General features: G+C 67.5%; 48 protein-coding genes and 1 pseudogene (1 of these 49 cut by a window edge). 25 read left to right on the top strand and 24 right to left on the bottom strand.

What is annotated here, in order from left to right; genetic code table 11:
* Window positions 1-368, bottom strand: the start of a protein-coding gene (locus ACFU4Z_RS04070; RefSeq protein ID WP_379059579.1) for a glycoside hydrolase family 3 N-terminal domain-containing protein. It extends 814 nt beyond the left edge of the window; the window shows 368 of its 1,182 coding nt (coding positions 1-368); it begins with the start codon at window positions 366-368; its stop codon lies beyond the left edge, outside the window.
* A 319-nt stretch (window positions 369-687) separates the two neighbouring features.
* On the opposite strand from ACFU4Z_RS04070, the gene ACFU4Z_RS04065 reads away from it, so the two are divergent.
* The 5 genes and pseudogenes from ACFU4Z_RS04065 to ACFU4Z_RS04045 all read left to right on the top strand — a co-directional run bounded on the left by ACFU4Z_RS04065 (window position 688) and on the right by ACFU4Z_RS04045 (window position 8,397).
* Window positions 688-1,167: a universal stress protein gene (locus ACFU4Z_RS04065; RefSeq protein WP_379059578.1), complete on the top strand. Its 480-nt coding sequence runs from the start codon at window positions 688-690 to the stop codon at window positions 1,165-1,167.
* A gap of 208 nt (window positions 1,168-1,375) precedes the next feature.
* Window positions 1,376-2,470, top strand: coding sequence for an isochorismate synthase MenF (locus ACFU4Z_RS04060; RefSeq protein WP_379059576.1), 1,095 nt, complete (start codon window positions 1,376-1,378; stop codon window positions 2,468-2,470).
* Window positions 2,471-2,574: 104 nt separating this feature from the next.
* Complete coding sequence (locus ACFU4Z_RS04055) at window positions 2,575-2,745, top strand: DUF2613 domain-containing protein (RefSeq protein ID WP_379059574.1); 171 nt, start codon at window positions 2,575-2,577, stop codon at window positions 2,743-2,745.
* Between the two features lie 128 nt (window positions 2,746-2,873).
* Window positions 2,874-6,965, top strand: a pseudogene (locus tag ACFU4Z_RS04050) (alpha-(1->3)-arabinofuranosyltransferase family protein); the annotation flags it as partial.
* A 973-nt stretch (window positions 6,966-7,938) separates the two neighbouring features.
* A complete protein-coding gene (locus ACFU4Z_RS04045) occupies window positions 7,939-8,397 on the top strand; it encodes a DinB family protein (RefSeq protein WP_379060329.1) in 459 nt (152 codons plus the stop codon).
* Here ACFU4Z_RS04045 and ACFU4Z_RS04040 read toward each other — a convergent pair.
* Entirely contained in the window at window positions 8,382-9,572 is a 1,191-nt protein-coding gene (locus tag ACFU4Z_RS04040) for an acyltransferase family protein (protein WP_379059572.1), read from the bottom strand. The genes ACFU4Z_RS04045 and ACFU4Z_RS04040 overlap by 16 nt on opposite strands.
* A gap of 205 nt (window positions 9,573-9,777) precedes the next feature.
* Here ACFU4Z_RS04040 and ACFU4Z_RS04035 point away from each other — a divergent pair, with 205 nt between their 5' ends.
* The gene (locus tag ACFU4Z_RS04035) at window positions 9,778-10,938 is read left to right on the top strand and encodes a DUF3068 domain-containing protein (RefSeq protein ID WP_379059570.1); all 1,161 of its coding nucleotides are present in this window, start codon (window positions 9,778-9,780) and stop codon (window positions 10,936-10,938) included.
* Between the two features lie 79 nt (window positions 10,939-11,017).
* Here ACFU4Z_RS04035 and ACFU4Z_RS04030 read toward each other — a convergent pair whose 3' ends face one another.
* Window positions 11,018-11,383, bottom strand: a complete 366-nt coding sequence (locus ACFU4Z_RS04030) for a VOC family protein (protein WP_379059569.1) — start codon at window positions 11,381-11,383, stop codon at window positions 11,018-11,020.
* Window positions 11,384-11,421: 38 nt separating this feature from the next.
* A complete protein-coding gene (locus ACFU4Z_RS04025) occupies window positions 11,422-12,669 on the bottom strand; it encodes a polysaccharide biosynthesis protein (protein ID WP_379059566.1) in 1,248 nt (415 codons plus the stop codon).
* Between the two features lie 299 nt (window positions 12,670-12,968).
* Here ACFU4Z_RS04025 and ACFU4Z_RS04020 point away from each other — a divergent pair, with 299 nt between their 5' ends.
* Window positions 12,969-15,077 (top strand): hypothetical protein, encoded by a 2,109-nt coding sequence (locus ACFU4Z_RS04020; RefSeq protein WP_379059565.1) that lies wholly within the window; start codon window positions 12,969-12,971, stop codon window positions 15,075-15,077.
* Between the two features lie 343 nt (window positions 15,078-15,420).
* On the opposite strand, the gene ACFU4Z_RS04015 is transcribed toward ACFU4Z_RS04020, so the two are convergent.
* On the bottom strand, window positions 15,421-16,587 hold the full coding sequence (locus ACFU4Z_RS04015; protein ID WP_379059564.1) for a glycosyltransferase family 4 protein: 1,167 nt from the start codon (window positions 16,585-16,587) through the stop codon (window positions 15,421-15,423).
* A gap of 187 nt (window positions 16,588-16,774) precedes the next feature.
* On the opposite strand from ACFU4Z_RS04015, the gene ACFU4Z_RS04010 reads away from it, so the two are divergent.
* Window positions 16,775-17,578: a class I SAM-dependent methyltransferase gene (locus tag ACFU4Z_RS04010; protein ID WP_379059562.1), complete on the top strand. Its 804-nt coding sequence runs from the start codon at window positions 16,775-16,777 to the stop codon at window positions 17,576-17,578.
* On the opposite strand, the gene ACFU4Z_RS04005 is transcribed toward ACFU4Z_RS04010, so the two are convergent.
* On the bottom strand, window positions 17,575-17,883 hold the full coding sequence (locus ACFU4Z_RS04005; RefSeq protein ID WP_379059561.1) for a hypothetical protein: 309 nt from the start codon (window positions 17,881-17,883) through the stop codon (window positions 17,575-17,577). The genes ACFU4Z_RS04010 and ACFU4Z_RS04005 overlap by 4 nt on opposite strands.
* A gap of 208 nt (window positions 17,884-18,091) precedes the next feature.
* On the opposite strand from ACFU4Z_RS04005, the gene ACFU4Z_RS04000 reads away from it, so the two are divergent.
* A complete protein-coding gene (locus ACFU4Z_RS04000) occupies window positions 18,092-19,537 on the top strand; it encodes an aldehyde dehydrogenase (protein WP_379059558.1) in 1,446 nt (481 codons plus the stop codon).
* Here the strand turns inward: ACFU4Z_RS04000 and ACFU4Z_RS03995 are convergent, their stop codons facing one another.
* Window positions 19,538-19,738: a hypothetical protein gene (locus ACFU4Z_RS03995; protein WP_379059556.1), complete on the bottom strand. Its 201-nt coding sequence runs from the start codon at window positions 19,736-19,738 to the stop codon at window positions 19,538-19,540.
* A gap of 313 nt (window positions 19,739-20,051) precedes the next feature.
* The gene (locus ACFU4Z_RS03990; RefSeq protein WP_379059554.1) at window positions 20,052-21,002 is read right to left on the bottom strand and encodes a GlxA family transcriptional regulator; all 951 of its coding nucleotides are present in this window, start codon (window positions 21,000-21,002) and stop codon (window positions 20,052-20,054) included.
* 287 nt (window positions 21,003-21,289) lie between these two features.
* On the opposite strand from ACFU4Z_RS03990, the gene ACFU4Z_RS03985 reads away from it, so the two are divergent.
* Both ACFU4Z_RS03985 and ACFU4Z_RS03980 read left to right on the top strand, forming a co-directional pair.
* Entirely contained in the window at window positions 21,290-22,459 is a 1,170-nt protein-coding gene (locus ACFU4Z_RS03985; protein ID WP_379059553.1) for a glycoside hydrolase family 19 protein, read from the top strand.
* A gap of 333 nt (window positions 22,460-22,792) precedes the next feature.
* Complete coding sequence (locus ACFU4Z_RS03980; protein ID WP_379060327.1) at window positions 22,793-23,626, top strand: HD domain-containing protein; 834 nt, start codon at window positions 22,793-22,795, stop codon at window positions 23,624-23,626.
* A 71-nt stretch (window positions 23,627-23,697) separates the two neighbouring features.
* On the opposite strand, the gene ACFU4Z_RS03975 is transcribed toward ACFU4Z_RS03980, so the two are convergent.
* The 4 genes from ACFU4Z_RS03975 to ACFU4Z_RS03960 all read right to left on the bottom strand — a co-directional run bounded on the left by ACFU4Z_RS03975 (window position 23,698) and on the right by ACFU4Z_RS03960 (window position 29,316).
* Window positions 23,698-25,530, bottom strand: coding sequence for a phosphoenolpyruvate carboxykinase (GTP) (locus ACFU4Z_RS03975; RefSeq protein WP_379059551.1), 1,833 nt, complete (start codon window positions 25,528-25,530; stop codon window positions 23,698-23,700).
* A gap of 255 nt (window positions 25,531-25,785) precedes the next feature.
* Entirely contained in the window at window positions 25,786-27,342 is a 1,557-nt protein-coding gene (locus ACFU4Z_RS03970; RefSeq protein WP_379059550.1) for a hypothetical protein, read from the bottom strand.
* Entirely contained in the window at window positions 27,329-28,468 is a 1,140-nt protein-coding gene (locus tag ACFU4Z_RS03965) for a hypothetical protein (RefSeq protein WP_379059549.1), read from the bottom strand. The genes ACFU4Z_RS03970 and ACFU4Z_RS03965 overlap by 14 nt, the downstream gene beginning before the upstream one ends.
* Before the next feature lie 65 nt (window positions 28,469-28,533).
* Window positions 28,534-29,316 (bottom strand): SDR family oxidoreductase, encoded by a 783-nt coding sequence (locus tag ACFU4Z_RS03960; RefSeq protein ID WP_379059547.1) that lies wholly within the window; start codon window positions 29,314-29,316, stop codon window positions 28,534-28,536.
* A 180-nt stretch (window positions 29,317-29,496) separates the two neighbouring features.
* Here ACFU4Z_RS03960 and ACFU4Z_RS03955 point away from each other — a divergent pair, with 180 nt between their 5' ends.
* From ACFU4Z_RS03955 to ACFU4Z_RS03935, 5 genes are all read left to right on the top strand, one after another.
* Window positions 29,497-30,843, top strand: coding sequence for a lipase family protein (locus ACFU4Z_RS03955; protein WP_379059545.1), 1,347 nt, complete (start codon window positions 29,497-29,499; stop codon window positions 30,841-30,843).
* 155 nt (window positions 30,844-30,998) lie between these two features.
* Window positions 30,999-31,808: a tRNA (guanosine(46)-N7)-methyltransferase TrmB gene (gene trmB / locus ACFU4Z_RS03950; RefSeq protein WP_379059543.1), complete on the top strand. Its 810-nt coding sequence runs from the start codon at window positions 30,999-31,001 to the stop codon at window positions 31,806-31,808.
* Window positions 31,809-31,887: 79 nt separating this feature from the next.
* Window positions 31,888-32,616 carry an NYN domain-containing protein gene (locus ACFU4Z_RS03945; RefSeq protein ID WP_379059542.1) on the top strand — a complete coding sequence of 243 codons (729 nt, stop codon included), beginning with the start codon at window positions 31,888-31,890 and terminating at the stop codon, window positions 32,614-32,616.
* Window positions 32,617-35,568: an MMPL family transporter gene (locus tag ACFU4Z_RS03940; RefSeq protein ID WP_379059540.1), complete on the top strand. Its 2,952-nt coding sequence runs from the start codon at window positions 32,617-32,619 to the stop codon at window positions 35,566-35,568. It begins immediately after the preceding gene.
* 25 nt (window positions 35,569-35,593) lie between these two features.
* Window positions 35,594-35,908, top strand: a complete 315-nt coding sequence (locus ACFU4Z_RS03935; RefSeq protein WP_379059538.1) for a putative quinol monooxygenase — start codon at window positions 35,594-35,596, stop codon at window positions 35,906-35,908.
* Between the two features lie 49 nt (window positions 35,909-35,957).
* Here ACFU4Z_RS03935 and ACFU4Z_RS03930 read toward each other — a convergent pair whose 3' ends face one another.
* A complete protein-coding gene (locus ACFU4Z_RS03930; protein WP_379059537.1) occupies window positions 35,958-38,141 on the bottom strand; it encodes a DUF2339 domain-containing protein in 2,184 nt (727 codons plus the stop codon).
* Window positions 38,142-38,407: 266 nt separating this feature from the next.
* Between ACFU4Z_RS03930 and ACFU4Z_RS03925 the strand changes: the two genes are divergently transcribed.
* Window positions 38,408-38,725: a hypothetical protein gene (locus ACFU4Z_RS03925; RefSeq protein ID WP_379059536.1), complete on the top strand. Its 318-nt coding sequence runs from the start codon at window positions 38,408-38,410 to the stop codon at window positions 38,723-38,725.
* A 110-nt stretch (window positions 38,726-38,835) separates the two neighbouring features.
* Here ACFU4Z_RS03925 and ACFU4Z_RS03920 read toward each other — a convergent pair whose 3' ends face one another.
* The gene (locus tag ACFU4Z_RS03920; protein ID WP_379059535.1) at window positions 38,836-39,294 is read right to left on the bottom strand and encodes a hypothetical protein; all 459 of its coding nucleotides are present in this window, start codon (window positions 39,292-39,294) and stop codon (window positions 38,836-38,838) included.
* Between the two features lie 346 nt (window positions 39,295-39,640).
* Here ACFU4Z_RS03920 and ACFU4Z_RS03915 point away from each other — a divergent pair, with 346 nt between their 5' ends.
* Window positions 39,641-40,831 (top strand): helix-turn-helix domain-containing protein, encoded by a 1,191-nt coding sequence (locus ACFU4Z_RS03915; protein WP_379059534.1) that lies wholly within the window; start codon window positions 39,641-39,643, stop codon window positions 40,829-40,831.
* A gap of 16 nt (window positions 40,832-40,847) precedes the next feature.
* On the opposite strand, the gene ACFU4Z_RS03910 is transcribed toward ACFU4Z_RS03915, so the two are convergent.
* Together ACFU4Z_RS03910 and ACFU4Z_RS03905 are read right to left on the bottom strand one after the other, a co-directional pair.
* Complete coding sequence (locus tag ACFU4Z_RS03910) at window positions 40,848-40,997, bottom strand: hypothetical protein (RefSeq protein WP_379059533.1); 150 nt, start codon at window positions 40,995-40,997, stop codon at window positions 40,848-40,850.
* 11 nt (window positions 40,998-41,008) lie between these two features.
* On the bottom strand, window positions 41,009-41,395 hold the full coding sequence (locus ACFU4Z_RS03905) for a MerR family transcriptional regulator (protein WP_379059531.1): 387 nt from the start codon (window positions 41,393-41,395) through the stop codon (window positions 41,009-41,011).
* A 65-nt stretch (window positions 41,396-41,460) separates the two neighbouring features.
* Here ACFU4Z_RS03905 and ACFU4Z_RS03900 point away from each other — a divergent pair, with 65 nt between their 5' ends.
* On the top strand, window positions 41,461-42,600 hold the full coding sequence (locus tag ACFU4Z_RS03900) for an alkene reductase (protein ID WP_379059529.1): 1,140 nt from the start codon (window positions 41,461-41,463) through the stop codon (window positions 42,598-42,600).
* 5 nt (window positions 42,601-42,605) lie between these two features.
* Here ACFU4Z_RS03900 and ACFU4Z_RS03895 read toward each other — a convergent pair whose 3' ends face one another.
* The 4 genes from ACFU4Z_RS03895 to ACFU4Z_RS03880 form a co-directional block, all read right to left on the bottom strand.
* The gene (locus ACFU4Z_RS03895) at window positions 42,606-43,280 is read right to left on the bottom strand and encodes a DUF1707 domain-containing protein (protein WP_379060326.1); all 675 of its coding nucleotides are present in this window, start codon (window positions 43,278-43,280) and stop codon (window positions 42,606-42,608) included.
* Between the two features lie 266 nt (window positions 43,281-43,546).
* Window positions 43,547-44,179, bottom strand: a complete 633-nt coding sequence (locus ACFU4Z_RS03890) for a response regulator (RefSeq protein WP_379060324.1) — start codon at window positions 44,177-44,179, stop codon at window positions 43,547-43,549.
* Between the two features lie 65 nt (window positions 44,180-44,244).
* On the bottom strand, window positions 44,245-45,420 hold the full coding sequence (gene macS, locus ACFU4Z_RS03885; RefSeq protein ID WP_379060322.1) for a MacS family sensor histidine kinase: 1,176 nt from the start codon (window positions 45,418-45,420) through the stop codon (window positions 44,245-44,247).
* Window positions 45,401-46,621 (bottom strand): AI-2E family transporter, encoded by a 1,221-nt coding sequence (locus ACFU4Z_RS03880; protein ID WP_379060320.1) that lies wholly within the window; start codon window positions 46,619-46,621, stop codon window positions 45,401-45,403. The genes macS and ACFU4Z_RS03880 overlap by 20 nt, the downstream gene beginning before the upstream one ends.
* 277 nt (window positions 46,622-46,898) lie before the next feature.
* Here ACFU4Z_RS03880 and ACFU4Z_RS03875 point away from each other — a divergent pair, with 277 nt between their 5' ends.
* Window positions 46,899-48,419, top strand: coding sequence for an adenylate/guanylate cyclase domain-containing protein (locus ACFU4Z_RS03875; protein WP_379060318.1), 1,521 nt, complete (start codon window positions 46,899-46,901; stop codon window positions 48,417-48,419).
* A gap of 223 nt (window positions 48,420-48,642) precedes the next feature.
* A complete protein-coding gene (locus ACFU4Z_RS03870) occupies window positions 48,643-49,044 on the top strand; it encodes a DUF3054 domain-containing protein (protein ID WP_379059528.1) in 402 nt (133 codons plus the stop codon).
* 96 nt (window positions 49,045-49,140) lie between these two features.
* On the opposite strand, the gene ACFU4Z_RS03865 is transcribed toward ACFU4Z_RS03870, so the two are convergent.
* Window positions 49,141-50,640, bottom strand: coding sequence for a serine hydrolase domain-containing protein (locus ACFU4Z_RS03865; protein WP_379059527.1), 1,500 nt, complete (start codon window positions 50,638-50,640; stop codon window positions 49,141-49,143).
* Window positions 50,641-51,079: 439 nt separating this feature from the next.
* A complete protein-coding gene (locus ACFU4Z_RS03860; RefSeq protein ID WP_379059525.1) occupies window positions 51,080-52,681 on the bottom strand; it encodes an NTF2-like N-terminal transpeptidase domain-containing protein in 1,602 nt (533 codons plus the stop codon).
* Between the two features lie 476 nt (window positions 52,682-53,157).
* Between ACFU4Z_RS03860 and ACFU4Z_RS03855 the strand changes: the two genes are divergently transcribed.
* Together ACFU4Z_RS03855 and aroQ are read left to right on the top strand one after the other, a co-directional pair.
* Window positions 53,158-53,757 (top strand): hypothetical protein, encoded by a 600-nt coding sequence (locus tag ACFU4Z_RS03855; protein WP_379059524.1) that lies wholly within the window; start codon window positions 53,158-53,160, stop codon window positions 53,755-53,757.
* A 24-nt stretch (window positions 53,758-53,781) separates the two neighbouring features.
* Window positions 53,782-54,234, top strand: coding sequence for a type II 3-dehydroquinate dehydratase (aroQ, locus tag ACFU4Z_RS03850; protein WP_379059523.1), 453 nt, complete (start codon window positions 53,782-53,784; stop codon window positions 54,232-54,234).
* Between the two features lie 21 nt (window positions 54,235-54,255).
* Here aroQ and ACFU4Z_RS03845 read toward each other — a convergent pair whose 3' ends face one another.
* Complete coding sequence (locus tag ACFU4Z_RS03845) at window positions 54,256-54,720, bottom strand: nitroreductase/quinone reductase family protein (RefSeq protein ID WP_379059521.1); 465 nt, start codon at window positions 54,718-54,720, stop codon at window positions 54,256-54,258.
* A gap of 296 nt (window positions 54,721-55,016) precedes the next feature.
* On the opposite strand from ACFU4Z_RS03845, the gene ACFU4Z_RS03840 reads away from it, so the two are divergent.
* On the top strand, window positions 55,017-56,288 hold the full coding sequence (locus tag ACFU4Z_RS03840) for a glycosyltransferase 87 family protein (protein ID WP_379059519.1): 1,272 nt from the start codon (window positions 55,017-55,019) through the stop codon (window positions 56,286-56,288).
* A gap of 27 nt (window positions 56,289-56,315) precedes the next feature.
* Window positions 56,316-56,597, top strand: a complete 282-nt coding sequence (locus ACFU4Z_RS03835; protein WP_379059517.1) for a pyrimidine/purine nucleoside phosphorylase — start codon at window positions 56,316-56,318, stop codon at window positions 56,595-56,597.
* 276 nt (window positions 56,598-56,873) lie between these two features.
* Here the strand turns inward: ACFU4Z_RS03835 and ACFU4Z_RS03830 are convergent, their stop codons facing one another.
* Window positions 56,874-57,398, bottom strand: a complete 525-nt coding sequence (locus ACFU4Z_RS03830) for a hypothetical protein (protein WP_379059515.1) — start codon at window positions 57,396-57,398, stop codon at window positions 56,874-56,876.
* Between the last annotated feature and the right edge of the window lie 273 nt (window positions 57,399-57,671).

Genomic DNA, 57,671 nt, shown 5'->3' with positions numbered 1-57,671 from the left:
GCCGCGGCCGTGACCTGGCCGATCTGACCGTCGGCCAGCAGTGCCTGCTCCGTCCAGCCGCCGACGAAGATGCCGCCCACCTGTTCGGTGCGGACCACATTCGTGGCGTCGGCGGCGCCGGTGACCCCGACGGTCAACAGCTGTGCCAGCTTCTCTCGCTGCGTGAATCGCGCGAGATAGTCGGCCGCGCAATCCGGTTTCGCCGATGCGGTGCCGGGCGCCCCTGGCTCGGACCCCGACGCGGACCCCGGCGACGCGCCGGTCGGCTGCGCCTGCGAGGTTGTCGTGGCGGTAGTGGTGTCACCGCTCGAGCACGAGGTCGCGACGGCGGCGAGGATAGCGAGCAGGACGAGAGGCGTCTTCCGCATGAGTACTCACGGTAATCGCCGCGCTCGACCCTGGTGCGCCTGGGTGCGACCTGCCGTAGCGGACGAGCGTTCTACCGTGCCCAGTGGGGTTTCGGTGACCAGCCGCGGTGTCGGGCGACCGACCGCGCAGCTGGTCGGCCCGGTGCGGGGATTCACTTGGCCCCGAACAGCATTCCGGCGATCGGGGCCCCGGACACACGCCTACATCGACCATTCACCCATGTCGTGCGGCCGATTGTCCGTGCGCGGCGCGGCCGCCACAATGAGCTCCCGGAGTAACCTGATTGCGTAGCCATGTGACTCCGACCAGGAGGTCATCGTGCCCTGCGATCTGATGCTCATCGCTTATGACGGCTCCGAGAATGCCAAGCGGGCCATCGAATACGCCGGACGGTTCCTTTCCGCGAACCGAGCCGTGGTGCTGACCGCCTGGGAACCGATGGTGCGCCAAGCCGCGCGCCTGTCGGGCCTGTCCGGAGTGATGCAGCCGGAATGGGTGCCCGACGAAGAGGTCGAGGACATCGCCTACGTCGACGCCCGCAACGTGAACACCGAGGGCGTCCGGCTGGCCAAGCTCGCCGGCCTGAATGCCGAGGCGCGCACCGCCGAATGCACCACAACGATCTGGAACGCCATTGTCGAATGCGCCGACGACCTCGACGTCGACATCATCGTCGCAGGCACTCGTGGCGCCACCGGCATCCGCGCGCTGCTGCACAGCAGCGTCGCCGACGCCGTCCTCAAGCACTGCCATCGCCCCGTCCTCATGGTGCCGCCGGGCAAGGAGCCCCGCCGCTAGCCCGACGAGTGGCACCCACGCAGGAGACTCCGCGGCATGTCGCCGCGACCATGCGCCACTGCCACAGCGGGCGCGACCGCAGCGGTGAGATCTGGGTCGCTGATGGGTGAGTGCGGGGTGGCGGGGTCGGGCGGCTGCCTCATCGTCGCCCGGCCCGGCGCGACTGGCGACGGACTCCCTCCGGCAGTGCGATTAGGGTCGAGGGATCATGGACGGTTTTCTGCTCGCTCAGCCAAGTGGTGTTGTTCGCGCGTCCGGTAGGCGGATCGCGTTCGACGAGGCCGCGCGAGCGGTGGCGGCATTGCGCGACGGCACCGCGAAGCTGGTGGTGGGCGCGCTGCCATTCGATCCGCGGCGGCCGGCCGCGTTGAGCGTGCCGGAACGGGCGCAGCACACCGCGGGGCCATGGCGGCCCGCCGCCTTGCCCGAGCTGCCCGCGGTGGCTGTGGTTACCGAGATCCCCAGTCCGGCAGAGCATGTCGCGCGGGTGACGAAGCTGATCGAGCAGTTGCAGGATCCGGGGCAGCGGCTGCGCAAGGTCGTCGCCGCCAGATCGGTGCTGGCCGAGGCACAAGACGCGCTGGATCCGGAGGTGGTGGCCGGGCATCTGCTCACCAGGCATCCGCACGCCAATGTGTTCGCGGTCGACCTGACACCCGCGGGACGAGCGGGCATGACGCTGGTCGGCGCGACGCCGGAGGTGCTGGTCGCGCGGCACGGCGATACCGTCACGCTGCGGCCGCTCGCGGGCACACTGCCACGGCTGGCAGATCCAGAGGCGGACGCGGCGCAGGCACGAGAATTGCTGGCCAGCAACAAGAATCGTGACGAGCATGCCTTCGTCGTCGACTGGATCCGGGAGGTACTCACCCCGGTTTGCACGCAACTGAGCATCCCCGACGGCCCAGAGCTGATCAACACCCACGAGGTCTGGCACCTCGCCACGCCGATCACCGGCCGGCTCCGCGACCCCGCGACCACCGCCCTGGACCTGGCGCTGCTGCTGCACCCCACACCAGCGGTGTGCGGGACGCCGACCGACCTGGCGCTCGACACGATCGCCCAGCGGGAAGAGGACCGCGGCTTCTACGGCGGCGCGGTGGGCTGGTGCGACGAGAACGGCGACGGCGAGTGGGTTGTCTCGATCCGCTGTGCGGAACTCTCGGCCGACGGCCGCTCGGTGCGCGCCTTCGCGGGCGGCGGCATCCTCGCCGCCTCCGATCCACACGCCGAACTCGACGAGACCACCGCCAAACTCCGCACCCTGCTCGGCAGCCTGCATTGCGCGATCCCGGAACGCTGATCGGGTCTTGTGATATCGGTAAGACGGCCTGAACGCACGCGAAGCGCGGTCTTACTGCTAGGTTGACCCGGAATATGCCTGCATCGATGTATTGGAGTACCGCGATGAAGTTTGCCGTCCCTGGTGTTGCGAGTGCGGTCGCCGGCGCTGTGCTGGGTGCGATCGCGGTGTTGATCATCACCGTGGCTGTGCAGCAGAACACGCGTCCGGACATCGACCACGGCGGTGACTCCGACTCATCGCTGCTCAACAGCGTCGAGTACGGCAGCCGCTGACCTCCGCTTCATCCGCCGACTCGCTCGGCTCCTCCGTAGCGGCGCCGAGCCGGGACGGCGGGCCACACGGCTCGGGTCGCGGCGAGATCGGCGACGCCCCGCTCGGTAGACGGTGGTTCGCCGGGACCGTGGTCGCGGCGTTCCTGCTGACGTTTCTGCAGGCGCCCGGCCGCACGGTCGCCGACACCAAGTACGACCTGGCGCAGAATCCGCTGGGCTTCCTCGAACGCGCCGCCCACCTGTGGAGCAGTCAGTCCCCCATGGGCCAGGTGCAGAACCAGGCGTACGGGTACTTCTTTCCGCACGGCGCGTTCTTCTCCGCGGGGCATGTGCTCGGTCTGCCCGCCTGGGTGACACAACGGATCTGGTGGGCGCTGCTGCTGCTCGCCGGGTTCTGGGGCATCATCCGGCTCTGCGAGACACTCGGCATCGGCAGCCGCGGGTCGCGCATCATCGCGGCCGTCGCCTTCGCGCTGTCGCCGCGCGTACTGACCACCCTCGGCTCGATCTCCTCGGAGACGCTGCCGATGATGCTCGCACCGTGGGTCCTGCTCGGTCCCGCCGCGCTCGGCACCGCCTACCGCCGCCGCCGCGGCGCGACCTCCCCCGCGGGCAGCGCGCTCGCGCTCGCGCTGATGGGTTCGGTCAACGCGGTGGCGACCGTCGCCGCTTTCCTGCCCGCACTGTTGTGGTGGGCGGCTGCCTCGCCACTGTTCAACCCGGCGCGCACGTCTCGACGGAGCACGCCGGACGGCGCATCAGCGGCGGCTACCTCATCTCCGGCGCAAGGCGCGGACCGAACCCGGCCCGGCAACGCCTCAGCGGCGAGCGGCTCACCGCTACCCAGGCAAGCGCGACACCCGGGCGCAACCGGCGCCGAGCGTGCTCGTTCGACGTCCTCTCAGGCGAATCGTGACTGGTGGCGGTTCACCCGGGCGTGGATTCCGCTGCTCATGCTCGCCACGTTCTGGTGGGCGGTGCCGCTGCTGCTGCTCGGCAAGGTGAGTCCGCCATTTTTGGATTACATCGAATCCTCCGGGGTGACCACGCAGTGGGCGTCGCTCGGTGAGGTGCTGCGCGGCACCGACAGCTGGACGCCGTTCGTGTCGCCGGAACGTATCGCGGGCGCGGTGCTGGTCACCCAGCCCGCGGCGGTACTCGCGACCGGACTGCTCGCGGCGGCGGGGATGGCGGGGCTCGCGATGCGGTCGATGCCGTATCGGGGACGGCTCGCGCTCATTCTGATCGTCGGCCTCGTGGGGATCTGCGCTGGTTACGCGGGCGAGTTGAGCGGGCCGTTCGCGGAGTCGGTGCGGACCTTCCTGGATTCCGGCGGCGCACCACTGCGCAATGTGCACAAGCTGGAGCCGTTGATCCGGCTGCCCCTTGTGCTCGGCCTCGCGCATCTGCTGGCCAGGGTGCCGCTGCCCGCCGCGGTGCCGATGCCGGTGTGGCGCAGCGCGTTCGCGCATCCGGAACGGGATCGGTCGGTGGCGGTGGCCGCGCTGATTCTGACTGCGCTGGCGCTGTCCACCTCGCTGGCGTGGACAGGGAAGTTGGCGCCACGCGGCTCCTACGAGCAGGTCCCCGACGATTGGCGGCGCACCGCGGACTGGCTGGCGCACAACGCCTCCGACACCCGCGCGCTGATCGTGCCCGGCGCACCGTTCGGCAGTCAGATATGGGGCCTGACCCGCGACGAACCGCTGCAGGCGCTCGCGAGCACGCCGTGGGCGGTGCGCGACGCCGTGCCGCTGAACCCGCCCGGCACCATTCGCGCGATGGATTCGGTGCAGCGACTGATCGCCGATGGCAGGCCATCGACCGGACTCGCCGCGACGCTCGCCGATCAGGGTATCGGAATCCTGGTGCTGCGCAACGATCTCGACCCGGAAACCTCACGCTCGACCCGGCCGATACTGGCGCACCAGGCGCTCGACGGCTCGCCGGGGCTGACGAAGGTGATTGAATTCGGCCAACCCATCGAGACGGCCGTCATCGCCGAGGACCTGGTCGCGGATGGTGACCTGCGACCCGTCTACCCAGCCATCGAGATCTACCGGGTCGATGTGCCGCCGCCGGGAACTCCCGCCGACCTGCGCAGCGGGCCGGGTGCCCCGAAGTCCTTTCCCGGCGCGTACACCGTGCCGCTGGAGACCGTGCCGGTGGTCCAAGGCGGGCCCGAAGTGCTGGAACGGCTGCGTCGCGACCGCGGAAAGGCCAATACACCAGTACTTCTCACGTCCGACGCGAGCGAAGCCGGGCTGCCGATCGGTCCGATGACCGTGACGGATACCCCGATGGACCGGGAAGCCGATTTCGGCAGAGTCGACAACCATAATTCCGCGCTGCGCGCCCCCGAGGACGCCCGCCGCACCCACAATCTGGTGCCGGACTACCCGGTGCCCGGTGCGGAGTTGGTGCGCGGGGAATGGTCGGGTGCGACGATCACCGCGTCCAGCTCGGCAGGCGATGCCACCCAGCTCGGCGGCGCGGCGCCGGGCAGCTCCACCGCGGCGGTGATCGACGACGATCCGTCGACAGCGTGGATCAGCAACGGCACCGGACGCGCGCTCGGACAATGGCTTCGACTCGACCTCGACCAACCGATCAGCTCCGGACTGCTGCGCCTGTCCACCAGTGCCGCCGCGATCGGCGACCCGGTGAAATGGGTGGAGGTGCGCACCGCGAACGGCAGCGTCTCGGCCCGGATATCCGAACCCGGCGCGCCGGTGTCCATCTCACTGCCCGCCGGACGGACGAACTGGCTGTCCATCACCGCCATCCGCACCGAAACCGGTACGCGGGGCGGACAATTCGGCATCAGCGAACTCACGCTGGACGACTACACCACCCGCGACAAACCAGTGCGCGTCGACATCCGTCATCGGACCGTACTGCCACCGCCGCCGTCCGGCGCCCAGGTGCGGGCTTGGGATCTCGGGCAGGAATTCCCCGGCCGCAGTGCCTGTTTCGACGCGCCGGATCGGGTGCGGTGCAGCAAGGGCCTCGCCCTAGCCCCGGAGGAACCCGGCGCCTTCGAACGCACGATTTCGGTTCCCGAACCTGTGACGGTCACCCCGCAGCTGACCGTCCGCACCAGGCAGGGTCCCGCGTTGGCGGCACTGCTCACCGACCGCACCCGACCGGTGGCCCGCGGCCGGGCCGATGTCGGTGATCTGCGCGGCTCCGCGTTCGCGGCCACCGACGGCGATCCGCGCACCAGCTGGACCGCACCGGAGGGCTCGGTCCGCAACCTCACCGGCGGCAAGCCGACCCTGACGATCGAGCTGCCGGAGCCCGCCCTCGTGACCGGACTGGAACTGACCTCCTCCGCGGGCGGGCTGCCCGCCGCACCCACGGCGGTGGTGGTCAATCTGGGCGACGGGCCCCAGGTGCGCGAAATCGAGGCGCGAGAGCCGGGCGCACCCGTCCGGATCTCGCTGCACCCCAGCGTCACCGACCGCATCGAACTCAGCGTGCAGACGTGGAAAGACGTGCTCGACCGCACCGCGCTCGGCTTCGTCGTCACCCAGCCACCCGGGCTCGCGGAGGTCACAGTCCTTGGGCCGGACTACCCCGCACCGGCCGCGCTCGATCGGCAGATCAGCATTCCGTGCGCGGACGGGCCCACGATCGCCCTCGGCGGACGCCTGGTCCACACCACCCTCACCGCGACCGTCGACGAACTACGCTCCGGCGCACCGATCGCCGCCCGGGTCTGCCCGGATTCCGAACTACCCCAGCCCGATTCCGAGACTTCCGACATCGCCGTCGCACCCGGCCGAGCGGACGTCACTGTCGCACCCACCGATCTCTTCTTCGTCGACCGGCTACGCCTGGACCGGACGGACCTCACCACCGAGGCGACGACCGGCGGCGAGAACCCGGCGCAGGCCGGCTCGGACACCCCGCCCGACCCGGCCGCCCAGCAGACACCCGAGTCCGACGCAGGCACGCGAGGTCGAGAAGAGTCGACGCCCGGCACCCGACTGCTGGTGCTGCCGCTCAGCAACAACGTCGGCTGGCGGGCGCACACAGCGGACGGCCGCATCCTCGACCCCGTCATCGTCGACGGCTGGCAGCAGGCCTGGCTTGTTCCCGCAGCCGCACAGGGCCCGTTCACCATCGAGTTCCCCGCAGATCGCTGGTACCGCCTCGGCATCTTCGGTGGGCTGCTGCTCCTGATCCCCCTCGTCGCACTCGCGATCCCGCTTCGGTCGCGCAAGCATCGGAAGCCGATCGGCAGTGGGACATCGCCTGATGCGGCCGTCCCCCCGGACGCGGACGTGGAACGCACCTACTCGGACATCGACCGCATGGACTCGCGCGCCGACGATGCCGCCTCTAACGTCGATCCCACCGGCTCGGCCGACCACCAGACCACATCGGACGTCGATCCCACCAACTCGACCGACGACCACACCGCATCGGACATCAACCCCACCGACTCCAGCGACAACGACACCGGCGAAGACGTCGACTCCACCGATAGCCGCACCACTTCGGAGGCCGCTCACAGGAGCTTCGCCACGGACAGCCGGACCTCCGGCACCGAGGACCAGCCCACTCCTGTCAGCCGGAGCAATCGCCTGCTCGGGGAGATCGGGCTGACCGCCGCCATCACCGTGATCGCAGGTCCGGTCGGAACCGTATTGACGATCGCGGCTATCGCAGGGGCCCGATTCGCCCCCCGCGTTGTATCGAAAAGCCTTGCGGCCGTGGCTGGTCTGGGGACCGCCGTCGCCGCAGCGGCGCTGTCCACCGGACCGTGGCGTGCTCCCGGCGGATACATGGGCGGCTCGCTGTGGGTGCAAGCGCCCGCGCTGATCGCCGTGATCGCGGTGGGAGTCGCCGCGCTCGCACCGCGCAAGAACGACTGACGCACGGACAGGCCGAGAGCCGGGAGACGTCTCCGCCGCTGCCACGCCGCGCACGAACGAATCCGATGCTGCGGCTGATTCGGCGTCCGCTGCCTCGATCTGTCGTGGCCTTGGTAGAAGACCATGGGCTCGGGGCGGCTGCTGAGCAGAACCGAGGGACCGCCGGCGTCTATCCCGGCATGGACGGCGTTCCGGGTCGCCTGCCGTCCAGCCCGGCACCGCTGCGCGTTTCGAGTGGTCCGGCGACGCAGTTGCTAGGTTCGAGTGCGTGACCGACTGTGCGGAATGCGGCTTCGTCTACGACCTCGCCATGGCCCGCGCGGTGCCGGAATTGGCTCGCGGTCATGCCGCGGAGTACGCGACCCTGCTGCGCGGCGACCACGAGGAACTGCGACGACGAGCGCGGCCGGAGGTGTGGTCACCGCTGGAATACGCCTGCCACATGCGGGATGTCCTGCTCGCACAACGTGAGCGGGTGCTGCTCACCCGCCGCGAGGACAGGCCGACGGCACAGAGCATGGGCCGAGATGAGCGCGTCGAGCACGAGGGGTACGCCGAGCAGCGGCCGGCGGACGTGGCCCGTCAACTCGGCGACGCGGCCCTGCTGTTGGCCAACGTGCTCGACCGGTTGGCGGCCGCGGACTGGGATCGCACGATCATTTACCTCTTCCCGGAACCGCAGGAACGTTCGGTGCGCTGGGTCGCCGTGCACACGCTGCACGAACTACGCCACCACCTGCTCGACATGCGCCGTCAACTCGAGGACTGACCGGCCGATCGAGCGCGATCACGGCGGCGAACGAAACGGCGGGCCGGTTCCTCGACGAGGGCGTAGCCCGCCGCGGCGACGGGCAGGGTGAGGCCGATGGTGAGGGCAAGGACGTAGGCGAAATCGCCGTGGAACGGGAGGATTCCGAAGACTGGGAAGACAACCGACAGCACGACCAGATGCCAGAGGAAGATGCCGTAGGACCAGCGGCCGATGGTCGCGGCGACGGAAGATTCCAGCCACCGGTGCGGACGCGCGGTCGGCGATCGCAGCACCAAGGGCGCGAGCAGGGCGAAGCCGATGATCGTGCCGAGGCCCATTTTCGCCGCGTACTGCCAAGGCTCGGCACGGGTCAGGCCGGCGGGGCCGCCGAGATCAGTGGCGGAGAACAGGAAAGCGGCGAGCGCGACGGCCCACATCACCGGTTGATTGCCCGCGATCCGACGCCAGCGCGATAGCGAATCCGCATTATCGGCGAGCTCGGCGAGCAGCATGCCCACCGCGAACCACGGCAGATAGCCGGGCAGCCAGTTGTCGGAGTGAATCGCGTCGGGAGTCGGCACCGGAATGAAGTTCCAACTCAGCGTCACCATCGCCAAGGCGAGGATCGCGGGGACGCGCCAGCGGGCGGCGGCGCCACGCAACCGGACGAACGCGAATGCCAGCAGCGGCAACACAAGATAGAAGGACACCTCGACCGACAAGCTCCACATCTGCGTGAGCCCGTCGGTGAGCGTCAACGGCACGAACACCTGCAGCAAACCGAGGTTCGCCACCCACACTCGCAGGCCCGCGGTGTGCGCCGCGCTGGGTAGCAGCATCAACGCCGCGCACACCACCACCCAGTACGCGGGCAGAATGCGCGCCGCGCGATGCCGCAGGTAGTAGCCGACAGTGGGCGAGGCACCGAGGCCGCGCGCCGCCGCGGCATGCGGACGCCAGAGCAGAAAACCGGAAAGCGCGAAGAAGATCGCGACTGCCATATCGAAGCGTTCCCAGATCCGGCCGAACACCGGCGTTCCCGTGGCACCGGTCTGGAAGGCGACGTGGGTGACGACGACGCCGAGCGCCGCCATGCCGCGCATGCCTTCCAGCGCGGGCAGGAAGCCGCGGGGTCGGGTGGGTGCGGCCGTCGCGGTGGCTGCGACGGTCGGCGCGGGCATGGTTGCGGTCATCGAGCTCCAGTCTGCCTTGTTCGCTCGCCCGGGTGAGACCCCGATGTTTCACACTTCGCGCTAAACTCGGGCGATTTCCGGGACGATTCTGGCCTCGACACCGCATGGTACGACACCGGACTGTTAGTGTCGGGGCTCACGAGTGCCGTGGTGCGCCCGCAGTACTCGCCGGAATGTCCGGTGTTCTACGACGAGGAGAGTTTGCATGGCACTGAGTGCCGGAACCAGAAGGACGGTGGCCTGCCTGCTCGTGGGTCTCGGCGCGTTGCTGATTGTCGCAGCGGTGATGATCCCGACGTACACCGTCAGCAAACTGGCGAAGACTCCGCTCGACCTCGAGATCACTACCGTCGCCACCAGCCAGCCCGGCTCGGAAAGCTCTGTGCTCGACTCCAAGTCGCTCACGGCACCCGAAGGCTCGGCCAAGGTCGACACCAATGTGCCGCTGGTTTCGCAGCGGTTCCTCACGGTCGAAGATCCCTCCGATGCCAGCGAGATGACCATCCAGGCAGGTCAGACGCTGCGCCGCATCGATAAGCAGGCCGACACCGGGCTGCTCACCGCGACGGTCGACCGGGTCACCATCGACCGCAAGACCGGCATGCCGGTCGACAAGGAGCCCAACGGCTCCATCGCGGTCTCGGTGAACAAGGATGGCGAGAGCATCGCCGACCCGGTTCAGCACATCGGTCTGCAGTACCGATTCCCCATCGGCACCGAGAAGAAGAGCTACCCGTACTTCGACATCAACGCGCGCAAGACCTACGACGCCAACTTCGTCGAAGAGACCGAGCTCAACAGCATGAAGGTCTACCACTTCCAGCAGCACGTCCCGGTCACGAACCTGTGGGACGTGGTGCAGGCGCCGACCAACAGGCTGAGCCTGCCCGCCGCCAAGTGGGGCGTCGAAGGCGGCGAAACCCCGGTCACCATGACCCGGTGGTACACCAACACCCGCGACCTGTGGGTCGAGCCCGATACCGGCACCGTGATCAAGGGTGGCGAGCAGCTGCACCTGTTCTACGCGCGCAGCGGCGACAAGCCCGAGATCACCGCGCTGAAGTCGAACATCATCTTCGACGAGAACACCATCGAGTCGCAGATCTCAGTGGCCAAGGAGAACATCGACAAGCTGTCGCTGTTCGGCCGAGTCATGCCGATCATCCTCGGCGTTCTCGGTGCGATCGCCCTGATCGCCGGTGTCTTCCTCGGCATCCGCGGCGACGCGAGCCCTGCCACCGCTCCGCGTGGCGGCGCCCCGGCTCCGCGTGGCGGCACTCCGGCTCCGCGCGGCGGCACCCCGGCTCCGCGTCGTGGCGAGGTCGACGCACCCACCGAGCGGATCAATATCAACAAGCGCCCCTGACAGCGAAAATCGCTGACGGCAAGCATGTCGAAATCGGCCCCCGGCTTCCCGCCGGGGGCCGATTTCGTTTTCGAGGGATTCAGGGCAGCGGCGCACCCAAGGGATAGGCGACCGGGTGCCGGGGTTGATAAAGCAGCATCGTCCCCGCGCCTGGAATGCGCATGCCGACGCAGCGGCCGAAGGCCCGCTCCGCGATATCGCCCTCGAATTGCGCTCCGCGACCCGCTAATTCGGCAATGGTGTGGTCCAGGTCGTCGCACATGAGCGAAATCTCGTGCGCCGGTGGACCCTCTGCTGGATGCACACCGAGCTCGCTCGGCCCGGTTCCGAAGATGAGCCAGCCGTTCTCGGCATCGACATTCGGCCAGCGCAGAACATCGCGGAAGAACGCGCGGGCCGCGTCGGGATCTTCCGCGTAGACCAGGGTGTGCACAGCGGTGATCATGGGGCTGATCGTAGGTGAGCGCGGCCGGCGTCCGTGGCTCAACCAGCGAGGTGCTTGGGCTCGGCCTGCTGCGCGTGATCAGCGGTGCGCAAGACGACCAGAGCGACAATGAGCGTCGTCGCCGCCGCGATGCACACGGCGGTGGTGATCAGCGACGGCACCGAGCGGGCCAGCGACAGCATGAGCGTCAGCTCGACCGCGAGACCGACCCAGGTCACCGCGGCGAGCGAGGTGCGGTCCACCGCGATCGCCGACAACAGCGCTCCTTGCAGCACCGCGAGGATGGCGCCTTGCAGCGCGAAAACCCACAGCAGACCCTCGATCGGCGCGTAGTCCCGCCCCGCGAACAACGGTGCCAGCGGCGCCGCGACGGCCGCGCCGAGCACCGCGACCACCCCGATGCCGGACAACACCGCGAGCGCGTCCCGGATCGCACGCGCCGAATGCGTCGGCTGCGCCATCCGCGGGTACAGCACCACACCGACCGCCTGCGGCAGCCAGAAGGCGATCTTCGCGGCGATGGCGCCGAGGGCGTACCGGCTCGCGTCCTCCTCGCCCAAGACGATCCGAGCAACGATCAGATCGGCCGACGACAGCGCCATCAAGGCCGCCTGCGCCTGTGCGGCCCGCAGCACCGGGAGTACGCCGACGAAGCTCGGATCGCGGTCGAGGGCGTCGAGCGCCGCACCGCCCGTGCGCGACAGCGCGGGCGGTGACCCGGCTACACACCGCGCGAAAACCGCCGCCGTGGCGATCCCGAGCGCCGCCGCGCACAAGGCGGCAGCCGCGCCGCCACCCAGCCCGAGCACCGCGAGCGCGGGCGCGACCCGGGCCACCCCTGCCGTGCCGAGAACGACAGCCAATGCCCGAAACCGCCTGCCGCCCTGCAGCATGCCTTGCTCACCGGATAGCACCACCAGCGCGGGCGCCGCACCGAGCGCGGCGGCCGACGCAGCGACTCCGACACTCAGTGCCACCGTCACCAGCGGCACCAGCACCGCCGCGACCACCGCGACGATCACCGCGCATCGCCACTGCAGTCCGCGCAGCGCAGCGACGCTCGCGCCCCGCACCAACTCTCGCGCCACCACATTCTGCAAAGCCAGCGCAGGCACCGCACACAACAGCTGCACCGCGAGCAGACTCGCGAACTCGCTGTACCCGGTAACCCCCAGCCAACGCCCGGCCAGCAGCTGCAGCAGATACCCCGCCACATTGGCGGTCATGGCTCCCGCTGTCACCAACGTCAGATCCGCCACAACGGGAAGGCGACGGACATCAGGCACACAGCCATAGTCCCACCTCACCGGCCATCACCTCCGCCCCGCCCCGGTCGTTGCCACCCGCACAGCCAACCCCGGCGGTGGCGAAGTATCGCCCCGGCCCACACCTGCCTGAGCCCTCGCACCCGGCACAACCACAGCCACCCTCGGTCGCAGCGGCACACGCCCACACCGCCGCTACCGCTACGGCCACGGCCACGGCCAGTAGTGGGCAATTCGCCACAGTCCGTCCACAACGCTCCCGCACATGGACTTGCCCCGGCAACGCCGGAGCTCGCGACCGGGACGTAGGGTCGACAACCGTGAGTGACGGGCAGGCTCGGCGCGACCGGTGGGCGAGGTTGGTTCCCGCCGGCTACAGCGCGATACTGGCGCTGCTCATCACCGGTCCGCTGCTCGGCTCCGGCTATCTGCTGCTGCGCGATGCGGTGAGCACGCCACATTCCTATCTCACGGACTCCGCTCTCGGTCTCGGCGACGCCGCTGCGCGGGCCGTCCCGCAGGACGCGCTGATCGCGGCGCTGGCACCGATCGTCGACGGCGGCCTGATCGTCAAGGCGATACTGCTGGTCGCGCTGTGGGCCGCCGGATACGGCGCGGCGATACTGGCCCGCGAACTGCTTCGGGTGACTACAGGCCCACAACTGGTGGCCGCCACCGTCGCACTGTGGAACCCCTACGTTGCCGAACGCCTGCTGCAGGGCCATTGGAGCCTGTTGGCCGGATACGCCGCACTCCCCTGGACAGCGTTGGCCGCCTATCGGATTCGGTCAGCCACGCATCTGCGCCGATCGCGCGGCACCCGCCGACCCGCCGACGTCGAACTCCCGACCGATCGTCCAGAGGACGATCCCCCTGCCTACTGCGATTCCGCGCGACAAGGCCACCACCAGGGCGCTGCCGGTACACGCCGCTCGACAAATGCGCTCGGCCGTAGGTATCGCCAGGCAAGCGGCGGAGGGCTGACGGCGGTCGGGCGCTGGGGGGCGTTGGCCGCGTGCCTCGCCGCTGCGGGGCTCACGCCGACGGGCGCACTGCTGGCAGGCTGCACGGCGCTAATGCTGGTCGGCCGCCGGAACATGGCGGGGACGGTGCTGCTGCTACTGGCCGCGTCCGCGCCGTGGTTGACGGCGACAGCGCTGTCCGCGGCCGGTTCCGAACCCTCCGACCCGGCAGGTATTGCCGCATTCGCCGCCCGCGCCGAACCCGGCCTCGGCACACTCGGCAGCTTGGCCGGGCTCGGCGGCATCTGGAACTCGGATGCCGTTCCGAATTCCCGCACCACACTGCTCGCCCTCGTCGGCACCTTTCTCCTGGTCGCTGTCGTCGCGACGGGCCTGCGCGCTGTTGTCGCCGGAAATGCCTCTGCGGGAACCCATTCCATCACCGACTGCCAACGTCCAGGCGTGCAGACGCGGCGACGGCTGCTGGTCTCGGCCGCCGTCGCCGTCGCACTGCCCGCGTTAGGCGCGACGGCATGGGGCATGGATGTGCTGGAGTGGCTCGTCACCTCGGTCCCCGGCGCGGGTCTGCTCCGCGACACCCAGAAATACGTGGCGCTCGCGATGCCCGCATACGCACTGTGCGCCGCGGCCGGATGCAATGCCGTCGCCCAGTTGTTCGCATCGAAAGACAGCGCTGCGGCGGATACCGCACTGTCACAGCCGCATTGCCAGACTGCGGATGAGATGCCGAGAGCCGCGCCCTCGACCACGGCCGCAACGGCACCTCGGACGGAATCAGCATCGATGAGCACGGTCACGCGGCCACCGGAAGGACGCGCGACGACGGCCGTGATATCGCTGACCACAACGATATTCATCGCGCTGCTGACGCTGCCACTGTTCGACCTCGGATGGGGCGTGAGTGGCGCCGTCCGGCCCGTGCACTATCCGATCGGGTGGCAGCGGGTCGCGGAGCGGATCGATGAGCCCGGCGATGTCGCGGTGCTGCCCGGCGGCATGTTCCGCCGGTTTCCGTATAGCGGTCGAGCACCGGTTTTGGATCCGGCGCCACGGATGCTTCCTCACGATGTCCTGCAAACCGGCGAGCTCCCGGTGCACGGCGGCACCGTCGCGGGCGAAGGCGCACGCGCGCGGCAGGTGGAAAGTCTGCTGCTGCGCGGCGGACCGGCAACAGACCTGGCGAAACTGGGTGTCGGCTGGGTCTTGCTCGAGCGCACCACTCCCGGTCCACTCGGCGAATCGAAAAACGCTCTCGCCCAGCTGAATCCGGTCTACAGCGACACCGATCTCGCGCTGTACCGGGTGCCCGGCGCCGCCGACCGGAACACCGAATCCCACTCCACACGCCGCGCCATCTCCGCAGCCGCCCACCTCTTATGGGCCGCCATACTCATCGGTGGCCTGCTCCTCGCATCCTGGTCGCCTCGAACACCACGGCACCGATAGCCGACGCGGCATCACCCGTCATCCGACGAGACGCACCTCGGCCGTCCATACCTTCGAGTCACATCCAACTATCCAGTGAGACTTGATGAGTGGCACACCGTGGAGACACTTCGCAGTGCATCGCCACCGCCCTGTGCCACTCACCGATCCGGCGTCGACAGGAAATGGGACGAGCCAGAACGCTGCCCCCGGGCGGGGTAGTCGGCGCTCGAGGGGGAACCATCACGCCGAAAGATTGGTATCAGGGCCCGTGCGATCTTCAGGCCGAGGCGCGTCCATGCCGAGCGGCACGCTCGCGGCCCAGGCAAGACAGTCACGGCCCACAAGACGGCCGGCGGGACGGTCAGGGACCGGGTGGGAGCAGGCCGGAGGTGTGCTGGCCTCTGGCGGCCGCGGCGAGGACTTGGTAAACGCCGTTTCCTGTTTGTTCCCAGGAGAATTCGTTGGCGCGGGCGCGGGCTTTCTCGCCCATGACGGTGCGGGCTTCGGTGTCGTCGATGAGGTCACCGACAGAGTCGGCGAGTTGGGCGACGTCGTCGACGAGCAGACCGGTCACGCCGTCGACGATGGAGTCGGTGAGGCCGCGGGAGCTGCGGTAGCCGATGGTCGGTACGCCGTGTTGGGCGGCTTCGATGACGGCCAGGCCCCAACCCTCTTTGCGGGAGGGCAGGACGTGGACCCAGGCGTGGGCGAGCAACTCGTGCTTGCGGCGTTCGTCTACATGGCCGTGGAAGGTGACCGCGTCGGCGATGCCGAGGTCAGCGGCGTCGGTCTTCAGGTTGTCGGCCCACCAGCCGTCGCCGATCACGTCCAGGTGCAGGCCGGGAACGCGGGTGCGCAGCCGGGCGACGACGGCCAACGCGTCTTCGATCTGCTTGTGCGGCACCAGGCGGGAGAGCACCACGATGCGCGGGTCCGGGGTGCGCGTCGCCGCGGCACCGGTCGGTGCGTCCGCGGGGACGGGCTCGGCGCCGTTGCGGACCACCGCGATGCGCGACCGGTCGACCCCGAGCATGGCGAGTTCCTCGGCCGAAGGCAGCGAGACAGTCAGGTATTGGTTGCGACGATGTGCCCGCGGGGACAGCCGCGACTCGATGAACCAACCGATCCGGCCGACGAGGCGACCAGCGACCGGCCATTGCTCGCGATGCCCGTGATGGACGAGCACAACCGATGCCGCGTTGGTCGCGGCGGCCGCGAAGAACGGGATTCCGTTCTGGGTGTCGATCACCGCGTCGGGTCGCAGCCCGCGCAGCGGCCCCACCCCGAGCCTGCCGAGCGCGATGGCCGCCAAGGCCCGCGGATACACGGAGTAGCGCCCACCGGCCCGACTGATGTCGATGCCGTCGATGCGTTCCCGCTTCGGCGCGCCGGGATACCGGGCGGTTCGCAAGGTGACCTTGACTCCGCGCGCGGCCAGCTGAGCGCCGACCTGCTCCAGATACCGTTCGCTGCCGCCGCCCTGCGGGTGCCCGGTGTCACGCCAGCACAGCAGGAGGACTTCGCGCACGGTAGAGCTTCTCTCGGTCGGCAGGTCCCGATCGGGGACGTCGGATATCGCCCAACACCCTAACCTGTGCATCCGTCCACATCCTGCCCACCGGGCCTGGTATCGCGTATTACCCCCTCCGGTGGCAGTGGTTGGAGTGAATTGCGGGCGTTATGCGAGACTCTCCGCCGTGCCGAGAGCTGAAAGTATGCCAGCGAAAGTCGTGGCGGCAGGCTCGCCGCGGCGGGCCGGGCGCGCCGCGTCCCGGTTTGCGCGGCGGGCCACATTGCGGCGGTCGATGCGGTTACTCGGCAGCTTCCGGTTCGAGCAGAGCGATCCCGCGCGGTTCTACGGCGAGCTGGCCGCCGACAGTGCGGCGATGATCGGCGACTTCTATGCCGAGGTCACCGGGCGCGGGCTGCGGGACGCGACGATTCTCGATGTCGGCGGCGGTCCCGGCTATTTCGCCGATGAGTTCATCAAGACCGGCGCGCGGTACATCCCGGTGGAGCCGGATCCTTCGGAGATGCACGCCGCCGGGTTGTCGGTGCCGGGTGCGGTCCGCGGGTCAGGGATGGCGCTGCCGTTCCGCGATGACGCGGTGGATATCTGCTTCTCCTCGAATGTGGCCGAGCATGTGCCGCACCCGTGGGCGATGGCCGACGAAATGGTGCGGGTGACCCGGCCCGGCGGGTTGATCGTGCTCTCCTACACGGTGTGGCTCGGACCGTTCGGCGGGCACGAGACCGGACCGTGGCATTACCTGGGCGGGGAGTACGCGGCACGCCGGTATCGGCGCAAGCACGGGCGGGAGCCGAAGAATCGATTCGGCGAGTCGATGTTCGCCGTCACGGCCGTGGGCGGATTACAGTGGGCGGCAAGCACTCCCGCCGACGTCCGGACGATCTTCCCGCGCTATCACCCGCGCTGGGCCTGGTGGCTGGTCCGCATACCGTTGCTGCGCGAGCTGTTGGTGAGCAATCTGGTGGTCGTCGCCACCAAGAGCCGTTAAGGCTGCCGCTCCAACCAGCCGCGCCGCCAGCTGCGCCTGCCGCAGGTTCCGTACGACGACTCGGCCCAGGGCGATTCCTGAATGGCGAGGCCGACGGTCTCCAGCGTGGTGAGCGCGAGTAGGTCGGCCAGCATCTCCACAGTCGCCACGGCCTCCGCCGCCTGCATGGCCGCGGTGGCCTGCTCGATGGTCAGCGTGCGGCCCGGCAGGAACGAAACGACCCAGCCACCCGCGCCCACGCTTTTAGCTTGATGTTCGGTTTGATCGCTCGTCATCAGCGACCGCCCGATCACTTGCACCGCCATGGCTCTGACTCCCCAACTGCGATATCGGTTCATGAATCGAGCGAGCTGATCAGTAGCTACAGCATCCCCTTTCCAGCAACAGAACGCAATAGTGCGTTCTCTGAAAAGCGAACCGACAGGTTGGAATTCACGCTGCTCAGCGCGATGGCCGGAGAGAAAACTGGAACAGGTTACAGACAAGTGGGCCGCAAAACTGTAACGTGTTCTCATGCACTACGACAGCTTGTTCATCGGCGGCCAATGGACCGCGCCAGCCGGCACCGAGCGGCTCCAGGTCATCTCGCCCGCCACGGTCGAGACGGTGGGCAGCGTCCCGGTGGTCGTTCGCGATGACGTCGACGCCGCGGTTGCCGCCGCCCGGCACGCCTTCGACCACGGCCCATGGCCGTCCACCCCGCCGGAGGAGCGCGCCCAGGTCCTCAGCCGCGCCGCGCGTCTGATCGAGGAGCGCTCCGCCGACCTGCTCGCCACGCTCACCGCGGAAATGGGCGCACCGGCGATGATCGCCATGACGCTCAATCAGATCCCCGCGGTCGCCGCGCTCGACGCTTATGCCGGACTGGCAAAGTCCTTCCCCTGGAACGAAACTCGCACCGGCGTGTTCGGCACCTCCCGGGTGTCGCGGGAGCCGCGCGGCGTCGTCGCGGCCGTGACCGCGTGGAATGTTCCGCTTTTCCTCGCGGCCAACAAGCTCGCCCCCGCGTTGCTGGCCGGCTGCACCGTGGTGCTCAAGCCCGCGCCGCTGACCCCGCTGACCGCCAACAAGATCGCCGACATCTTCACCGAAGCAGGCCTGCCCGCCGGTGTTCTTTCGGTACTGCCCGCCGAGGCGGAGGCCGCCGAGTACCTCGTCTCGCACCCCGGCGTCGACAAGGTCACCTTCACCGGAAGCACCGCCGTCGGCCGCAAAATCGGCGCGATCGCGACCGGCCAGCTCAAGAGCGTGTCCTTGGAGCTCGGTGGCAAATCCGCCGCAATCCTGTTGCCCGATATGGATGTCGCCGCCAATATTCCGGTGCTCGCCTTCTCCGGCCTGATGAACAGCGGCCAGGGTTGCGTCGCGCAAACCCGCATCCTCGCGCCGCGCAGCCGGTACGACGAAATCCTCGAGGCGCTGGTCGAGCACGTGCGCACGATGAAGGTCGGTGATCCCACCGACCCGACGGTGATACTCGGCCCGCTGATTTCGCAGCGGCAGCGCGAGCGCGTCGAGGGCTACATCGCCAAGGGTAAGGAAGAGGGCGCGCGGCTGGTGCTCGGTGGCGGCCGTCCCGCCGACCTGGATCGCGGCTGGTTCGTCGAGCCGACGATCTTCGCCGATGTGGACAACTCCTCGACCATCGCCCAGGAGGAAATCTTCGGCCCCGTGCTGTCGGTGATCCCGTATGACACCGAGGACGAGGCGGTGGCCATCGCCAACGACTCGGTATACGGCCTGGCGGGCTCGGTGTGGACGACCGATGTCGAACACGGCGCCGAGATCGCGGCGCGGGTGCGCACCGGCACCTACGCGATCAATTGGTACGCCTTCGATCCCAGCTCGCCCTTCGGCGGGTACAAGAGCTCGGGCCTGGGCCGCGAGAACGGCCCCGAGGGCCTCGACTCTTTCTGCGAGCAGAAGTCGGTGCTCATGCCGCTCGGCTGGACGGGATGATCACGTCCCTGCCATGACCACCCGCAGCACGGGCTGGTGATCGCGCCCCCTGGTAACGGGCGTGTCGACGATCTCGACGCGCCAGCCAGGGGGGAGTACCGCCTGCAGTCGGCCGGCGGCCCGCCGCAGCGGCGTACTCGCGGTCGCCAGCTCGATTCCGGCGAACCGGGGCGCCCGCCCACTGGTCTCCAGATTCGTCATGCTTCCAACCACCTCTCGCGCTTCGATCTCGTCGTTGGCCACGTGCATCGCGGAGTCACGAGTCGATAAGGAAAAGTCGATCAGTTAACTGTTGGCAATCAAACTGTAAGTCACCTATGGGCAAACCTCATACTCCAGGCAACCACCCGAAGCACGATCCGGCAAGCCCCGTCCAGCTACCGGTCGGCGATTGTCTCGGCGAGCAGAACCCGCCATCGCGACCGTCTCGGAGATTAGCGCATCCGCGCGTGGCGGCCGCTCGCATTGCGCAGGCCCGCGACAACCGCCCTGCCCGCACCACCGGCCGCCCGGGTCAGCGGCGCAACGACCTGCGATACCCCGCAGGCGTGGTGCCCGTCGCGGCGCGCAGGTGCACCCGCATCGCGGTGACACTGCCGAATCCGGATTGCGCCGCAACGACCTCGACCGGCAATTCAGTGGTTTCCAGCAATTCCCGAGCGCGCGCCGTGCGCTGCGCCTCGAGCCATCGTCGCGGCGTGGTGCCCACCGCCGTCTTGAATCGGCGAATGAACGTGCGCTCACTCATCAAGGCGTGCGCGGCCAGCGCCGAAACATCGGGCGCAGCCGCCGGATTCGCCGCGGCCCACGCCATGGTCGCGGCGAGTCCGCCGCCGAAACCGTTGTCGCTCATGGCATCCGGGATGTACTGAGCCTGCCCGCCTTCGCGATGCGGTGGCGTCACGTTCCATCGGGCCAGCTCCGCCGCGGCGGCCGCGCCGAGCTCGCGGCGCACGATGTGCAGGCACAGATCGAGACTCGCGGACAACCCGGCGGAGGTGAGGACGTCACCGTCATCGATGTACAGCGCGGCGGGGTCGAGCTTCACCGCAGGAAACAGCTCGGCGAAATCATCACAGTAGGCCCAGTGTGTTGTCGCAGGCCGGTTGTCCAGCAATCCGGCCCAGGCCAGCACGAACGCACCGACGCACACGCTGACCATGGTCGCGCCGCGCGCCGCGGCGGCCTGCAGCGCGGCCAGCGCCGCGTCCGGCGGCGGCAAGGTCGGCAAACCTATGCCGGGTACCACGACAATGTCCGCGTCCGCCATCACCTCCAGCCCGTGCGCGACATGCAGGTCGAATCCGCTCGGCGTCCACACCGGCCCCGGCCGTACCGAACACGTCTCCAGCTCGAATCCGACCGCCACACCGAATTTCCCCGGCCCGTGCCGGAACGCCTGCACGATGCAGCCCAGGTCATAGGTCATGACGCCGTCGAGCGCGAGTGCGACAACCTTCTTCATCGCCTCAGTTTGGCATGAATCCGAGGGATACCGGTATTCCCGCCACTCGTCGGATCACCGGCCGCACGATTCACTCGATGACGTGAACGCGTGGGTCGAGGAACTGCTACACCGTCACCCCAGGCATGACTTCACACAGCACATGACCACGGCGATGACGAGCGACGCGGCGGCGGTGCCGGGCGGTCGCACCCAATGGCTCATTGCCACAGCGAGTTCCGACAACTTATCCGCCGAGCCCCACTCCCTGAGTAGGGAAAACCACGACTCCTGCGACAATAGGAGCGATGGGGCCAGCGCAGAACCCGATCCGTTCAAGGATCGTCGCCGAAGCCGAGGCATCGGAGCCACCGGCTACCTCCCCCGGTGCCGCAGGGCCGGACAATGCCGCGATTTGCCCCACGAACGGGTGGTTCGGCTGGACGGTGCAGCTGTTCCCGCCACCGAAAGCCCAGGCACTACTGAAGCAGTCCGTCGAGTTGGCCTGCGGCGTAATACAATCGATGGTCGATCAGCTCGGCGTCGGCAAGCCGAACGAGATGCCCGATGTGAACGAACTTCTCCGCGATGCGGGCCTCACCGACAAGAACAACAAGTCCATTGCCACCACGAATCACAACGACATGGTCGGCAAAATCGCGGACATCAAGCAGGGTCTGATCGACGATCATACGAAGATCGCAGACAAGGTGGCCGCCGCCGCCAAACAAGGCACCGAGCTCAACACCTATATCTGGAACGAAGTCGTCGACCTCAGGACGGCACTGACGGCAGTCGGATCCGACGAACTCCCCGCCAGTTTGGAAGACTCGCTGCTGGAGCAGGTCGTATCGGCGCTGCAGCGGGTCTGGAAGAAGTTCGAGGCGGTGACCGGGTACAACAGTTCGAGCTCCGCGAATATGGGCCCGTTGACCTTGGCGCAACTCAAAGCACTGCTCCCGAAAACCGATGCGGACAAGCTCGAGAAATATCTGCCGTACCTCAACGAGGCCATGCGCAAGGCCGGGATAACCAATCCGAAACGCGAAGCCGCATTCCTCGCACAGGTAATCCATGAAACCGACCAGCTCCAGACGCTCACCGAATACGGCGACACCGAATATTTCAATAGCAACTACGGACCGCAGACAGCGGTCGGCCAGTCGCTCGGAAACGACAAGTCCGGTGACGGTGCCCGTTTCCGTGGGCGCGGCGCGCTGCAGGTGACCGGTCGCGACAACTATCGAGCGGCGGGCAAAGAAATCGGCGTCGACCTCGTTAGCCATCCGGAACTGGCCGCCGATCCGAAACACGCCTTCGACGTGGCCGGATGGTACTGGAAGACGCACGACTTGAACGACGAGGCCGACAAGTCACAGTTCGACGCGATCACGCGAGAGATCAACGGCGGCACCAATGGCAGCGCGCAGCGCGAGGAGTACTACCAGAAGGCGAAGAAAATCCTCGACGCGGATTAGCGCCGCAGGCGCGGGATATGTTGTCGCGTAAGCGAGCATTGAGACAGACCCCCGCGAGAATTCCGGCGACGAGGACGAAGGCGAAGAGGGCGAGAGCCCCGCGCTCGCGGCGTTGAAGAACCTTGCCGAGTCGGCGGCGGTGAACCAACGGGCCTGCGACCCGTTCGGTCGGCCCGGCATAGGAAGCGAACAGCGGCGTGCGGTGGGTGATGGCCTACGACGCCGTCTCCTCAGCACCTGGATCTCCTCGCGGTCTGGGCGCGAGACCGGCGGGTGGCCGCAGCGGAACTTCTCGATGATCCACGGCTCGGATTGGCGGGAATCCGAGCGTTACTGGCATTTCCGCCACTCGTCGGCGGTCCGCACAGCGGCTTCACTGAACAGCGAGAAGCGTTCGAGGAGAAGGAGGGCAACATGGGTGCGCCTGCTGGGATCGACTGGGAATGGGCGACGCGGACCGGAGGGACGCTCTCCGGAGCACAGTCCCGGCAGTTGGCGGTTGAACTGGCGCGGACACTGCCGAAACTGGGCGGTGCGCGGCTCAAACGCGTGCTCGGCAGACACGGCACCGGGCGGCTGGAGTTCGCCGGTTTGCGGGTGCCCGATTCGAAACTCGCCAAGGCGGCGGAAATCGAAGCCCGCGAATCACTTTCGATTCACATGCTCGAGCATTCGTATCGCACCTATTTCTTCGGGCGGGTACTCGCCGAGCTCGACGGGGTTCGCTACGACGACGAATTGGTTTATGTCGCCTGCCTGCTACATGATCTCCAGCTCGAACGCACCACTCCGGGAAGGTGTTTCGCGGTAGCAGGTGGCGAACGGGCGGCAGAGTTCGCGGCGCGCGAGGGCGCGGGTCCCGAACGCGCACAGGAAATCGGGGCCGCGATTGCCGCACACATCACCCCTGGCGTCGCCAACGATCTGAGCGATCCCGGCGGGTTCGTATCCGCGGGCGCCTCGGTGGATGTGATCGGGGCGCGCTTCCAGGAACTGGACCCGGACTGGGTCGCGCAACTGTTGCGACGGTATCCGCGTCACGACGCCAAACGGCATCTGATCGCCGCGTTCAAGGCCGAGGCCGAGGCCGTACCGAAGGGCCGCTCCGCCTTGCTGAACAGTGTCGGCTTTCTGCAACTCGTCCGGATGGCTCCGTACTCCGAATAACCTGTCGGATACACGAATTCGCCCGCACCATTTGGCGAAAACGGTGCGGGCGAATCAGCTTCGGGGCGCTATCAGCCCAGGCGCTCCTTGAGCGCCTCGAACTCGTCGCGCACTCCCGAGGGCAGCTTGTCGCCGACGAACTCGAACCACTCCTCGATCAGCGGAATCTCCTTGCGCCACTCGTCGGCGTCGACAGCGAGCGCCTCGTCGACGTCGACGGCGTCGACCTCGAGACCCTCCAGGTCCATCTGCGCCGCGGTGGGCACGTTGCCGATCGCGGTCGGCTCGGCTTCGGCCGAGCCCTCGATGCGGCCCACGATCCACTCCAGCACGCGGGAGTTCTCACCGAATCCCGGCCACAGGAAGCGGCCGTCGGCGCCGCGCCGGAACCAGTTGACGTAGAAGATCTTCGGCAGCTTGTTCGCATCCGCGTTCTTGCCGACGTTGATCCAGTGGTTCAGGTAGTCACCGACGTGGTAGCCCATGAACGGGATCATGGCCATCGGGTCGCGGCGCACGGTGCCGACCTTGCCCTCGGCCGCGGCGGTCTGCTCCGAGGAGAGGGTCGCGCCCATGAAAACGCCGTGCTGCCAGTCGAAGGACTCGGTCACCAGCGGGACGGTGGTCTTGCGGCGGCCGCCGAACAGGATCGCCGAGATCGGCACGCCCTGCGGGTCGTCCCACTCGGGCGCCAGGATCGGGCACTGCGCCATCGGCGTGCAGTAGCGCGAGTTCGGATGGGCGGCGAGGGTCTCGGTCTCCCGCAGGTACCAGTCGTTGCCCTTCCAGTCGATCAGGTGATCGGGCTCGCCTTCCAGGCCCTCCCACCACACGTCGTTGTGGTCGGTCAGCGCGACGTTGGTGTAGACGGTGTTGCCCGCGTTCATGGTGGCCATGGCGTTGGGGTTGGAGCTGTAGTTGGTGCCCGGCGCGACGCCGAAGAAGCCGAACTCCGGGTTCACCGCGTACAGGCGGCCGTCCTTGCCGAAGCGCATCCAGGCGATGTCGTCGCCGAGGGTTTCCGCGCGCCAGCCGGGAATCGTCGGCTGGATCATCGCGAGGTTGGTCTTGCCGCAGGCGCTCGGGAAGGCGGCGGCGATGTAGTAGGCCTTGTTCTCCGGCGAGATCAGCTTGAGGATCAGCATGTGCTCGGCCAGCCAGCCCTCGTCGTGGGCCATGGCCGAGGCGATACGTAGGGAGTAACACTTCTTGCCGAGCAGCGCGTTGCCGCCGTAGCCGGAGCCGTAGCTCCAGATCTCGCGGTCCTCGGGGTAGTGGGTGATGTACTTGGTGTCGTTGCACGGCCACGGCACGTCCGCCTGGCCCTCGGCCAGCGGCGCGCCGACGGAGTGCAGCGCCTTCACGAACGGCTTGTCGGTGCCGAGCTTCTCCAGCGCCGCGGCGCCCATGCGGGTCATCACGCGCATCGACACGACCACGTACTCGGAGTCGGTGATCTCGACGCCCAGCTTGGGGTCCTCGGCGCCGAGCGGGCCCATGCAGAACGGCACCACGTACATGGTGCGGCCCTTCATCGAGCCGCGGTACAGCTCGGTCATGGTCGCGCGCATCTCGGCGGGGTCGACCCAGTTGTTGGTCGGGCCGGCGTCGGCCTCGGTCTTCGAACAGATGTAAGTGCGCGACTCGACTCGAGCCACGTCGGAGGGGTCGGAGAGTGCGAGGAAGGAGTTCGGCTTCTTCTTCTCGTCGAGCCGCTTGAACGTGCCCGCCGCGACGAGTTGGTTGGTCAGCCGATCCCATTCGTCATCGGAACCGTCCGCCCAGACCACTCGCTCCGGCTGAGTGAGTTCTGCGACTTCCTGTACCCAGGCGAGTAGTTCGCTGTGCTCGGTCGGCGTTTTGCCGTCGGATCCACGAAGACCAGGAATGGTCGCTGAGGTCATGAAAAACTCTCCTGAGATGGGCGGTTCTACGATGCTTCCGTCTGGCCTCTAGGCCCATGACCAGCGCGAACACACCGAGCGCCACCATTGGCGGGAAGGCACCCGCTACGACCAGTCGAATGCGCGTCCCGGCTGGACGGCGTACATGGACGAAGCGGACGCCCAGGTTCCTGATTAGAGGTTAACGCGATGTGACGACCAGTACGGAATCGGGTACAGATCGGGTTGTCCCTCGAGTACCCAATAGATACCGATTTACTCTGGCGTAATCCGCCGATCGATGATCTCGATATCGCGTTCGCACGCGGCGAGTTGTCCGGGTTGTTCGGCAGCGGCCCGTCGCAAACGCGCCTCCAATTCGGCAACGCGGCGATCGGTATCGACCATTCGCGCGGTGCTCGAACGCACCACGCGATCGGCGAGCGCGGTCTCCATTTCCACGAGCGCGGTCGCCGCCCGCTGCTCGAGCTGGGCTTTCACGTTGACCAACGCGTCCGACACCCACTGTCGGACGTGCGCGCGATCGGCGACCTGCCCGCGCGCACGCACCACCCAGCCCGCCGCGCCCGCCCCCAGCAGAAGCGTCACCGGCACGCTCGCGACGTCCAGTGTCGGCACCAGCGCGAGTGGCGAAACCAACAGTCGGCCGAGCCCGACACCCGCCGACGCGCCGAGCGCGATCATGAGGTGATCTTCGACACCTCGGTGCCGCGGTTCCGGGTCAGGACCCACCCGGGGGGCCGGATCACGCCGCCGGGCGGGCGGCTCGACCGTCGAACCGTCGACCCGCTGAGCCAGCTCGGCCAGCCTCCGCTCGACCTCCAGATCGACAGCACCGGTCAGCTCGGTCACCGCCTGCTGCAACCGGTCCGGATAGTCGCCCAGCCGCGACGGACGCATTCGATCGAGTTCGCCGCGAGCGGCGGTGTGCAGCGCCCGCACCCGGGAGCCGACATCGGTCATCAGGTCGACCCTGGCCAGGTGCAGTTGGCTGCGCAGCGTCGACAGCGCCGTCGCCCGTCCGCCGTCGCGGCCCGCGAGCAGTGTGGTTCGTTCTTCCCGCCACTGCGCGGGTTCCGTGCCGGAACGCAGCGCCGCGATCTGATCCACCACTCGCTGGCGGGTATCGGCCAGCACTCGGGCGGTGACGGCCGCGAGCCTGCCATCGCCTCCGGCTTCGGCGCCCGCGGATGCCGCGGCGAGTTCGGCGTGCAGCGCGGTCAGTCCGGAGCGATCCAGCAGGCCCGCGTCGCCGCCCGCGCGGGCCGCCACCGCGAGCCGGGCCGAGACCGGCACGATATCCAGGTCGGCGGCGCCCTGCGCGGCGAGCAGTTCGAGATTGTGCGCGCGGACCGCACGCCAGTCCTGATAGGCGTGGATCCCGTTCATCGCGAGCAGGATTCGAGCACCATCGGCACGCAGCCGGTGCACCAGCCGCAGCGTGTCGGCGCCGAGCGAGCTACCCGCGTCGAGCAGGATCAACGCCACCGCCGCGGGCGCCGCCCCTGACGGCGAGGTTGTTTCGACGGCCGCGCTCGCGTCGGCCACCGGATCGGACAGCAGGATCCGAGGCTCGAACCGCGCCAATTCGGTGCGCAACAGCGTGGTGTTGGCATCATTGGGCCCGATCAACGTGACCGCCGATGCGCCGCCGACTCCGACAACGGCTCGCATGAGTGCCATGCCCTGCGGATTCCACCGCGCGACCACAGCCTCGGCATCAGCGGGCAGCGGTGGCGCATCGGCCGCGTGCGATGCCTGCTGCCGTTCGGCCGGTGAAAGTGCCCGCTCCGGTTGCTCAGAGTCCGGCACTGCTCATCCGCTCCCATAGTCGGATGTAGCCGTTGTGGACGCGCAGTGCGGCGCGACGGGCAGCGGGTGGCATATCGCTGGAGACGACCGCCCGCCAGCGCGCGGCCCTGGCCAGCGCGTCGTCGGCATCGGCGGGCGAGGGCGAACGGTACCCGGCCGCGAGGTGCGCGACATCGGGGCAGGCGAGTCCGGCGCACAGACCCATCCACAGCGCGTCGTCACCGAAGAGATAGTCCTCGAGGACGTCGCGGGCGTGGCCGCCGTCGCCGGGCACCGCGGCGGCCGCGAGCCGGGCCAGCTCGTCGAGCAGCACGCCACCGCGCAGCGCCGAAACCTGCTCGTAGCGGCGGTGCAGGAGCCGGTGCAGCGCGTCGATGCCGCTCACCGCGTGCAGGATTTGCAGCAGCGCGTGCGGGGTGAGCTCGGGGTCATGGCGCAGTGCGATGAGTGCGGAGCTCACGCCGTAGAGATCCCAGCGGTGCAGTAACTGCTCCCGTTCCGCGACATCGGGCCCTGCCGATGGTGAGACGAACAGATCGGGAGACAGCGTCAGCGCGGGATCGGAGGCGCCCGCCAGTCGTCGCAACGTCGCTATATCGGCATCGTTCACCGCGCCCGCCCTGGTGCGCACCGCCAGCGAAGCGACCACCGGCAGCGTGAGAATGCCCAGCTCTCTGGTGTATTGCTCGGCAGCGGAGACCGCATCGCCCCACCGCGAGCCGACCGCGTCGGCCTTGTTCAACACCACGACGGTGTGTTCGGGCGGCAGGGTGGCGAGGATGCGCCGGTCGGCGGGCAACGGTGCGCCGGACAGCACGTAGACGACGATGTCGGCATCGAGCACCGGGTCTGGCGTACCCGGTTCGTCCACCGGACCGGTCTCCACTGCGGACATGAGCGCCAGCGCATGCAGCACGGTGCTGCGGCCGGCGTGCGCGCGACCGGTCACCTGAATCCGCGGCGGCCTGCGCCACTGGGCGCTGACCACGCCGACCTGATTCGACAGGTGCGGGTCGTTACCTCCGCCCGAGCGCAGCATGGCGATCAGTTGGTCGAGTTGGTCGAGTTCGCGCGCGGGTCCGCCGGGTCGGACGGCGGGCCCGTTGGTTTCGGTGGCTGTCGACATAGCTGCACCCCCCTTTACGGTGCGCAATTCTGTCAGACACCGGGCCGGGAGGCGGTGGGGACCGCTCAGCTTCCGCTGAAGTATTTGTTCGCGGTGCGCACCGCCCAGTTCGGCGCGTACTTGGCGGCGACGGCAAGCACCTTTGCCTGGGTACCGATTTCGTAGTGCACCTTCGGCAGGCGTCCACGTTTGCGGGTGACTTCCCAGATGCCGGACGCGACATCTGCCGCGGTGAGCCGCACGCCGAGCGACTTCGTCGACGCGGTCTCCACACCGTCCACCATCGCGGTCGCCACGAACAACGGCCACACCGCGATCACCCGGATATCGTGCTGCTCCCATTCGAGATCCAATGCCTCTGTCAGGCTTTTGACCGCGGACTTGGTCGCGCCGTAGCTGGCGAGTTGGGGTTGGCCATAGATCGCCGATGCCGAGCACAAATTCACCACCTGCGCGCCGGGGGTGGACCGCAGCAACGGGAACGCCGCGTGCGTGCCGTTGATGACGCCGCCCAGGTTGACGTCGACGATCGCCTGGTGGGTCGCCAGATCGATGGACTCGAAGGGACCTGCGCGCAGGATGCCCGCGTTGTTGATCAGGATGTCGAGCCGGCCCGAATCGGCATCGAACTCCGCGAGCCGCTCGGCCCAGTGCGTGTTGTTGGTCACATCGAGCACCCCGGTGCGCACTGTGCCACCCGCGCCCGTAATGTCACCAGCGAGCCTGGTCAGCCCCACCTCGTCGATGTCGTAGGCGCCGACGTGATACCCGTGCGCAGCGAAAAGCAGCGCCGTCGCCCGGCCGATTCCGGCAGCCGCACCCGTGATGATCACCGTCGGTCCGCTCATGTCGGGGAGTCTAGTGCCGTGCCAAGCCCCCTCCCGCGTGCTTCACAGAGATAACGTCGTTCGCTTACGCTGCTGTGATGGTCGGCACCATAGTCGGTGCGCAGCTGCGCTTTTCGATCGCGGCAAGCCGGCCGGCGCAGACGAGTGCCGCCCGTCGGCGCTGCTCGATGAGGAGGTGCGATGACCGTCGACGTCATCGGCGTTGTCGATCCGGAGCCGAATCACGGATTCGACCGCAGGCCGTTGTTGCCGAGCAACGATCCGTTCCTCCGGCCGCCGAAGGGCTTCGCCGCCAAGCCTGCGGGCACCGTCCTGCGCAGTCGCAGGGTCGATTTGGCCCTGCTCGGTTTTGTCTCGCAACAGGTTTCGGCATGGCAACTGCTCTACCGCAGCTGTGACATGCACGGCACGCCCGAGGTGGCGATCACCACGGTGCTGCTACCGCTGGGCGCCGACCCGAGCGAAGATCGGCCACTGCTCGCTTTCCAGACCGCCATGGACGCGGTCGCGGAGCGATGTTCGCCCTCCTACGCGCTGCGGCGCGGATCGCACGCACTCGGATCGGTCACCCAGCTCGAATGGCTGCTCGTCGCGAACGCGCTGCGGCGCGGCTGGGCGGTGACCATCGCCGATCATGAAGGCCCGCACGGAAACTTCGGCGCCCCACGCGAACCCGGCTACCGCGGGCTCGACGGCATTCGCGCGGCGCTGAATTTCGCGCCGCTCGGCCTGCGTCCCGACACCAGGGTCGCGGTGTGGGGCTATTCCGGTGGCGGCATGGCCAGCTCCTGGCTGGTCGAGATGGCGCCGACCTACGCGCCGGAGATCGACATCGTCGGCGCGGTGCTCGGCGCACCGGTCGGCGACCCCGGCCAGGTCTTCGCCCGGCTCAACGGCGGCCGCTACGCCGGGCTGCCCGCCATCGTCATCGCGGTGCTGCGCAGGCTGTACCCCGCCCTCGGCACGGTGTTCGACAGCGACCTCGCCCCCGAAGGTCACCGGCTCATCGCACGCGCGGAACGGGCGACGCCGTTCTCGGCCATCGCGGGCCTGACCAAGAAGGACGTCGGCGCCTACCTGACCCGCCCGCTCGACGAGGTACTCGCCGCCCCTGATCTGCAGGCCATGCTCGACGATCTCAAGCTCGGCTACGCCACCCCGGCCTGCCCGTTGCTCGTCGTGCAACCGGTCCACGACCAGATCATCCACATGGACGGCATTGATGCGCAGGTCGATCGGTACCGCCGCGGTGGCGCCACGGTCACCTACGTGCGCGATCGTCTCAGCGAGCACTTCTCCCTGCTGCCGCTCGCCACCCCGATCAGCCTCAATTGGCTGGCCGACCGACTCGAAGGTCACCCGGTGCGCGATACCGGCGACTCGACGGTCTGGTCGGTCGCGGCCTCACCCGCCGGACTGCGCGGCCTGCTGGAAATGGCCGTGACCGCAGCGAAGGTCGCGCTCGGCAGGCCGCTGACGCAGGAGACAGAACCCACATCCCGAATATCCCGCGAACGCGCAGCCTGACCACCCGGTAACCCCCCGCCACCGTGTTACGTCGAGCGACCTGGGGGCGGCGCGCTCCGAGCGACCTGCAAACCAGCCGCTAGCGGCGAGGTTTCGACCGGTCCGCAAGCCACCGTGAGCGGCCGATTGCCGCCCCGATCACCCGATGCTGGACAATGGATGCCGTGAACGACGCCGCGAACCACACTGCCGAGTCAGTTCCGGAACCACCGTCCACACCATCGGTACCGGCTGACAACGAACCCCGACGGGGCACCGCCTCCCGCCTGTACCCCCGCGTCACGAGCTTCCGCTCGCGCAGGGGCGCGCTGACCGCGACCCAGCAGCAATCCTGGGCTCGCACCTGGCCGCGCATCGGCGGCGAGGTCTCCGATGAGCGCCTCGACGCCGCCGCCTGGTTCGGCCGTGAAGCTCCCCTCGTCATCGAGATCGGTTGTGGCACAGGCACCGCCACCGCCGCGATGGCGCAGGCCGAACCGCACCTGAACCTGATCGGCATCGAGGTCTACAAGCCGGGCCTCGCCCAATTGGTGCAGCGGATCGAGCGCGAGCACATCGAGAACATCCGGCTGCTGCGCGGCGACGCCGTCGATGTGCTGGAAAACATGATTGCCGAACAGTCGCTGACGGGCGTCCGGGTCTTCTTCCCCGATCCGTGGCCCAAGGCGCGCCATCACAAGCGGCGGCTGCTGCAGCCTGCCACCTTCGCCCTCATCGCGAGCAGGCTCCGCCCCGGCGGCGTGTTGCATGTCGCCACCGATCACGCCGACTACGCTGAGCACATCGCCGCGGTCGGCGCCGCGGAATCCCAGCTCATCGGCCTGAACGAGACCACGGGTGGGGTCAGCGCGGAGCATCGGGACAGCGCCCCGATCGGCTTCGAGCGGCCGGTCACCAAATTCGAAGGCAAAGCGCATCGCGCTGGCAGTGCCATCACCGAGTTCATATGGGGGAAGATCGAATGATGAGCGAGCGCAGCGAGCGAACAATTAGCTCAGCCGTCATGACAGTCATGACGGAGCAGAGCGCTAGCAAGGCGGAGTCATGAGTGTCAGCGAGATGGCCCCCGAGGTCGTGGATGTCGCCGGGGAGGTGCACGGCACCGGGCCGGAGGTCCTCGGCGGCGTGACTCCCGATGTGCGCCGGGTCCTGCTGGTGTGGGACGCCCCGAACCTCGACATGGGCCTCGGCGCGATCCTCGGTGGCCGCCCCACCGCTGCCTACCGCCCCCGTTTCGATGCGCTCGGCCGCTGGCTGCTCGCGCGCACGGCCGAGCTATCGGTGGGCAGCACCTACCGGGTCGAGCCGGAAGCGACCGTCTTCACCAATATCGCCAACGGCACCGCCGACGTGGTCCGCCCGTGGGTCGAAGCGCTGCGCAATGTCGGCTACGCCGTGTTCGCGAAGCCCAAGATCGATGAGGACTCCGATGTCGACGCCGACATGCTCGCGCACATCGAACTTCGCAGCCGCGGCGCCGGGCTGGCGGGCATCATGGTCGCCTCCGCCGACGGTCAGGCATTCCGTGAGCCGCTCGAGGAGCTCGCCGCGCACGGAGTCCCAGTTCAGGTACTCGGCTTCCGCGAGCATGCGAGTTGGGCCGTCACATCCGATACCCTCGAATTCATCGACCTCGAGGATATCCCGGGTGTGTTCCGTGAACCGCTGCCCCGGGTTAGCCTCGACTCGCTGCCCGATGAAGGTGCTTGGCTGCAGCCGTTCCGGCCGCTGTCGGCACTGCTCACCTCTCGCCCCTCGCAAGGAGTCGCTTAAGTGTTTACACGCTGGGGCGATCTGGTCTATCGGTGGCGCTTCGCGGTAGTCGGAGTGGTCACGGCCGCCCTCTTGGCATTGGGCGGATACGGCCTCGGCCTCGAAGACCACCTCAGCTCCAGCGGGTGGGATGATCCTACGTCGCAATCGGCGCAGGCAGCACGGTTGTCCGACGAGGCGTTCGGGCGCGATCACAACAGTGACGTGATCGTGCTGTACACCGCGCCGGACGGTAAGACGATCGAAGATCCCGACTTCAGGGACAAAATCGTCGACAGCCTCAACAGGCTGCCACGCGAGCATCCCGACGAGATCTCCCGGATCAACGGCGCCTACTGGCAAACCGAGACCGGTCCCCCGTCGCCGGTGTTCTTCGGTTCGAAGGACAAGAAGTACACCTTCGCCTCGATCGCCATCCAGGGCGACAACGACACCGACATGGTCCGGAACTTCCGGAAAGTGAAGGACGTCTTCGCGATTCCAGGTGTCGACGTGCAGGTCGCCGGCCTGCAGGCGGTGGCGGGCACGCTCAACGACACCATCGCCAGCGACTCCAAGCGGATGGAGATGCTGGCCATCCCGGCCGTCGCGATATTGCTGTTCTTCATCTTCGGCGGCGTGGTCGCCGCCGCGCTGCCCTTGATCGTCGGCGGTCTCACCGTGATCGGCGCCAACGGCATCGTGATGTTCCTGACGCGATTCACCGAGGTGAATTCCTTCGTCTCCAGCGTTGTCTCCATGATCGGCCTCGGTCTGGCGATCGACTACGGCCTGTTCATCGTGAGTAGATACCGCGAGGAACTCGCCGAGGGCTACGACACCAGAGCCGCGGTGCGGCGCTCGGTGATGACCGCGGGCCGGACCGTCGTGTTCTCGGCGACGATGATCATCGCCAGCCTCGGCGGCATGCTGCTGTTCCCGCAGGGCTTCCTGAAATCGATCGCCTACGGCTGTATCGCGACCGTGGCGCTCGCGGCGCTGACCGCCATCACGATCCTGCCCGCGATGCTCGGCATTCTCGGACCGAAGGTCGACTTCCTCGGACTCAAGCGGTTCCGCAAGACCAAGACCGCCGAAGAAATCGAGAACGGCTTCTGGGGCAAGTCCACCCGCTGGGTGATGCAACATCCGCTCAAGATCGCGATCCCGATCTGCATCGGCCTGCTGCTGTTGATCATTCCGGTCAAGAACCTCGCGTTCGGCGGCATCAACGAGCGGTATCTGCCGCCGGACAACACCACTCGGCTCGCGCAGGCGAAGTTCGATTCGATCTTCCCGCTACGCAAGTCCGATCCGATCCAGCTGGTGTTCGTCTCCGACAGCAGCACCGACGTCGGCAAGGTGTGGGTCGAAGCCAAGCAGGCGCCGGGGTTGACGGGCACCTTCGAGGTCCCGACACGGTCGAACAACGACCCCGATATCTATCGCACCAGCGCGACGCTGGCGGACTCCGAGAACGCGGATCCGACCATCGACTATCTGCGCTCGCTCGAAGTGCCCGACAACGTGCGGATGTACGTGGGCGGGCAGCCGACGATCCAGAAGGACAGCATCGACGCGCTGCTGGACCGGATGCCGTGGATGATCGCGCTCGTCCTCTTCGTCACCACGCTGCTGATGTTCCTGACCTTCGGGTCGCTGGTGCTTCCGATCAAGGCCGCGTTGATGAGCGCGCTCGGATTGGGTTCCACGCTGGGCATTTTGACGTGGATTTTCGTCGACGGGCACGGCGCGGGCCTGCTGAACTTCACGCCGCAGCCGATCATGTCACCGGTGCTGGTGCTGATCATCGCCGTCATCTACGGCTTGTCGACCGACTACGAGGTATTCCTGTTGTCGCGCATGGTCGAAGCGCGAACGCAGGGGGCATCGACCACCGAGGCCGTGCGCATCGGCACGGCGCAGACCGGCCGCATCATCACCGCCGCCGCGCTCATCCTGCTCGTGGTCACCGGGGCGTTCGCGTTCTCCGATCTGGTGATGATGCAGTACCTGGCCTACGGCATGATCGCCGCGCTGTTCATCGACGCCACGATCCTGCGCATGCTGCTGGTGCCCGCGACGATGAAACTGCTCGGCGACGACTGCTGGTGGGCCCCCGCCTGGATGAAGAAGGTGCAGCAGAAGGTCGGCCTCGGCGAGCCGATCCTCGACGACGAGCGCCCCGGCGGCGGCGAGGTCGTCGACCTGGTCAAAACCACGCCGATCACCGACCCGGTCACCATGCTGATGCCCGCGATCGCGGATGGCGCGCGCCTGCCGAAATCGCCGCGCCGCCCGCGCACGGTGGAAGAGATCGAAGCCGAGGCGCCGACACAGCATTTCCGCAGCCTCGGGCATGTGCCGCCGCGATCCGCGCCGACCAACCCCGAACACACCGGACCTCGGGTCACTCCAGTGCACGACCCGAGCAGGCCGAGAGCCGCGCAGCCCGCGCCCGCATCGCCCGAGGTGCCCGCACCGCGGCCGATGCCCTCGGTCCAGGTGTCGCACGACCCGACCAGGCCGCGGCCCGCGGCTGCCACGCCGTCGACGCAGACACCTGCTCCGTCGGTGCCCACCGCGCCGACACCCCCGCCCTCGGTACCGACCACACAGGCACCCGAGCCCTCGACGCCCACCGCGCCGACAACGCGATTGGCACGGTCCGCACCGGCACCGGGCCCGTCTCCGGTCGCGCAGCCGCCCATGCCTGCCACGCCGGCGCCCGCCCCGGCTGCGAGCACTCCGCCGGACCACCGGACCCACCACGCCGCACCGGAAAATCCTGCGGCGACGCATCCGGACGAACCAGACAACGGACCGCCGACCACGCGCAGCACCATCGAAAACTGGATGGCCGAACTGCGCTCCTCGCGTCGCACTGGCAAGCCCGACGAGGGCCGCCATCACGGTGGGGACGGCCGCACCGTGAGCGTCAACGAACTGCTGCGACGCCGCGACCAGGAGTAACCAGCCCCGCGCCTAGAGTGGGCACGTGAGTTCACATGTGCTTGTCGTCGCCGATGTTTCGTCGAGTCCGGAGAACGCCGAGGAATTAGGCCGCGCCCTGCGCGAACTCGCGCAAGCCTGCCACACCGAACCCGGCTGCTTGTCCTACGACGTATTCCATTCCGTCGAACAGCCCGAGCGCTATGTGAGCATCGAGAAATACGTCGACTCCGCGGCATTCGCCGCACACCGGGCCACCGACCATTTCCGTGAGATCGGACTGGCCGAGGTGATGCCGCTGGTCACCCGGCGCGACGTGCAGATGTACGGCCCGGCAAGCAATATTCCCGCCGCACAGTAGATGCCATACCGCGGCCGCACCTGAGGTGCGGCCGCGATCGGCCCGTGCGTCAGTGGGCTGCGGTGTCGCCCGAATCTCGGTTTGCGCCACCGGCTTCGGCGAAGGCCCGGGCGTAGCGGGTGCCCACAACCAGAAGCAGGACGCCGACGACCAGGAAGGCGGCGACTCGGACCAAGCCGTCGAGGGTGGCGAGGTCGAAGAGGAAGAGTTTGGCGAGGGCGGCGGCGGTGACGAGGAGACCGGAACCGAGGGCCAACTTGGCCACAGGAGCCGAGCGGGCCAGGTTGCGCAGGCCGAACAGCAGCGCGCCGGTCGCCGCCGCCATCCACAGGATGGTGGCGGCGCTGTGTCCGACAACGAAGCCGTCGGGCAGGCCGGTGGCGACGCCGACCGATACCGTCGCGGCCGTCACCGCGTAGAGGGCGACGACACTCGCGGGTATCCACAGGATCGATTCGGTGGTTCCAGCACCGGTCCGGGTCGGGAAGTTCCGGACGCACCACACGCCTACCGCGACCACCGCAAGAGCGAGGACGGCGGCCAGCGCCGTCGAAATGCCCAGCCGATCTTCCGCGAAGCGCTGTGCCGCGAGCGTTCCCGGATTCACGGTGTCGAGGTAGACCAGTGCGCCGACCGCCGCGAACGCCGCCGCGATGCCCGCGGCCGCCCGCGACCGCTGCTGCCCGGCCACACCGAGGAAGCCCACAGTCACCAGGAACAGCGCTACCGGCAGCGTCTGGACTTCGGTCACGCCGATGCACGCCTCCAGCAGTGCGAACGAACCCGCGACCGCGGCGACCAGCCCGACGTGCCCCGGAATCCGCACCTGCTCACGCAGTTTCGGCACCATCGGCAATGCGGCGACGAACAACAGCACCACGGCGAACACCGCGGCGACGATGGCGCCGGTGTGCCGCGCGAACAACACGGGCGCGGCCAGCAGTGGCAACGTCGCCAATCCGAAAGTGAGTGTGGCGGTGAGGTCTCCCGGTCGTCGGCGAACTACCAGAATGTTGCCGACGAGGCCGACAACAGCGACTGCCACCGCTGCGGCGAGCAGCCGATACACCCGGTCGTGGGCCGCAGCGTCGAAGGCGGCCACGCCGATGGCGAGCAAGGTCGCCAGCACAGCGGGCAGTGTCCGCACCACATGCAGCAACGGCCAGTCCCGGTCCCACTGCACCGGCACGCAGGCCAGCTGCAACACGATCAGGAAGGCCAGCAACACCACATCCGTCGTCACCACCGGTGACAACACGGCCGCACCCGCGACGACCAGCACCGCAAGCGGTTGCGACTTCCACTGCATCGCCAGCGCGACCCCGCCCGCGGCGACCGCGAGCGCCACCGCGAGGCCGAGCGGCGGATACAGCCAATCGTACATCGAGCTCACCGCAACAACATCCAGGTAAGCACCGGCAATACCGGTGGCCGCCAAGGCAATTCCACCCACGCGACCTCCGGCGCGTCCGAACACTCGCATTCCCGCGCCCACCAGCGCCGCCGAGAACACCACACCGGCGGCAACCCGTGGCACCGGCCCGAACAGCCCCGCCTGCGCGGCGAGCACCAGCAGCATCACCACACCGATCAATGTCACGCCCACCCCGGCCACCGCCAGCATCCGGCTGATCATCCCCTCCTGCTGCCACCACGGTGTATGCGGCACAGCAGCTCCCCGCCGCACCGGCGGACGCATACCAGGGGGCACCGCACCCATCGGGGGCATCGGCCCGCTCGGAATTCCGGTCGCATGGACTCCTGGCGTAAGCATCCCCGCAGGCCAACCGGGCCGGCCCGCCATCGGCATTCCCGCAGGCGCACCAGCCCAATTCGGCTGACCCGCCATCGGCACTCCCCCTGACGCACCAGCCCAATTCGGCTGACCCGCCATCGGCCCGGGCGTAAACCGCGGAACATACCCGGGCGCACCACCACCCGGCACCTGACCCGTCGGTGGCGCGCCGACACCACCTGCCTGCATCGGCTGCGGCGCAGGTGGCATGGGCGGTTGCGGAGCCATGGGCGCTGTTCCAGGCTGCGGAACCCGCGGGGATTCGTCCACAACCCCGACACCGGCCTGTGCCGAAACACCGGATGCCGCAGCCGAACCCGCGGCCACCTGCGTCCGCAGCAACTCCAGGTCCCGCCCGAGCACACCCATCTGTGTCCCGAGCGCGGCGAACTCCCCCGACAATCGCGAAATAAGCGCCGGATCGATAGATGTAGTCATAACCCAATGCTCGGTCCACGCACCCCACCTGAGCATGAGTAGAAACCCCCGATGACGCCCGATATCTACCCCACCTGCCGAGACACTACGAGCGGCCGGTCTTCGCCGCACCAGTCGAACGGTCGATTCGATCACCGATCTCTGATCGACTCGGAACAGATCGAGAGCATTCATTCCATACAGCACGCAGTTCGACGAGATAGGACAATGAAATGAGCGTCGTACCAGTCGAACCCCGGCCCTTGTCGCGACTCGAGGCCGGCGTCGTGGCAAAGCTGCTCGCTGTTGATTTCGAGGGCGCCGCTCAGTTCAGGACGCAGATTCCCTTCGCGCGGGTTGTCGCGACGTGGGGTGAAGACTCACCGAGCGTCGATCTGGAAGTAGCGCCCGGTTCGGAGCGAGCCGGTCTCATCGGCGGAGAACTACCCGTGAGTGGCGAGGCCCGAGACGAGCGAGGTTCGCTTATCGGAGAAGTCACCCTATGGGCAACCGATGGTTTCCTGTCCGCGATCGAATACTGGTGGGTGAGCGAGGACCGACCGACCTCATTGCCAGACCCAACCCTGATGACGGTATCCACCTAGGCGGGTCCGTCCAGTGTCACGCCGGGGCCGCGTATCACTGCTGCTGATTCCGGTGGATTCCGCTCAGCTCCCACCCGAATCTCGGGCGGGAGCCTCGTGATCGGGTGGATTCAGGCGGCCGGTGCTCGCATGGTGGTCACCTGGTGGACGGCGTTGATCACCGCCGAGCGGGGTGGCATGCGGAGCACGCCGGGGGCCGGTTCGCCCGCCCAGTGCCAGCCGAGTTGGGAGTCGGTGCTGGGGAGCAGGACGTGGCGGCCGCCGGGGATGACGGTGACCTGGTGGCCCGCGAGGCAGCGACGAATGGAGATCTCCACCGGGTCGGCGGGGCTCGGCTGGGTGACCAGGAAGGTCCAGGTGCGGTCGCCGGGATCGGCCACCACCGGGGCGGCGTAGGTCCGGTCGAGCGTGGCGAGGACTTTGCGGCCCAGTTCAGGGGGCATCACCAGGGCGCCGAGGATGGACCCGGTGGTGATCATGGGTCGGCCCGCCAGCAGCTGGACCGGTAGTCCGTAGCGATGTCGCAGCAGGTGCGCGATCTCGTGTGGGGAATGACAGCGTTCGAACATGGCTCTACTCCTCGCCGAATCCAGTGCGTTCTGGGGAGACCGCGCGGGATAATGGCTCCGCGCGCGGTCCTCGGCGTAGCGGGCCGTGCTGGTCGCGGACACGCTGGGTGTGACGTGCCGGTCCGATGAAAGATATCCCCTGCTCCAGTGCGCGATCGGCGCTTCGATCCCGCACGGCCGTGTTCGGCATGAATGTCATTGCCGCCGCCCTTTGCTGTGAAAGTTGCAGAAAGGCAACGGTATTCCAACCAGAGGTGAACGAGTCGTACGCAATGTCCCACTTTTGATGAGTGCAATCCTTTAGCGTCGTACTCTGAAACGTGGACGTAACAAAGGACTTGGGTTCATGGATGATTCGTCGATCGGCGTGCGGATCCGGCTGTTCCGAGGAAAGGCGCTCACCCAGCGTCAACTCGCCGACCAGGCCGGTGTGAGCGTGGACCTGGTGCGCAAGCTCGAACAGGGCGGACGCCAGACCGCGTCGATTGCCAGTCTGCAAAAGTTGGCGCGCGCGCTGGACGTCGACATCTCCGACCTCGTCGGAAAGCGTCACGGCATTCCCTCCGGAAATCCCGACGCGGGCATCGTCGCTATCCGCAGGGCACTCACCCCCGTCGATGATCTGCTCGGCGAGATCCCCGAGGAGCACGCGGTCACCCACGACGAGGCCAGTCGTGCAGTCGATTACGCATGGGGCGCGTACTGGGCGGGCCGCTACGAGCTGCTGGCCTCCATCCTGCCGTCGGGCCTGGTCCAGCTCCGCGCGACCGTGCACGCCGCGCGCAACGGCATGGTCGCGCCCGCGAACGAGTTGCTCGCCAGGATGTACTGGGTCACCGGCTGCACGCTGGTGCACCTGGGCCAGACCGACCCGGCCTTCCTGGCGATCCGGCAAGCACTCGTCGCGGCTGAGCAGGGCAACGACCCCTTGCTGCTCGCGACTATTCGCGGCTCGGTGGCCTGGCAGTTGCTGGTACAGGGCAGGTACGACGAATCACGCCGGGTCGCACTGCGTGCGGCCGCGAACCTCGAGCCTGAGGGTGCGGAAACCCCGGCGCACCTGTCGGCCTACGGTTCCCTGGTGTTGCAGGGCGCGACCGCGGCGGGACGAGCACAGAATGTGCCCGAGGCGCTCACGCTGGTCCAAGCGGCGGGCGAGGTCGCGTTGCGCATCGGCGGCGATCGCCGCGACTACGAAACCTATTTCGGCCCTTCCCAGGTCGTCATGCAGACCGTCGATGTCAACGTGTCCTCGGAGCGCTATCCGGAAGCTCTCGCGGCCGCGAAGGACATGCCGGCCAACTGCGGCCTCCCGCAAGCCTCCCGCGCCCGCCATCTCACCGACACCGCGGTCGCCTTGACCCGTACCGGCCAGCCCAAACGGGCCCTCGGTGCGTTGCTCAACGCGGAGCGGGTCGGCGGCGCGGACTGGATCAAATACCAGACCCTGCCCCGGCACATCGTCTCCGAACTCCTCGATCATGATCGTCGAGTCCCGTTGCGCGCCTTCGCTCGTCGCATCGGGGTCAATACCTGAGCGCCGACGGCACTGATCAGGCCGCATACGCCTCGCAGTAGCGCACCAGCGCGAGCGTTCCCTCCGCGATGACGACGGGGTCGCCATCCGGCGCGTACCGGTAGGCCATTTCCAGGGTGGCCGGGCGTCGGCGGATCAGTGTCGATCCGCCGACGCGATGCGTCACCCCGTCCGTCTCTAGTCGGACACCGAATCGGCGACCCGGAACCGCTCCGAGGCACGCCCGAGGACCTCGTCGAGCACCTCGCGTGAACGCATCAGGTCGGCGATGGTCCGAGTGATCCGGTCCCGCTCCGCGGCAAGTTCGTCGACCAATTCCGGTGTCGCGAACTCGTTGGCGCCGCCGTCCACATCACGCATGCACGGCAGCAACTGGGCGATCTTCTTGCTGGACAGGCCCGCCGCGTAGAGCTCTTGGATGTGGATAACCCGGTCCACCGCCCATTCGGGATAGTCCCGATGCCCGCCGGGCGTGCGCTCGGCCACCAGCAATCCCTGCTCCTCGTAGTAGCGCAACGATCGCTCGCTGACTCCGGTGTGCTGCGCCAACTCGCCAATTCGCATCCGCTACCTCGCATTTCGCCGTAGGACTTGAACTTAACATTGATGTCAGGTTTTACCGTACTCGCATGAAGAACACAGCAGCAGCTCCGAACCTCTTCGACCCCGCCGAAGTGGGCCCCCTGCAACTACCGCACCGCCTGGTGATGGCCCCGATGACCCGGAACCGCGCCGAGGCCGACGGCACCCCCTCCATCCTGATGGCCACCTACTACGCCCAGCGCGCCGACGCCGGGTTGATCATCGCCGAGGCAGCCGCTCCGAACCAGGTCGGCCAGACTTACGCCAACATTCCCGCCATCCACACCGCCGCACATATCGCGGGCTGGCGGCGGGTCACCGACGCCGTCCACGCCGCGGGCGGCCGAATGTTCCTGCAACTCCAGCACGGCGGACGGGTCGGCCATCCCGACAACAGCGGTCTGACGCCGGTCGCACCGTCGCCCATCCCACTCGGCGAAACTATCCACACCCCGACCGGACATCAGGACGCGGTCGTCCCGCATGCGCTGACCATCGACGAAATCCAGTCCACCATAGTCGATTTCGCCGCGGCGGCTCGCAATGCCATCGAGGCAGGTTTTGCGGGAGTGGAAGTGCACAGCGCCAATGGCTATCTGCTGCATCAATTCCTGGCCGAGAACACCAACCACCGTACCGATGCCTACGGCGGTTCGATCGCCAACCGTATCCGATTCACCGCCGAGGTGGTCGAAGCGGTCGCCGCCGCGATCGGACCCGAACGGGTCGGCGTGCGCATCTCGCCGGGAAACACCGTCAATGACATCGACGAGGGCGATACCGAAGCCCTCTATCCCGCTCTTGTCGACGCGCTCGCCGACAAGGGTCTTGCCTATCTGCACATTGTCTGGGCCGATCCCGATCAGCCCCTTTTCCACCGGATCCGGAAGGCCTGGCCGAGCACGGTGATCGCCAATCCGAACCTCGGCTGGGGCGTCCCGCTCCCGGCGGACGGCGGCAAGTCGGCGGCCGAGCGGTTGCTCGCCGCGGGTGCCGACCTGATCTCTCTCGGTCGGCCCTTCCTGGCCAACCCCGACCTGGTCGAACGACTTCGCACAGGCGCGGCGCTCAACCCCGTTCGCGATGCCCACCTCATGTACGTCGCCGGTGCGGAGGGCTACACCGACTACCCGACGCTGGCCGCCGCCGAACAGCACGGCGCGCTGCTCGAACCGGTCGATGCCTGAGCGCGTCAGCGCCCCATGAGCTTGCGCCAATGCGCGCTCAGCGGGTGCTTCGCCGTGACGGAGCCGAAGCGGACACGGCCGAGCACGACCACATGCAGCGGACCGAACGGCGGACCGGTACGGACCTTGTTGTTGACGCTGGAGCCGATGAGATCGAGGGCATTGAGATCGACGGTGGCCTCGGCCGGGACGATCAAGGTCAGCGAGCTGCAGTAATCGTCGACATGCAGCTCGACCACCTGCGTGGACATGATCGCCTCGGTGAAATCCAGCGTGACGCCGGAGAGCCAGCTGTTGGTGTGCAGCGACGGCGCCACCTGCCAAGGCCCACGGCGACTGACGCCGGACAAGCGGCTGCGAATCACATGGCCCGGCGTCGCGGACACCAGGCCGGGTACCGGTGCCACTGGTCCGCGTTTGGTGAACGGCGACGCGGAATTCATGAACGGCGCGGCGTTCCCGAAGGTCGACGGCGGCGCGGCAGGCCGCCCGACCAGCCGGACACCGGGCAGATCGATGAGCACGGCATTGAGTTCGCCCCGAGTCTTGGCAGCCAGCGCGGTGTCCATCCGCTCGGTGAACTCGCCGAGCGACAGCATCCCGAGCCCGACCGCGCGCTGCAACAATTGGCCGACATGCTCGCGCTCGGCATCGGAGACGCGCAGTTCTCTGTCGCCCACCACATCGCCGGAGCCGACGCCGCCGGCCACCGATTCGGGTCCGCCCATGAATCCGAGGTTACCGATCCCACGTACCCCGCACATCAGGGCGATCCCGGATTCTCCGCGCGACTTCCCGCCACCGAAGTTCGCACTCGCCCAGCTCCGCACCGCACACGATCCACATCGCACAACGGCCAGGGAAGTCGCAGACCCCGCCCGGCTCGGCCAACGGGCCATGGTGGCGGGCCCACTCCGTATTGACACCGCTCTGGCGCGGCTGCGTGCTATTCGAGGCCTTGTTCGATCGCGTAGCGGGTGAGTTCTACTCGGTTGGCGAGCTGGAGTTTGCGGAGGGTCGCCTGGACGTGGTTCTCCACGGTGCGGTGACTGAGGTTGAGGCGGGCGGCGATCTGCTTGGCGGACAGGCCCTTTGCCACCATGCGCAGGACCTCGGTCTCCCGTTCGGTGAGCGCCGGCCGGTGCGGTTCGTCGGGCTGTGCGGGAGTTGTGGCCATGCGGCGGTATTCGCCAAGGACCAGACCGGCGAGCCCCGGCGTGAACACGGGCTGCCCGGCAGCGGTCGCGCGTACCGCCTCGATCAGTTCGGCGACCGAAGCGCTCTTCACCAGATAACCCGAGGCGCCCGCTTTGATCGCATCCAGGACGTCGTCGCGTTCGGCGGACGCGGAAAGCACAAGCACCCGGCTCTGCGGTGATACCCGCAGCACCTCGGCGGTGGCCTCGGCGCCGTTCCCGTCGGGCAGTTGCATATCCATCAGCACCACGTCGGGGCGCACCGCCGCCGCCCGCCGGGTGGCGGATCCGACACCGTCGGCGGTGGCGGCCACGTCGAATCCGGCCTCGGCGAGATCTCGGGACACGCCGTCGCGCCACATCGGGTGGTCGTCGACGACCATCACCGAAACAGGCTCGACCGCTTGGTCATCGGTCACGCGATACCTCCTGTGTTGTCACAGTCCGCTCATGCACGCGGCACCCGGAATTCCCATTCGGTGCCGAAGCCGACCCCGCCATCGGCCTCGGTCAGCAGGTCCGCCGCCCCGCCGAGCGCGGCGATCCGGCCCACGATGGATCGTGAAACACCCATCCGCCCTTCGGCTTCGGCCTCGGCCAATCGCCCGGCCGGTATCCCGACACCATCGTCGCGCACGCTGATGATCAGCTGGTCACCGGTGTCCTCCAGCAGCACATACGCTTTCGCGTCGGCCCCGGCGTGCAGCGCGACATTGGACAGCGCTGTCGCCACGGCCGCCGCGATCTCCTGCGCGGTCCAGCGCCCGACCAGCACCGGCTGCCCCGGCGTCGAGACGAACACCTTGGGCGTCGCGTGCACCGTCAGCAGCGGGCGCAGATCGATATCCGCGCCACCGGCGTCCTGGCGACCACCCTGCTCGGAGATCAGCACCCGCAGCGCCACTTCCTGTTCCCCGGCGCGCTGCGCCAGCTCCGCGGTGGGACCGCCGATTTCGCTGCCGCGCCGCTTGATGTAGCTGAGCACCTGCAGCACGCCGTCGTGCACCTCACGCGAAAGCCGTTCGCGCTCTTCGGCGGCCGCGGTCAACCGGACGGCCCGTTCGAGCTGGCCCTGGGCGCGGCGGGCGGTATTGGCGGCAAGCCCGAGCGCCAAGCCGATGGAGACAAGCACCGGCGCCGTCGCATCGGCCCACACGTCCTGGCCCCACTGATCCCGGACCGTCACGATCACCGCCGCGATCAGCATCCCCGAAAGCACACCGCCGATCGGACCGCGCAGGATGGCCGCCGAGATCACCGCATTGGCGGCCCACAGTGTGGTCGGCAGCGTCTGATGTCCGTGGTACCAGCCGTAATCGGCGACCAGACGGGTCGAAGCGATCAGTGCGATCACCACGACGTGATCTCCGGCGACCACCCACCGGCGCAGCCGCGCCACATCCGGAAAATGCCACGCCGAGAGCATCAGCGCCGACGCGCCGGACCAGACCGCCATGAGGGCGATCAGCACCCAGCTCAACCGCTGATTCTGGTAGTAGGGCACCGACGCTATCTGCTGTCCGACCGCATAGAACAGAGTCACCAGCCGCAGCGCCTGTGCCGCCCGCCACAGCGGCGCGGTCGCCGCGTCGGTCGGGCTGAGGTCAGTCGTCGGCGGCCGCATCATCGGCCTTGTCCAAGCGGCTGCCTCGCCGTCGCCCCGGCTCGGGCTGGTCCGGCGACGTTTCGTCCTGCTCGCGTTCGGCCGCCGCGACCAGGGTCGCCACATCGAACCGGCCCGGCTCGGGTTTGTCCGGCTCGGCCGCGTACATCCGGCCCGGTTCCCCGGTCTGCAATTCCTCGAAGACTTCCTCCGGACTGTCGGCGAGCAGTGACCGGATCGCGGTGTTCATCACCGCGACGAACGGCACGGCGAGCAGACCACCGGCGATGCCACCGAGTACGACACCCGCGGTGATCGCCAACACCACCGCCAGCGGATGAATACTGACGGCACGGCCGAGCAGCAGTGGCTGCAGCACGTGACTCTCCAGCTGCATCACCGCGATGATGATGCCGAGCACAATGAGCGCGGTGACGAAACCCTTGGTCACCAGGGCTATGAACACCGCGACGGTGCCCGCGAGGAACGCACCGATAATCGGGATGAACGCGCTGATGAACACCAGCGAGGCCAACGGCAGCGCGAGCGGCACCCCCAGGATCGCCAGCCCCGCACCGATGCCGATGGCATCCACCGCCGCCACCGCGACGGTGGCCCGCACGAACCCGACCAGCGTCCCGAACCCGAGCTGCCCGGCCGTGCGGACCCGCTCCCGATGCGGCGTCGGCACGATCCTGGTGACGAACTCCCAGATCTGGTCGCCGCTGTACAGAAAGAAGATAAGGATGAACAGGGTCAGGAAGGTGCCGGTGAGAATGTGCCCGATCACCGTCGCGGTGGTCAGCGCCCCGCTGGTGAGACTGTCCTGATTGGACCGGATCGCCTTGACAATCGTGTCACCGGCATTGCGGATCTGCTCGTCGCTCAGATGCGGCGGACCGTTGATCAGCCAATCCTGCACCTGGTGGATGCTGTGGGTGATCTCGTCGGACAGCTGCGGCACACCGTCGACGAACTGTTCGACGACAAAGGTCAGCACGCCGGCGACCAGACCGAGCGACCCGGCGAGCGCGACGAAAACCCCCACCGCCCGCGGCACCCCGAGCCGCTGCATCCAGTCCACCAGCGGCGCGAGCAAGCCGGCGGCCAGCAGCGCGATGGCGAGCGGGATAGCCACCGTCGCGAGTCTCTGCACAATCGCCGACAGCGCGAGCACGACCGCGAAAATGACCAACAGCCGCCACGACCATTCCGCGGTCATCCGGACCAACGGGTGCACCGCATCGGCAGGAGAGCGACTGGCAGCGCCTGTCCGCGGCGAACTCGAGTTCGGGTCGGTCACGATCACGAGCGTAGTGCGCGACGGCGGCCGATGTTCGTCCTAGACCGTGTGCCGGGCCGGGCGAACGCGGGGCCGACCGGGCCGACCGGAGGCGAGGCTGCCACCGAATGGCCGAGCAGCGCCGCGAACATGCTCACATGATCGAAACGCTAGATTGGTGATCGTGTCAGCGCCACTGGAAGCGGTCAAACAGACCATGCGAACGCGCTGGCCGCTGTACCTGACGTCGATGCTGCTGGCGAATGCCTTCGGCGCGGTCCTGGTCTGGGCGTTCATCCAATACGGACTTCCGGTCCCCGAGGGCGAGCTCGCCGGTGCGCGGCGCACCGGCCTGCTGATCCCGGTCCTCGTCTTCGTGACCGGCGGCCTGCTCAGCCTCGGCGCGTCGGCGCTGATGCTGCGCCCGGTGATGCGCTGGCAGGTGCGCGGTGGTCCGCCGAGCAGGCAGGAGCAAATGGCGGCATTGCACGCACCGCTGCGGCAGGCGATCGTGCACCTGACGCTGTGGCTGGTCGGCGGCGCCATCCTGGCCGCGACCATCATCGTCGACGCGCCCGAACTGGCCGGGGCCGTCATCGTCACCGAATGCATGGCCGCCACCATCGTGTTCGGTTTCACCTACATGCTCGGCGAACGCATCCTGCGCCCGGTAGCCGCCGAGGCGCTGACCGAGGGCACCTTCGATCACACGCTTACTCCCGGCGTCGGCACCCGAATGGGCATGACCTGGGGCATGGGCACCTTCGCCCCCACCATCGCCATCGTGCTGCTGTGCGTCACCCAGATTTCCTCGGAGGTGAAGTTCTCGGCGCAATCGCTGGCGATCTCGATCCTGCTGCTGTGCGGCGTAGTGATCATGCAGGCGCTCGCGCTGTCGATGCTCACCGGTTCCAGCATCTCCGACCCGGTGCGCCAGCTCAGCCAGGCCATCGATCGGGTGCAGGAGGGCGCCCGCGACGTCCAGGTCGAAGTCTTCGACGGCAGCGAGATCGGTCTGCTGCAGGTCGGGTTCAACCGGATGATGGAAGAGGCCGCCAAGCGCCGCCAATTGCAGGAGTTGTTCGGCCAGCACGTCGGCGAGGAAGTCGCGCAGCGCGCCCTCGACTACGGCACCGAACTCGGCGGCGAAACGCGATTCGTCGCCGTGCTGTTCGTCGACATGGTCGGTTCCACCGCGACCGCGGCCGAGCGGCCGCCGACGGAGGTGGTGAGCCTGCTCAACGAGTTCTTCCGGATCGTCGTCGACGTCATCGACCGCCATCACGGCTTCGTCAACAAGTTCGTCGGCGACGCGGCACTGGCTATCTTCGGCGCCCCGCTGGACCGACCCGACGCGCCGACCGCCGCGCTCGCCGCCGCCCGCGAATTGCGCGAATCCCTTCGTGAAGTTCCAGGACTCGATATCGGCATCGGTGTTTCAGCGGGGCTTGCCGTCGCCGGAAATATCGGTGCCGCAAACCGTTTCGAATACACGGTGATCGGTGATCCGGTCAACGAAGCGTCACGCCTTACCGAACTGGCCAAAGATCAACCGGGGCGCGTCCTGGCCTCGGGGAGCGCACTGTATTTCGCCGATGAGGGTGAGCAGGACTTCTGGGAAACCGGCGACGAGGTACAGCTGCGCGGACGGCGTAGAAAAACTCGATTGGCCTGGCCGCAGGACGGCATCGACCCGCACGCCGACGCAGACAGCGAAACGGCCGGTTCGTTGGGCTGACCGGGTTACGGCCAATGGGGAACGGACGGGCGAGCCTGCGCCGCGGCCGTCCATGAGCCGGGCCGTGGCACATTCTGGTGAGCGAAACGGGTAGTCCACGTCGCTCTTCCGGCGGCTGGTCGGCGCTGGATACTGCCACCCCACGCGGCAACCCTCGGCGGCAATGCGCCGAGGGAGGTGTCGCGGCGCGGTGTGGCACCGACGCCCGATTACGCTGGCGCGGGTGAAGAAACTGGTGCCGTTGGCGGTCGATGCACTGCTGGTCATCCTGTTCTGCGCGATCGGACGGCGCAGTCACGACGAGGCGGTACTCACCGGATTGCTGAAAACGTTGTGGCCTTTCGCCATCGGTCTCGCGATCGGCTGGGTGGTTGCGGTCGTCGTTTCCCGTCGCATGCTCGGCGAGCCGGGACCTACCGCCCACTTCGACGGAACCGACGTGTGGCCCACCGGGATTCTGGTCTGGCTCGGCACCCTCTGCGGCGGCATGCTGCTGCGGGTGCTCGGTGGTCAGGGCACGGCATTCAGTTTCATCCTGGTCGCGGCAACCGTGCTCGCCTTGTTCCTGCTGGGTTGGCGAGCGGCGATCAAGGCGCTGAACTATCAGCCGGGCCGGTCCGGCTAGCACGGCGATTCGCCTCGCGCACCGCCCGCCGGACCGGCCCGGCCGAACCAGCCGAGCCCCGCCGACCAGGTCGGCGGGGCTCGGTTTCACACTCGATCAGGCGGTCTTGGGCGTGGCCCTGGTGCCGACGTTGACGCAGGGGATGCCGTTGGCCAGGGTGGAGAAGATCACCGGCATGTAGCCCTCACTGAAGGAGGGGCCCGCGCCGGTCCCGGCCCACACGGTCTCCGACACCGGGATCAGGTCGATATCCAGGGGCGGCGACATGTCTTTCATGTCGTCGACGAATTCATAGAGCATGTGCGCCTTGCCGTCTCGCTCGCTGACGGTGATGACGACGCCCGCACGCTGGTACGTGCCGATGTGCGGTGCGATGTCGATCGCGGGTGGCTCGGCGGCGGGCCCGAACGGCTCGGGCATGGTCACCCCGGCCAGCTCCCGCAGCAATTCCCGGAACAGATCGGCATACAGCTGACGCGCGCCGCCGCCGTTGGTCAGCAGCACCACCGCCACCCCGGCCGACGGCACGATGCGCAGGTAGCCGTACTGGCCGACGGCCGCGCCGTCGTGACCGAAGCCGCCGACACCGTTCCAGTCGTTGAGGACCCAGCCGAGCCCCTGGCCGTCACCACTGACGGTCCACTTGTCGGGGCAATCGATCTCGCGCCGTTGCATTGCCGCGGCGGACTCGGCGCTCAGCACGCGAGTGCCGTCCGATGCGACGCCGCCCGCGAGATGCGTCTGCGCGAACCGGACCATATCGCCTGCGCTGGAGATGATTCGGCCCGCGGGACCCGCCGAGCGCGGCATCAGATCCCAGGCCGGCGCCGGGTCCGGATCGACGCCTGCCTCGCCGAGGTGGCTCATCGCGGTGCGGAACCGCAGTGCCTGCTCCGGCAAAGTCACGGTGCGTTCGAGGCCGAGCGGGGTGGCGATTCGGTCCTGGACGGCCTGATCCCACGTCGTTCCGGTCAGCACCTCGATCATGCGGCCCATGACGACATAGCCGACGCCGCCATAGGAGAACGCGGTCCCCGGCGGGCAGTCCAGTGCCACTTCCCGCGCCGCCGCGACATATTTGGTCAGGCAGTCGTCACCGCGGCCGGTGTCCAGGTTGAAGTCATTGGTCAATCCGGCGGTGTGCGACAGCAATTGCCGGGTGGTAATCGTCTTGGTGGCCTCCGGGTCCGGCACCGCGAACTCGGGCAGCACATCGATCACCGGCGCGTCCAGGTCGAGCTTTCCCTCATCGACGAGCTGCATGATCATGGTGGCCGTATAGACCTTGGCGATCGAACCGCACAGGAACACCGAGTCGGTCGTCACCGCAACGCCGGTGCCGCGATGCAGCACCCCGCTGGCCAGCTCATAGACCTTTCCGTCGACCAGGAACGCCAACCCCGCGCCGGGCACATGATGGGCGGCGCGCAGCTCATCGAGTCGCGTCTGCCAATGGGCGAGGTCCACGCCGTCGACGGCCGCCGCGGGAGGGTCGACCGGCCCGTCTGCGACGATCTGGTTCGCGGAGCTCGCGGTTCCCCAGTCACCCTTGGCCTCCCAGTGACCGGTGGCGTCCCAACTGATGTTCTTCGACATGATCTCTCCTCGACTCCACATGGCTGCGCACGATGTTCTCGCTATGCGAACACTGTACGCACAGCGGAATACCGTGCGCGAGCGCGCACGGTGTTCAAGTCGAATGAGCAGGTCAGAGCGACATCAGCCGGACGAGCTCGGATGCATTCAGGCCCGCAGCTCCGCGAAACCCCGGCGGCGATCTCCGCGTGAGCGTCACGGGCCGGCAAAGTCTTCACTTCGAAGGCCGGCACGGGCAGCGCGGCGGGATCGGCGAGGCGACCAGCACAGCAGCCCAACAGTCGGCTGCGCAGCGCGCGGCCCGCCCACTCGGCGCGCAAGAGTTCGACCGGACACCAGACCCCGAGCGATGCCACCCGGCGCAACCGCCATCCCGCGAAGCCGAACGACCCGGATCGACGACTCGGCCGCTACGAACGCCCGGTCGCCTCGGCGATGCCTACGTTTCGGGACTGACCAGCGCCTGGAGCAATCGAGCAGCCATGCGCGCCGTGGCGTCGCCGCTGTCGACATCGTTGATATGAATCGCGAAGGCCAGGTCGCCCATGTTCGCGATCAGCCAGCCATCCGGTCCGGCAGTCGCGGCGAAGCCGGCGACGTCGCGGTAACCGCGCAAGCTCGCGACCTCCGGCCGACCCGCGGCCTCGCGCAGGAAGCCACGCAGTCGATCGGTGATCTCCGGGGTCAATGCCGCGAGTTGCGCGTCGGTCGTGCCGGGCCGCGCGACCTCGATCATCGGCGGCGGCACCGCGCCGCGGGCGATCGCGGCGGCGGCGATCGCCATTCCGAACGGGCTGGCCAGGACCGCGTCGTTGCCGCCGCCCTGACGCACCTGTTCGGCGCTGCGGCCCGCGATCGCCAGGCGTCCGGTGACCTCGTCGAGTCCGGCGACCTTGAAATCGACGCCGACGCCGAGCATGGCCGCGGACTCCGCCGCATCCTGCACCGAGACGTCCTGCGGCGCCTTGCCCTTGGTCACCGCGGCGACGTTGCGGAACAGTTCGATGTTCCCGCCGACGGGGTACAGGCCGGTGAACGCGACCGGACCGTGCTCGCTGGCCTGACTGTTCTGCGCGACCGCGACAACCGCACCGGTGGACGGCTGGATCGCCACGATGGAGGCCTGTGTCGCGGCGCTGACCACGGCGTCCTCGGCGGCGCGCTGCAGACGCTGATCCATGGTTGCCGCGATATCCGGTCCCGGCGGGCCCTGCTCGCCCGCGATCTGGCCGACCAGGCGGCCGTCCTGCTCGAAAATCTGCACGCCCCAGCCGGAGTGCGCCTCCTGGCTGTCTTGCTGCACCTTGCGCAGCGCGTCCAGCAACGGCGACCACACCCGGCGATCAGCCGAGATGAGCCGTGGCTGCTTCTCCATCACCACGCCCGGAATCGGGGCCATCAACGGTTCCAGGATGGCGAAGTCGGGTTCGCGCAGGTTCACCGCGACGATCGGCTTGCCCTGCGAGCCCGACAGCTGCTGCATCAACGACGCCCCGGTGATCAGCGGCGCGACCGGCTCGATGGCCTTGGCCAGCGCGTCGGAGGAGGCGATCGGGTCGCGCACCTTGGCAGGATCGAGTTTGATCACGTTGATGACCTGCTCGGTCATCAACGGTTCACCGACGATGTCGACGACACGCGGGGCAGGCACAGGGGTGGTGCGCACCAGCCGGACCGTTCGGTTGTGACCCAGCTGCGGCATCACGACCGCCGGATCCCAGGAGATCCGCCAACCGATCGCCAATTTCCGCACGCTGCCCTGCAGGCTGTATTTCCAGCTCTTCTTCTCGCCGAAGTTCCAGTCGACATCCATGCTGAAGAGAGCCTCATCGGCGTCCAGGCTGATGAACTGGGTCTTCTTGTAGTCGACCTTGCCCTGCTGCAGGCCCTCGAACATTTGCTTCAATGTTGCGGAGGCCGCGTTAGGGTACGACGTCAGCTCCGATGCCTTGACGTAGTTCTGATCATCCAGGAGGTCGGTGAAGCGCTCGACAACCGCTTCGGGTTCATTCGGAGTCTGGTGGGATCCACACGATCCCATTGCGAAAGTCAGTACCGCTGCCCCCGCGAGTGCGATAGCGCCCCGGACGCGAAAGCGGCGGGATCCCCTCACATCCATATCGCCCACTCTTCACTCTTGTCACTCCGGTAACAAGACCACCGTACCTGAAGGTAACTACCTGCGGTGTCACCGCACCCGAGGACGTTACCCATGCTCAGCATCCCAATTGTGCCCGAAATAGTGCGCTCGTGAGGCCAATCGTGGACGGTGTTCTGTCACAAGACGACAAACCAGCGCCGCTACCGTACCGGTCGGAACGAAAACTTGGGCGATAACGGCTCACGTCGGCGTTTCGGGACCCGACCAGCCCATGCCAACCTGGCGGACCCGCCCCCGTCAGGACCCGATGGACACGATTTGAACCCGTTCGCACAGAGCGGAACCACTTTCTCCGTTTACGTCGTAATCTTGTAATCAACGTAACCACAGCAGCACAGTAAGTAAGGTGATTCCCAATGAGAAACGAACATCGGGGACGGGGTTTCGGACGACCGGGCGGCTGGCAGCAGGCCGATCTGCCTGATCCCGCAGATGTCCCAGACTGGTTCGCCGGAAGGTTGCCGAGCGACTGGTTCACTGGATCCGCCGTCATCGAAATCGACCGCGACGAGATCGTCGTCATCGGTGAGCTCCCGATCCCTCAGCCCGAGAAGCCCGCGGACTCCGAGCCCGAGGCGGACGCCGCCGACAAGGTTCCGAACGCGACCAAAGAGGGCGCCATCGCCCGCTTCCGCGAATCCACCCGGTCCGCTCGGATGCAGATCGCCAATGAGGCGCAGCAGCGGTACGGCCGCAGCGTCGCATGGGGCGTCTCGGTCGATGGGCAGCGATACCTCTTCACCCACCTGGCCGTTCCGGTCATGACCCGGCTGCGCCAACCCGAGCGCAAGGTGCTCGACACGCTCGTCGACTCGGGCGTGGCACGCTCGCGCGCCGACGCGCTGGCCTGGACCGTGAAACTGGCGGGCAAGCATGCCGAAGCCTGGCTCGAGGAGCTGCGCGGCGCGATGCGCAAGGTCGACGACCTGCGTTCGGAAGGCCCGAAGGGGCTCTGAGCGGTTCGGACTAAGGTTGCCTGCATGGCAGCCACCGCCTCCACGGACCAGGGGCCGATCCTGGTCCTCAACGGCCCGAACCTGAATATGCTCGGCACCCGCCAGCCGGAGGTCTACGGGTCGGCGACACTCGACGATGTCGTCGAACTGTGCAGGCGGACCGCCGCCCGGCACGGCCGTGAGATCACCGCGTTCCAGTCGAATTCCGAAGGCGCGCTGATCGATCGGATCCACCGGGCGCGCGGCGCCGAATCGGCCATCGTCATCAATCCCGGCGGGCTGACGCACACCTCGGTCGCGCTGCGGGACGCGCTCGTGATTCCGGAAGTCCCCATCGTGGAGGTGCACATCAGCAATGTGCACGCCCGCGAGGAGTTCCGGCATCACTCCTATATTTCGCCGATCGCCACCGCGGTCGTGGCCGGGATGGGCATCCACGGGTATGCCGCGGCCATCGAATTTCTGATCAACGGCTAGTACTCCACAGCCGTCCACACGCTATGGACGGGCCGTGCCTCGAGAGAGACGGAAGACCGGGAAGCCGGGGGCGATCGCGGCGAGTTCCGCATCGGTGGCGTCCTTGGTGACGCCCTCGAAGAACTTGCCGACCTCCCAGCCCCAGCGCTCCAGGTAGAGCCGCAGCAGCGGGACCTTGTTCTCGTCGGCCACCTCGACGGCGGTGAACTTCTCGACCTTCCGGCCCAGCCGCAGCTCCCCGTCGCCCGCCACGCGCAGGTTGCGCACCCATTGGGTGTGTCCGCGTGGCGCGACCAGGTATCGCGTGCCATCCACATCGGTCAACAGGTTCACCATCGTGGTCCGCCATTCGCCGCTTTTGCGCCCTCGCACCGCGAGCAGCCGCGATCCCAGCACGCTGATGCCGAGCCGGGGCAGCCAGTTGAAGATCTTGTTCATGATCGGATCAATGCCGGTCGGGCCGATGTAGCGCGTGCTGGCGTTCATGGCGACTCCTAATTGTGAGCACTGCTCTCCGTCAAGAAGAAGTGTGCCACCGAATCAGCAGGAAATCAAGAGCACTGCTCTCAAAAAGAGTGAAGTGGCATGGCTCACAACCGCAGCCGTCGAGGCATCGGCGAGGCGCGGTCCTTCAGTACGCTGAGCGCCGGGACATGCTGTGCAGCTATGAATGCGGGATCGAAGGGTTGATCAGTCGATGACTAGGCGTTACCACTCCCGGTGGACCACCATCGAACAGACTCCGAATCCCTGGGCGGCGCTGGTTATTTCGTAGTGCGCCGGTGCTGAACTCGCGGCCGCTGGAGTTTCCGCGCAAGGGCCCAGCGCTTTTCGTACTCGCCGGCAGCGCACTGTTGGCGGTGATCCTGGTTTTCGCCACCGTCGATCCATGGCTCGAGCGGGCGGGAATTCTGGCAGGCGGTCTCGACGTGCACGTCTACCGAGACGGCGCCTGGCGAATCCTGCACCGGCTGCCGCTCTATGACGAGCCGACCATGTTCGGGCTCCTGTACACCTATACGCCGTTCTCGACCATCGCATTCATCCCCGTGTACCTGGTGCCGTGGGCCTACGTCACCAACACGTGGCTGGTGGTGAACCTCGGCGTGCTGTTCGCGAACGTCCTGATGGCGTGGCGGATACTCGGCTATCGGCTCGACGCCCGACTCGCGGGCGTCAGCGCCCTGCTCGCCCTCACCTGTGTCTTCATCGAGCCTGTCCGCACCACCCTGTACTACGGGCAGATCAACTTGGTGCTGATGCTGTTGGTGCTGTGGGATTTCTCCCGCGCCGACCGCGCCAGGTTGCGCGGCCTCGGCGTCGGGCTCGCCGCGGGAATCAAGCTCGTCCCGCTCTACTTCGTCGCGCAGTTCATCGTGCTCCGGCAATGGCGCTCGGTTGCCACCGTGTCGGTGGTTTTCGCGGCCTCCATCGGGCTCACCTGGATCGTGCTGCCCGCCGATTCCGAGCAGTACTGGACGTCGACGTTCTTCCAGTCCAATCGGATTGCCGTGGACAACAACCCGGCCAACCAATCCATTCGCGGTGTCATCGCGCACCTCACCGGCCAGCCCGCGCCGGTGTGGCTGTGGCTGCTCATCGCGGGCACCGTCGCGGGCGTGAGCCTGGCCGTCACCGCGGGCCTGCACGAATACGGCGAACGCCTGCTCGCGGTCACGCTCGCCGGGCTCACCGCCTGCGCGATATCGCCCTTCTCCTGGGGCCACCACTGGGTGTGGTTCGTGCCCCTGTTCGTCTACCTGCTCCACAAGGCGCTGTCGCGACCACGGTGGTGGATCGCCGCGGCAGCCCTGTTTCTCTCGATCGGCGCCTGGGCCTACCACTGGAGCGCGGACTTCGTGACGATCGGGGTGTTCATGCTTCCGCCGTCATGGCCGGTCGCGCAGATCCTGATGAATGCCTACGTCATCGCCTATTTCGCCGTGCTCGGCGGCGCGATCGTCCTGCTCGCCCGCCTGCCCCGCAACCTCGCAGCACCACGCCCCCTGGGCCCCCTGATGCGTCGGCTACGAAAAACACTCCAGGTATCCTGACCGCTCACCCGAGTTCGAGGAGCCGCATTGTTCAAGGTCAACGTGTACTTCGAGGGCAACGTCACGTCGATCGCCTTCACATCGCCGCAGGGACCGGCGACCGTCGGCGTCATGGCCGTCGGCGAGTACGAGTTCGGCACCTCCCAGCTCGAGATCATGCAGGTCGTCTCCGGCGCGCTCACCGTTCAGCTGCCCGGCAGCGATGCGTGGGAAACCTTCGCGGCGGGAACACAATTCACCGTGCCTGCCGATAGCAAGTTCCAGGTCAAGGTGGAGGTCGAGACCGCCTACCTGTGCGAGTACCGCTGACGGCAGGCCGTCACTTCCGGCTGGGTTTCGTCTGTTCCAGCAGGTCCGGGCTTCGGCTGCACGAACCGGATCGGGTACGTCGTGTTCGATCGCCCATCCGTTTTCCGGATAGACCCAGATTCGCCGAGTGTCAACCGCCAGCACGTTGATCACACGATCGACCTTGCCGATGCTCCGGATGTACTCGTCCAGCGGCAGCGGGAGCGATCCGCAGATCACGTCCATCTCGGGCCACCGTTTCCGGCACATCGCATAGCTGCGTTGGATCAGTAAGCCTCATAATTCCATGATGTCGAGAATAGTCCTTTCATCATGACGGGTGGGATTCTGCCGATCGAGAACTAAGAATGACGTATTGGGCAAAAATATGAATTCAGCTTCACGGTGATATTTTTGGGAGTACTCACTCACGTCTCTTCCCGTTTTCGAAAGCACTCGTATCAGCGTCGGCTGCGGCTTCGCGCCCTCCAAGTGTTTCGAGGCGCTGACGAATCCTTTCTCGGTCACAATATTCCCCCGCTGATACAATTCGAGGATTCCATCCGGGAAGTCGACACCTCGGAATCCGATTCCAGTGTAGGGATCAAACTTGGACAACGTTCCTCGCAGGTGATATCCCGCGGCCGAGTTGCCTGCCCTGAGTTGCAGATTGGTATTTCTGAAGCCATCTCCGAGATAATTGGACATTATCTCGCGATCTGTCTCCGTAAAGCCTTTGGGAACCTTCTGAGTCCTATCGGAAGAATGCTCGTAGGAGTGTTTGCGAACTGCCGCATGGAAGAGTTGGATCTCCTCGGGCATCGGGACACTCCTGACGGCAGTCGATCCCATCCTGTCTGCTTCTTGTTTGATTCGGAGGTCTTCCCTGATCCTGTCCGCATTGACTTCCAGGAATCGCTGCCTGAATTCCGCAGCCGAGAGCACTTCTTGTTTCGTTCTTCCGAGCATCGTCATAAGAAGCCGCTGAGCTGGATTCACTTTGCGCGGACGGATCGTTTACCGGCGCGCAGGCCGGACACTGGAGTGCGGTGGGCATCCGGGACAAAGAGTCCTCGGCGCGTTCCCCGTGGCGGA

This window comes from Nocardia sp. NPDC057440 (assembly GCF_042802915.1).
GTDB lineage: Bacteria > Actinomycetota > Actinomycetes > Mycobacteriales > Mycobacteriaceae > Nocardia.
The sequence above is the reverse complement of the archived record's forward strand: the minus strand, read 5'-3'. Positions and strand labels throughout refer to the sequence as shown.

Coding starts and splice junctions, on each gene's coding strand:
- ACFU4Z_RS03990 (WP_379059554.1), bottom strand. CDS start 21,002: ATGAAGAAGGTTGTCGCACTCGCGCTCGACGGCGTCATGACCTATGAC.
- ACFU4Z_RS03830 (WP_379059515.1), bottom strand. CDS start 57,398: ATGCCCGAGGAGATCCAACTCTTCCATGCGGCAGTTCGCAAACACTCC.
- ACFU4Z_RS04060 (WP_379059576.1), top strand. CDS start 1,376: ATGGACGGTTTTCTGCTCGCTCAGCCAAGTGGTGTTGTTCGCGCGTCC.
- macS (WP_379060322.1), bottom strand. CDS start 45,420: ATGCGGCCGCCGACGACTGACCTCAGCCCGACCGACGCGGCGACCGCG.
- ACFU4Z_RS04045 (WP_379060329.1), top strand. CDS start 7,939: ATGGCCCGCGCGGTGCCGGAATTGGCTCGCGGTCATGCCGCGGAGTAC.
- ACFU4Z_RS03965 (WP_379059549.1), bottom strand. CDS start 28,468: ATGTCGACAGCCACCGAAACCAACGGGCCCGCCGTCCGACCCGGCGGA.
- ACFU4Z_RS03890 (WP_379060324.1), bottom strand. CDS start 44,179: ATGGTCGTCGACGACCACCCGATGTGGCGCGACGGCGTGTCCCGAGAT.
- ACFU4Z_RS04055 (WP_379059574.1), top strand. CDS start 2,575: ATGAAGTTTGCCGTCCCTGGTGTTGCGAGTGCGGTCGCCGGCGCTGTG.
- ACFU4Z_RS03900 (WP_379059529.1), top strand. CDS start 41,461: ATGAAGAACACAGCAGCAGCTCCGAACCTCTTCGACCCCGCCGAAGTG.
- ACFU4Z_RS03855 (WP_379059524.1), top strand. CDS start 53,158: ATGAGAAACGAACATCGGGGACGGGGTTTCGGACGACCGGGCGGCTGG.
- ACFU4Z_RS04005 (WP_379059561.1), bottom strand. CDS start 17,883: ATGGCGGTGCAAGTGATCGGGCGGTCGCTGATGACGAGCGATCAAACC.
- ACFU4Z_RS03860 (WP_379059525.1), bottom strand. CDS start 52,681: ATGGGATCGTGTGGATCCCACCAGACTCCGAATGAACCCGAAGCGGTT.
- ACFU4Z_RS03975 (WP_379059551.1), bottom strand. CDS start 25,530: ATGACCTCAGCGACCATTCCTGGTCTTCGTGGATCCGACGGCAAAACG.
- ACFU4Z_RS03985 (WP_379059553.1), top strand. CDS start 21,290: ATGGGGCCAGCGCAGAACCCGATCCGTTCAAGGATCGTCGCCGAAGCC.
- ACFU4Z_RS03960 (WP_379059547.1), bottom strand. CDS start 29,316: ATGAGCGGACCGACGGTGATCATCACGGGTGCGGCTGCCGGAATCGGC.
- ACFU4Z_RS03845 (WP_379059521.1), bottom strand. CDS start 54,720: ATGAACGCCAGCACGCGCTACATCGGCCCGACCGGCATTGATCCGATC.
- ACFU4Z_RS04040 (WP_379059572.1), bottom strand. CDS start 9,572: ATGACCGCAACCATGCCCGCGCCGACCGTCGCAGCCACCGCGACGGCC.
- trmB (WP_379059543.1), top strand. CDS start 30,999: ATGGATGCCGTGAACGACGCCGCGAACCACACTGCCGAGTCAGTTCCG.
- ACFU4Z_RS03865 (WP_379059527.1), bottom strand. CDS start 50,640: ATGTCGAAGAACATCAGTTGGGACGCCACCGGTCACTGGGAGGCCAAG.
- ACFU4Z_RS03930 (WP_379059537.1), bottom strand. CDS start 38,141: ATGACTACATCTATCGATCCGGCGCTTATTTCGCGATTGTCGGGGGAG.
- ACFU4Z_RS03880 (WP_379060320.1), bottom strand. CDS start 46,621: ATGACCGCGGAATGGTCGTGGCGGCTGTTGGTCATTTTCGCGGTCGTG.
- ACFU4Z_RS03875 (WP_379060318.1), top strand. CDS start 46,899: ATGCGAACGCGCTGGCCGCTGTACCTGACGTCGATGCTGCTGGCGAAT.
- ACFU4Z_RS04010 (WP_379059562.1), top strand. CDS start 16,775: ATGCCAGCGAAAGTCGTGGCGGCAGGCTCGCCGCGGCGGGCCGGGCGC.
- aroQ (WP_379059523.1), top strand. CDS start 53,782: ATGGCAGCCACCGCCTCCACGGACCAGGGGCCGATCCTGGTCCTCAAC.
- ACFU4Z_RS03915 (WP_379059534.1), top strand. CDS start 39,641: ATGGATGATTCGTCGATCGGCGTGCGGATCCGGCTGTTCCGAGGAAAG.
- ACFU4Z_RS03945 (WP_379059542.1), top strand. CDS start 31,888: ATGAGTGTCAGCGAGATGGCCCCCGAGGTCGTGGATGTCGCCGGGGAG.
- ACFU4Z_RS03995 (WP_379059556.1), bottom strand. CDS start 19,738: ATGACGAATCTGGAGACCAGTGGGCGGGCGCCCCGGTTCGCCGGAATC.
- ACFU4Z_RS03920 (WP_379059535.1), bottom strand. CDS start 39,294: ATGTTCGAACGCTGTCATTCCCCACACGAGATCGCGCACCTGCTGCGA.
- ACFU4Z_RS04000 (WP_379059558.1), top strand. CDS start 18,092: ATGCACTACGACAGCTTGTTCATCGGCGGCCAATGGACCGCGCCAGCC.
- ACFU4Z_RS03905 (WP_379059531.1), bottom strand. CDS start 41,395: ATGCGAATTGGCGAGTTGGCGCAGCACACCGGAGTCAGCGAGCGATCG.
- ACFU4Z_RS03955 (WP_379059545.1), top strand. CDS start 29,497: ATGACCGTCGACGTCATCGGCGTTGTCGATCCGGAGCCGAATCACGGA.
- ACFU4Z_RS04030 (WP_379059569.1), bottom strand. CDS start 11,383: ATGATCACCGCTGTGCACACCCTGGTCTACGCGGAAGATCCCGACGCG.
- ACFU4Z_RS04035 (WP_379059570.1), top strand. CDS start 9,778: ATGGCACTGAGTGCCGGAACCAGAAGGACGGTGGCCTGCCTGCTCGTG.